This is a genomic window from Blastococcus sp. KM273128 (assembly GCF_021698975.1).
Classification (GTDB): Bacteria; Actinomycetota; Actinomycetes; order Mycobacteriales; family Geodermatophilaceae; genus Blastococcus.
This window is the reverse complement of the sequence record NZ_SSXA01000022.1, coordinates 1-48,205: the sequence shown is the minus strand read 5'-3', so window position 1 is coordinate 48,205 and position 48,205 is coordinate 1. Positions and strand designations below refer to the sequence as shown.

Annotated in this window: 39 protein-coding genes, 2 tRNA genes and 1 pseudogene; 27 read left to right on the top strand and 15 right to left on the bottom strand. The window is 75.5% G+C overall.

Translation table 11 applies throughout. The annotated features are described in order from the left end of the window. The first annotated feature begins 120 nt into the window (after positions 1–120). From E9529_RS08835 to E9529_RS08820, 4 genes are all read left to right on the top strand, one after another. Entirely contained in the window at positions 121–960 is an 840-nt protein-coding gene (locus E9529_RS08835; RefSeq protein ID WP_236830785.1) for a hypothetical protein, read from the top strand. 318 nt (positions 961–1,278) lie between these two features. Next, positions 1,279–2,370: a resuscitation-promoting factor gene (locus E9529_RS08830; RefSeq protein ID WP_236830784.1), complete on the top strand. Its 1,092-nt coding sequence runs from the start codon at positions 1,279–1,281 to the stop codon at positions 2,368–2,370. Next, a complete protein-coding gene (gene rsmA, locus E9529_RS08825) occupies positions 2,327–3,241 on the top strand; it encodes a 16S rRNA (adenine(1518)-N(6)/adenine(1519)-N(6))-dimethyltransferase RsmA (protein ID WP_236830783.1) in 915 nt (304 codons plus the stop codon). Before E9529_RS08830 ends, rsmA begins: the two co-directional genes overlap by 44 nt. Further along, entirely contained in the window at positions 3,238–4,164 is a 927-nt protein-coding gene (locus E9529_RS08820; RefSeq protein ID WP_236830782.1) for a 4-(cytidine 5'-diphospho)-2-C-methyl-D-erythritol kinase, read from the top strand. Before rsmA ends, E9529_RS08820 begins: the two co-directional genes overlap by 4 nt. A 28-nt stretch (positions 4,165–4,192) precedes the next feature. Here E9529_RS08820 and E9529_RS08815 read toward each other — a convergent pair whose 3' ends face one another. Next, complete coding sequence (locus E9529_RS08815) at positions 4,193–5,158, bottom strand: acyl-CoA desaturase (RefSeq protein ID WP_236830781.1); 966 nt, start codon at positions 5,156–5,158, stop codon at positions 4,193–4,195. A gap of 236 nt (positions 5,159–5,394) precedes the next feature. On the opposite strand from E9529_RS08815, the gene E9529_RS08810 reads away from it, so the two are divergent. The 4 genes from E9529_RS08810 (at position 5,395) to cysC (ending at position 9,100) form a co-directional block, all read left to right on the top strand. Next, positions 5,395–5,467: transfer RNA gene (locus tag E9529_RS08810), tRNA-Gln, on the top strand. A 31-nt stretch (positions 5,468–5,498) separates the two neighbouring features. Then, on the top strand, positions 5,499–7,007 hold the full coding sequence (glmU, locus tag E9529_RS08805; RefSeq protein ID WP_236830780.1) for a bifunctional UDP-N-acetylglucosamine diphosphorylase/glucosamine-1-phosphate N-acetyltransferase GlmU: 1,509 nt from the start codon (positions 5,499–5,501) through the stop codon (positions 7,005–7,007). Between the two features lie 13 nt (positions 7,008–7,020). Continuing rightward, positions 7,021–8,001: a ribose-phosphate diphosphokinase gene (locus tag E9529_RS08800; RefSeq protein ID WP_236830779.1), complete on the top strand. Its 981-nt coding sequence runs from the start codon at positions 7,021–7,023 to the stop codon at positions 7,999–8,001. Between the two features lie 61 nt (positions 8,002–8,062). Next, entirely contained in the window at positions 8,063–9,100 is a 1,038-nt protein-coding gene (gene cysC / locus E9529_RS22670; RefSeq protein WP_236830778.1) for an adenylyl-sulfate kinase, read from the top strand. Between the two features lie 3 nt (positions 9,101–9,103). Here cysC and E9529_RS08790 read toward each other — a convergent pair whose 3' ends face one another. From E9529_RS08790 to E9529_RS08775, 4 genes are all read right to left on the bottom strand, one after another. After that, complete coding sequence (locus E9529_RS08790) at positions 9,104–9,352, bottom strand: hypothetical protein (protein ID WP_236830776.1); 249 nt, start codon at positions 9,350–9,352, stop codon at positions 9,104–9,106. 105 nt (positions 9,353–9,457) lie between these two features. Further along, on the bottom strand, positions 9,458–10,699 hold the full coding sequence (locus E9529_RS08785; protein WP_236830774.1) for a sulfate adenylyltransferase subunit 1: 1,242 nt from the start codon (positions 10,697–10,699) through the stop codon (positions 9,458–9,460). After that, positions 10,699–11,610 (bottom strand): sulfate adenylyltransferase subunit CysD, encoded by a 912-nt coding sequence (cysD, locus tag E9529_RS08780; RefSeq protein ID WP_236830772.1) that lies wholly within the window; start codon positions 11,608–11,610, stop codon positions 10,699–10,701. The genes E9529_RS08785 and cysD overlap by 1 nt, the downstream gene beginning before the upstream one ends. Further along, the gene (locus E9529_RS08775; RefSeq protein WP_236830770.1) at positions 11,607–12,383 is read right to left on the bottom strand and encodes a 3'(2'),5'-bisphosphate nucleotidase CysQ; all 777 of its coding nucleotides are present in this window, start codon (positions 12,381–12,383) and stop codon (positions 11,607–11,609) included. Before E9529_RS08775 ends, cysD begins: the two co-directional genes overlap by 4 nt. Before the next feature lie 241 nt (positions 12,384–12,624). On the opposite strand from E9529_RS08775, the gene E9529_RS08770 reads away from it, so the two are divergent. The 4 genes and pseudogenes from E9529_RS08770 to E9529_RS08755 form a co-directional block, all read left to right on the top strand. Continuing rightward, entirely contained in the window at positions 12,625–13,338 is a 714-nt protein-coding gene (locus tag E9529_RS08770) for a 50S ribosomal protein L25/general stress protein Ctc (protein WP_236830768.1), read from the top strand. An 86-nt stretch (positions 13,339–13,424) separates the two neighbouring features. Beyond that, the gene (pth, locus tag E9529_RS08765) at positions 13,425–13,994 is read left to right on the top strand and encodes an aminoacyl-tRNA hydrolase (RefSeq protein WP_236830789.1); all 570 of its coding nucleotides are present in this window, start codon (positions 13,425–13,427) and stop codon (positions 13,992–13,994) included. Positions 13,995–14,184: 190 nt separating this feature from the next. Continuing rightward, positions 14,185–14,487, top strand: a complete 303-nt coding sequence (locus E9529_RS08760; protein ID WP_236830767.1) for a hypothetical protein — start codon at positions 14,185–14,187, stop codon at positions 14,485–14,487. A gap of 24 nt (positions 14,488–14,511) precedes the next feature. Continuing rightward, positions 14,512–15,690: pseudogene (locus E9529_RS08755) on the top strand (sugar transferase); the annotation flags it as partial. Positions 15,691–15,753: 63 nt separating this feature from the next. Here the strand turns inward: E9529_RS08755 and E9529_RS08750 are convergent. Both E9529_RS08750 and E9529_RS08745 read right to left on the bottom strand, forming a co-directional pair. Beyond that, a complete protein-coding gene (locus E9529_RS08750) occupies positions 15,754–16,701 on the bottom strand; it encodes a glycosyltransferase family 2 protein (RefSeq protein WP_236830765.1) in 948 nt (315 codons plus the stop codon). Then, complete coding sequence (locus E9529_RS08745; protein WP_236830763.1) at positions 16,698–17,681, bottom strand: sulfotransferase; 984 nt, start codon at positions 17,679–17,681, stop codon at positions 16,698–16,700. The genes E9529_RS08750 and E9529_RS08745 overlap by 4 nt, the downstream gene beginning before the upstream one ends. Before the next feature lie 116 nt (positions 17,682–17,797). Between E9529_RS08745 and E9529_RS08740 the strand changes: the two genes are divergently transcribed. Beyond that, a complete protein-coding gene (locus E9529_RS08740; protein WP_236830787.1) occupies positions 17,798–18,580 on the top strand; it encodes a WecB/TagA/CpsF family glycosyltransferase in 783 nt (260 codons plus the stop codon). Between the two features lie 66 nt (positions 18,581–18,646). Here E9529_RS08740 and E9529_RS08735 read toward each other — a convergent pair whose 3' ends face one another. From E9529_RS08735 to E9529_RS08705, 7 genes are all read right to left on the bottom strand, one after another. Next, on the bottom strand, positions 18,647–19,621 hold the full coding sequence (locus E9529_RS08735; RefSeq protein ID WP_236830761.1) for a sulfotransferase: 975 nt from the start codon (positions 19,619–19,621) through the stop codon (positions 18,647–18,649). Positions 19,622–19,626: 5 nt separating this feature from the next. Next, on the bottom strand, positions 19,627–21,237 hold the full coding sequence (locus E9529_RS08730) for a lipopolysaccharide biosynthesis protein (protein ID WP_236830760.1): 1,611 nt from the start codon (positions 21,235–21,237) through the stop codon (positions 19,627–19,629). Beyond that, complete coding sequence (locus E9529_RS08725; protein ID WP_236830759.1) at positions 21,221–22,108, bottom strand: sulfotransferase domain-containing protein; 888 nt, start codon at positions 22,106–22,108, stop codon at positions 21,221–21,223. The genes E9529_RS08730 and E9529_RS08725 overlap by 17 nt, the downstream gene beginning before the upstream one ends. Beyond that, the gene (locus E9529_RS08720) at positions 22,105–23,334 is read right to left on the bottom strand and encodes a hypothetical protein (protein WP_236830758.1); all 1,230 of its coding nucleotides are present in this window, start codon (positions 23,332–23,334) and stop codon (positions 22,105–22,107) included. The genes E9529_RS08725 and E9529_RS08720 overlap by 4 nt, the downstream gene beginning before the upstream one ends. Continuing rightward, positions 23,331–24,704, bottom strand: coding sequence for an O-antigen ligase (locus tag E9529_RS08715; protein ID WP_236830757.1), 1,374 nt, complete (start codon positions 24,702–24,704; stop codon positions 23,331–23,333). Before E9529_RS08715 ends, E9529_RS08720 begins: the two co-directional genes overlap by 4 nt. A 47-nt stretch (positions 24,705–24,751) precedes the next feature. Next, complete coding sequence (locus tag E9529_RS08710; protein WP_236830756.1) at positions 24,752–26,392, bottom strand: Wzz/FepE/Etk N-terminal domain-containing protein; 1,641 nt, start codon at positions 26,390–26,392, stop codon at positions 24,752–24,754. A 183-nt stretch (positions 26,393–26,575) separates the two neighbouring features. Further along, on the bottom strand, positions 26,576–27,610 hold the full coding sequence (locus E9529_RS08705) for a sulfite exporter TauE/SafE family protein (protein ID WP_236830755.1): 1,035 nt from the start codon (positions 27,608–27,610) through the stop codon (positions 26,576–26,578). 341 nt (positions 27,611–27,951) lie between these two features. Here E9529_RS08705 and E9529_RS08700 point away from each other — a divergent pair, with 341 nt between their 5' ends. The 13 genes from E9529_RS08700 to E9529_RS08640 all read left to right on the top strand — a co-directional run bounded on the left by E9529_RS08700 (position 27,952) and on the right by E9529_RS08640 (position 45,327). Continuing rightward, a complete protein-coding gene (locus E9529_RS08700; RefSeq protein ID WP_236830754.1) occupies positions 27,952–28,851 on the top strand; it encodes a hypothetical protein in 900 nt (299 codons plus the stop codon). Positions 28,852–28,897: 46 nt separating this feature from the next. After that, positions 28,898–29,092 carry a hypothetical protein gene (locus tag E9529_RS08695; RefSeq protein WP_236830753.1) on the top strand — a complete coding sequence of 65 codons (195 nt, stop codon included), beginning with the start codon at positions 28,898–28,900 and terminating at the stop codon, positions 29,090–29,092. An 89-nt stretch (positions 29,093–29,181) separates the two neighbouring features. After that, a complete protein-coding gene (locus E9529_RS08690) occupies positions 29,182–33,930 on the top strand; it encodes a PKD domain-containing protein (protein WP_236830752.1) in 4,749 nt (1,582 codons plus the stop codon). A 156-nt stretch (positions 33,931–34,086) separates the two neighbouring features. Continuing rightward, a complete protein-coding gene (mfd, locus tag E9529_RS08685) occupies positions 34,087–37,620 on the top strand; it encodes a transcription-repair coupling factor (protein WP_236830751.1) in 3,534 nt (1,177 codons plus the stop codon). 48 nt (positions 37,621–37,668) lie between these two features. Continuing rightward, positions 37,669–38,643: a SurA N-terminal domain-containing protein gene (locus E9529_RS08680; protein WP_236830786.1), complete on the top strand. Its 975-nt coding sequence runs from the start codon at positions 37,669–37,671 to the stop codon at positions 38,641–38,643. 31 nt (positions 38,644–38,674) lie between these two features. Then, on the top strand, positions 38,675–39,607 hold the full coding sequence (locus E9529_RS08675; protein ID WP_236830750.1) for a MazG family protein: 933 nt from the start codon (positions 38,675–38,677) through the stop codon (positions 39,605–39,607). Positions 39,608–39,740: 133 nt separating this feature from the next. Then, positions 39,741–41,018 carry a mechanosensitive ion channel family protein gene (locus E9529_RS08670; RefSeq protein ID WP_236830749.1) on the top strand — a complete coding sequence of 426 codons (1,278 nt, stop codon included), beginning with the start codon at positions 39,741–39,743 and terminating at the stop codon, positions 41,016–41,018. Between the two features lie 61 nt (positions 41,019–41,079). Continuing rightward, the gene (gene eno / locus E9529_RS08665) at positions 41,080–42,357 is read left to right on the top strand and encodes a phosphopyruvate hydratase (RefSeq protein WP_236830748.1); all 1,278 of its coding nucleotides are present in this window, start codon (positions 41,080–41,082) and stop codon (positions 42,355–42,357) included. Between the two features lie 10 nt (positions 42,358–42,367). Next, the gene (locus tag E9529_RS08660) at positions 42,368–42,946 is read left to right on the top strand and encodes a septum formation initiator family protein (protein ID WP_236830747.1); all 579 of its coding nucleotides are present in this window, start codon (positions 42,368–42,370) and stop codon (positions 42,944–42,946) included. Further along, positions 42,943–43,443 (top strand): DUF501 domain-containing protein, encoded by a 501-nt coding sequence (locus tag E9529_RS08655; protein WP_236830746.1) that lies wholly within the window; start codon positions 42,943–42,945, stop codon positions 43,441–43,443. The genes E9529_RS08660 and E9529_RS08655 overlap by 4 nt, the downstream gene beginning before the upstream one ends. Continuing rightward, positions 43,440–44,387: a Ppx/GppA phosphatase family protein gene (locus E9529_RS08650; protein WP_236830745.1), complete on the top strand. Its 948-nt coding sequence runs from the start codon at positions 43,440–43,442 to the stop codon at positions 44,385–44,387. The genes E9529_RS08655 and E9529_RS08650 overlap by 4 nt, the downstream gene beginning before the upstream one ends. 62 nt (positions 44,388–44,449) lie before the next feature. Next, a complete protein-coding gene (locus E9529_RS08645; protein WP_236830744.1) occupies positions 44,450–45,211 on the top strand; it encodes a uracil-DNA glycosylase in 762 nt (253 codons plus the stop codon). Between the two features lie 42 nt (positions 45,212–45,253). Further along, positions 45,254–45,327: transfer RNA gene (locus E9529_RS08640), tRNA-Leu, on the top strand. An 11-nt stretch (positions 45,328–45,338) separates the two neighbouring features. On the opposite strand, the gene E9529_RS08635 is transcribed toward E9529_RS08640, so the two are convergent. Further along, positions 45,339–46,568, bottom strand: a complete 1,230-nt coding sequence (locus tag E9529_RS08635; RefSeq protein ID WP_236830743.1) for a MalY/PatB family protein — start codon at positions 46,566–46,568, stop codon at positions 45,339–45,341. 268 nt (positions 46,569–46,836) lie between these two features. On the opposite strand from E9529_RS08635, the gene E9529_RS08630 reads away from it, so the two are divergent. After that, positions 46,837–47,688, top strand: a complete 852-nt coding sequence (locus tag E9529_RS08630) for a Bax inhibitor-1/YccA family protein (RefSeq protein ID WP_236830742.1) — start codon at positions 46,837–46,839, stop codon at positions 47,686–47,688. Positions 47,689–48,205 lie beyond the last annotated feature (517 nt).

The window sequence follows — 48,205 nt, the reverse complement described above, 5'->3', positions numbered from 1 at the left end:
GTGCAGCACGATCGCGCCGAGTGGGGCCCGGAGGGTCCCGCGCAGGTGCGATGGACGCGCTCGTGGCAACAGGGGAACGGCTCATGGCCGCGGTGTCCTCCGGAGGAGGACAATGTTTCCGTGGGTCGTCTCATCGCCGTCGTGCTCTTCGTGGCTCTCCTCGTGCCGGGCGTGCTGCTGGCCCGTGCGTGGGGGCTGGCGGCCGGACGGCGGGCGGTCGCCGGGGCGGCGGTGGAGCTGGCCACCCCCACGCCCGAGGGGACGGCGACGCTGCAGCGCCAGGCGCAGCACGGCCGCCGCTGGCGGCGGCTCGGCCTGCTGCTGGGCATCGCCGGGGTGGTGGCGAGCGTCGTGGTCCTCGCCGAGGCGTCGGTCTTCCTCTGGGTGCCGCTGCTCGTGCTCGGCTCGCTGGCGGGTGTGCTGCTCGCCGAGGTCACCCGGCCGCGGCCGCGGTGGCAGCTGAGCGCGCCGCCGCGCCGCCCGCGCCAGGGGGAGCAGATCTCGGGCTGGCTGGTGTGGCCGATGCGCGCGGTGGTCGCCGCGGAGCTCGGGCTGGCCGGGTGGTCGTGGTCCTCGGGCGACCTGGGCGGCCCGGTGGCCTGGGCCCTGGTCGGCGTGCCGCTGGCGGCGTGGCTGCTCGCCGAGGCGGCGCTGCTGCGCGCCCTGGTCCGCCCGCTGCCCGCCGAGGGCGCCGACGTGCCGGTCGACGAGGCGCTGCGGACGTGGACGGCTCACCTCGTCGTCGCGGCGGCGAGCGTGAGCGCCCTCCTCCCGCTGGGCACGCTGCTGCTGCGGGTGGGCCTCGACCTCGGGGAGCGCGTCGGCGAGGGGTTCGACGTGCTGCCCGTCGCCTTCGTGGCCGGGGGGTTCTCGGCGCTGGCCGCGGGGGTCGCGGTGGCCGCGTTCCTGCTGCGCTGGCTGCGGCCGGTCCCGGCCAGCACACCTGCGCTGGCCGGCTGAGCCCTCCGCCGTGCGGTTGGTCACGCCGGGCGCACGTGGCCCGGCACCCGCCCGGGTGACCGTGTCGGCGTGGCCATGACTCGACGTGTCGGCGAGTCGACACAGCGCAGCCGTCGGCCTCTGCTTCACTCGTGTGCGCCGTAGCCAAGCGCAGAGTGTTCGTTATCGTGTCGTGACCGACAGCCGGGGTGGAGCGACGACCCGGGTGACGCCGCGCCGGGGGAACCCGGCCGCAGCCGCCCGCGCCGCCGATGCGACCGGGCCGCTCCGGCGGTCCCGCCGCTCTCCTGCCCGGGTTCTGTGACCCCTGGAAGTGTCGTGCGCCGCTCCCTGCAGCTCAGCCTCTTCGCCCTCGTCCTGCTCGGACTGGTGGGCGGGACGCTGGCCTTCTTCCTCGCCCAGAAGTCCGTCGCGCTGACCGTGGACGGGCAGACCCGGGACGTCGGCACCTACGCCGGCACGGTGGCGGAGGTGCTCGAGGAGGAGGGGCTCACCCTCGCGGCCCACGACGTCGTGCTGCCGGGCCCGGACCAGGCGGTGGCCGACGGCGACGCCGTCGTCCTCACCCGGGCGCGGCCGCTGGAGCTCACCGTCGACGGCGTCTCCCGCCAGGTGCAGGTGACGGCGCTGTCGGTCGAGGAGGCGCTGGAGCAGCTGGGCTTCCGCGCGGAGGACCTGGTCGTGTCGGCCAGCCGCAGCGAGCGCGTGCCGCTGGAGGGCATGCGGCTGAGCATCACCACGCCCAAGGAGGTCGTGCTCGTCGCCGACGGCCAGGAGCGGGTGGTCACCACGACCGCCGCCACCGCCGGCGACCTGCTCGCCGAGCAGGGCATCGCGCTCAGCGGCACCGACCGCACCAGCCTGCGCCTGGAGCAGGCGCTGCTGAACCGGATGCGCCTGCAGGTGTTCCGGGTGCAGGTCTCCGAGGTCACCGAGACCACGCCGGTGGCGCACGGCCGGGTGGAGACGCAGGACCCGGAGGCGTTCCAGGGCGACGAGACGGTGACCGTGCCGGGGGTCGACGGCGAGCAGGTGACCACCTACCGCGTGACCGTCGTCGACGGCGCCGAGACCGGCCGCGAGACGCTGTCGACCTCGGTCACCCGCGAGCCGGTCGACGAGCAGGTCGCTGTGGGCACCAAGGCCCGCCCGGTCAACCGGCCGTCCGCCGACGGGCTGAACTGGGCCGCGCTGGCGGCGTGCGAGTCCGGCGGCCGCCCGACCGCGGTCAGCGGCACCGGCAAGTACCGCGGCATGTACCAGTTCTCGCAGGCGACCTGGAACTCCGTGGGCGGTGCCGGTGACCCCGCGGCCGCCTCGGCCGACGAGCAGACCTACCGCGCGCAGCTGCTGTACCAGCGCTCCGGTGCCGGTCAGTGGCCGCACTGCGGCCCGCGCCTGTTCAACTGATCCGCTGAGCACCGAACCCGAGCAGGCCGACGGGCTGCTGGGCCCGGCCGCCATCCGCGAGCTGGCCCAGCGGCTCGACCTGCGGCCCACCAAGACGCTCGGGCAGAACTTCCTGCACGACGCGAACACCATCCGGCGGATCGTCCGCACCGCCGAGGTGCGACCGGACGACGTCGTGCTCGAGGTCGGCCCCGGGCTGGGGTCGCTCACCCTCGGGCTGCTGCCGGCCGCCGCGCGGGTGACCGCGGTCGAGATCGACCCGCGGCTGGCCGACCTGCTGCCGGAGACGGTCGCCTCGCGGCGGCCGGACCTGGCCGACCGGCTGGCCGTCGTCCGCGACGACGCCCTGCGGGTCCGGGAGCTGCCGGGGCCGCCGCCCACCGCGCTGGTGGCCAACCTGCCCTACAACGTCGCCGTCCCGGTGCTGCTGCACCTGCTCGAGCTCCTGCCCACGCTGGACCGGGCGCTGGTGCTCGTCCAGGCCGAGGTGGCCGAGCGGCTGGCCGCGGCACCCGGCACCCCCGCCTACGGAGTGCCCTCGGTGAAGGCCGCCTGGTACGGCGAGGTGCGCCGGGCCGGCAACGTCGGCCGCCGGGTCTTCTGGCCCGAGCCGAACGTCGACTCCGGCCTCGTCGCCCTCGTCCGCCGGCCGCCGCCCGCGGGGGACCGGGTGGCGACGTTCGCCGCCGTCGACGCCGCCTTCGGGATGCGCCGCAAGGGTCTCCGGGCGGCGCTGGCGCGCTGGGCGGGCAGCCCGGGCGCCGCCGAGCAGCGCCTCCGTGCCGCCGGCATCGACCCGACCGCCCGTGGCGAGCAGCTCTCGGTCACCGACTTCGCCCGGCTGGCGGCCACCGAGGAGGTGCAGCCGTGAACGACCGCGACGCGGTGGTGGTCCAGGCCCCCGCGAAGATCAACGTGCACCTGGGCGTCGGGCCGCTGCGGGAGGACGGGTACCACGCGCTGCACACCGTCTACCTCGCCGTCTCGCTGCACGACACCGTCACCGCGCGGCCGGGCGAGGGCCTGTCGCTGCGCATGACCGGCGAGGGCGGCGCCGGTGCGGGGCAGGTGCCCGCCGACCGCACCAACCTCGTCTGGCGGGCGGCGGAGCTGCTGGCCCGGCACGCGGGCGTCCCCGCCGATGCGGACCTGGACGTGGTGAAGCGGATCCCGGTGGCCGGCGGGCTGGCCGGGGGCAGCGCCGACGCCGCGGCGACGCTGGTCGCGCTGGACGCGCTGTGGGGCACCCGCGCCGCGCACGAGGACCTGCTGCGGCTGGCCGCCGAGCTCGGCAGCGACGTCCCGTTCGGCCTCGTCGGCGGGGTGGCCCTGGGCACCGGCCGGGGGGAGCAGGTCTCCCCGGTGCTGGCGACCGGGCAGTGGCACTGGGTCCTCGGCATCGCCGGCGAGGGGCTCTCCACCCCTGCCGTCTACGGCGAGCTGGACCGCATGCGGGCCGACGGCCGGGTGCCGGACGTGACCGGGCCGAGCCCGGCCGAGCCGCTGCTGGCCGCGCTGCGCGGGGGGTCGACGGCGGGGTTCGCGGCCGCCCTGGCCAACGACCTGCAGCCGGCTGCCCTGGCGCTGCGGCCCGACCTCCGCCGCGCGCTGCGGGCGGCCGAGGACGCCGGTGCCGTCGCCGCGCTGCTCAGCGGCTCGGGCCCCACCGTGGCCGCGCTGGCGGCCGACGAGCGGGACGCCGTCCGGCTCGCGGCGGAGCTGTCCGGCGTCGGGGTCTTCCGCACCGTGCGGGCGGTCACCGGCCCCGTCCCGGGGGCCCGGCTCGTCGGCTGACGCTGCCGGGCCCCACCGGGCGCGGGGATCAGGCGACGGCGGTCGCGGGCTCCCGGCGCTTGGCGGCCAGCCGCACCGGGTCGGGCCACTTCACGCCCCAGGCCCAGCCCAGCTTCTCGAACACCCAGATCACCCGGGCGCTGATGTCGATCTGCCCGCGCAGCACGCCGTGGCGGGCGCACGTCGGGTCGGCGTGGTGCAGGTTGTGCCAGGACTCGCCGGCGCTGAGGATCGCCAGCGGCCAGAAGTTGGTCGCCCGGTCGCGGCCCGGGGAGACGAACGGGCGGTCGCCGACCACGTGGCAGACCGAGTTGATCGACCAGGTGACGTGGTGCAGCAGGGCGATGCGCACCAGGCCCGCCCAGAAGAAGGCCGACCAGGCCCCGGCCCAGCTGCCGGTCACCACCCCGCCGATGAGCGCGGGCAGGAAGACGCTGACCGCCGCCCACACCACGAACAGCCGGCCGGTCATCACCAGCGCGGGGTCCTTGAGCAGGTCGGGCGCGTAGCGCTCGGCGTTGGTCTTGCGCCGCTCGAACAGCCAGCCCAGGTGGGCGTGGAACATGCCCTTGAGCAGGGCGCCGGCGCCGGTGCCGTACCGCCACGGCGAGTGCGGGTCGCCCTCGCGGTCGGAGAAGGCGTGGTGCCGCCGGTGGTCGGCCACCCACTGCACCACGGGGCCCTGGATCGCCATGGACCCGGCGACGGCCAGCGCCAGCCGCAGCGGCCGCTTGGCCTTGAACGAACCGTGCGTGAAGTACCGGTGGTAGCCCACGGTCACGCCCAGCAGGGTGGCGAAGTAGAAGCCCACCGCCAGCCCGACGTCGAGCCAGGAGAGCCCCCAGCCCCAGACGGCCGGGACGACCGCGGCCAGGGCGAGGAAGGGAACCACCACGAAGACGTAGAGGGTGACGATCTCCAGGACGCTCTTCCGCCGGCCGATCGCGTTGGCCGGGAGCCCGGCGTGCGGGTCCGCGGGGCGCGGAGGGGCCATGGGCCGGGTGCGGGCAGGAGCGGACAAGGGGCCTCCGAGGGCGACCGGTGGGGGGAGTGTGCCGGTGCGCGCTCTGCCCGGCTGCGTGGCCGTAACGTACGCCACCGCCCCCGGGGCGGCGACCGGACCGGGTGCCCGGGGGTGGCCGTGCGCGTGCCCCGCGGACCGGCGGGGCCCTAGGCTCGCGGGGGGCGCCGCTCCACCCGGCGCCTCCCGGGCCGGCAGCGGCCCGGGGATGGGGGATGGGGTAATCGGCAGCCCGCCGGCCTTTGGAGCCGGGAAGTCTCGGTTCGAGTCCGAGTCCCCCAGCGCAACCAGCCGTCGCCTCCTGAGGAGTTCCGTGACCCACGTGCAGCCGGTCAACGCCCCCGCCACGCCGACGGTGGCCGCCGTCGTGGTCCTGGCCGCCGGGCAGGGCACGCGGATGCGCTCGTCCACGCCCAAGGTGCTGCACCCGCTGGGGGGCCGCAGCATGCTCGGCCACGTCCTGGCCGCGGCCGCGCCGCTCGCGGCGGACCGGACGGTCGTCGTCGTCGGCTCCGGCCGGGAGCAGGTGGCGGCGCACCTCGCGGAGATCGCGCCCGACGCGCTCGCGGTCGTGCAGGAGGAGCAGCTCGGCTCGGGGCACGCGGCGGGCGTCGCGCTGACCGCCGTCCCCGACCTGGAGGGCTCCGTCCTCGTGGTGAACGGGGACTCCCCGCTGCTGACCAGCCGGACGCTCACCGGGCTCGTCGCCGCGCACGACGCCGCCGGCAGCGTCTTCACCGTCCTCACCGCCGAGGTCGAGGACCCCACCGGCCTGGGGCGGATCGTCCGCGACGACCGCGGCGCCCCGCGGGCCATCGTCGAGGAGCGGGACGCCACCAACGAGCAGCGCGCCCTCCGCGAGGTCAACGCCGGCGTCTACGTCGCGGACGCCGGCACCCTGCGCCGGGTCCTGGCCGGGCTCGGGACGTCGAACGCGCAGGGCGAGCAGTACCTCACCGACGCGCTCGCGCCGCTGGTCGACGGTGGGGCCCCGACGGCCGCCGTCCGCGCCGAGGACCCCGACGACGTGCTCGGCTGCAACGACCGCGTGGAGCTCGCCGCGCGCCGCCGCACCCTCAACGACCGCGTGCTCGACGCGCTGATGCGCAGCGGCGTCACCGTCGTCGACCCGCAGACGACGTGGGTCGACGTCACCGCGGCGGTGGGGCGGGACGCCGTCCTGGAGCCCGGCACCCACCTCCGCGGGGTGACCTCGGTGGGTGACGCTGCCCACGTGGGCCCGGACACCACGCTCGAGGACACCGAGGTGGGGGAGGGGGCCACCGTGGTGCGGGCGCACGCGGTGGGGGCGCGGATCGGCGCGCGGGTCTCCGTCGGCCCGTTCGCCTACCTGCGCCCGGGCACCGACCTCGCCACCGGGGCCAAGGTCGGCACCTTCGTGGAGACCAAGAACGCGCAGGTCGGGGAGGGGGCGAAGATCCCGCACCTGTCCTACGTGGGCGACGCGACCATCGGCCGCGGCACCAACATCGGGGCGGCCACGGTCTTCGTGAACTACGACGGCGTGGCCAAGCACCGCACCACGATCGGGGAGCACGCGCGCACCGGCGCCGACAACATGTTCGTGGCACCGGTCACGGTGGGGGACGGTGCCTACACCGCCGCGGGGTCGGTGATCACCTCCGACGTGCCCCCCGGCGCCATGGCCGTCGCGCGGGCACCTCAGCGGAATGTGGCAGGCTGGGTGCGTCGCCGACGGTCCGGAACGCCCGCTGCGGAGGCCGCGGCAGCGGCCGAGGGCCGGACCCAGGCACCCGGGGCGGGCCCGTCCGAGCCCTCCCGTGCGGCCCACGACAGCTAGGGACACCGAGCCGATGAGTGCGATCCGGCAGACGACGAACAAGAGCATGATGCTCTTCTCCGGCCGGGCCTACCCCGCGCTGGCCGACGAGATCGCCGGTCACCTCGGCGTGACGCCCACCCCCACCGCCGCGTACGAGTTCGCCAACGGCGAGCTGTTCGTGCGGTTCGAGGAGTCCGTGCGCGGGTGCGACGCCTTCGTGGTGCAGAGCCACACCGCGCCGATCAACACCTGGCTCATGGAGCAGCTGATCATGGTCGACGCGCTCAAGCGCGCCTCGGCCAAGCGGATCACCGTCGTCGCGCCGTTCTTCCCCTACGCCCGGCAGGACAAGAAGCACCGCGGCCGGGAGCCGATCTCCGCCCGCCTGGTCGCCGACATGTTCAAGACGGCGGGCGCCGACCGGCTGATGACCGTCGACCTGCACACCGCGCAGATCCAGGGCTTCTTCGACGGCCCGGTGGACCACCTCTTCGCCCTCGACCTCCTGGTCAACCACGTCTGCGAGCGCTGGGGCGACCGGGACATCACCGTCGTCTCGCCCGACTCCGGCCGCGTCCGGGTGTCGGAGCGGTGGAGCGACAAGCTCGGCGGCGTCCCGCTGGCCTTCATCCACAAGACCCGCGACCCGCTGGTGGCCAACGAGGTCGTCGCCAACCGCGTCGTCGGCGAGGTCGAGGGCCGGGTCTGCATCCTGGTCGACGACATGATCGACACCGGCGGCACGATCGTGAAGGCCGCCGAGACGCTGTTCGACGCCGGCGCCGCGGATGTCATCGTCACCGCCACGCACGGCGTGCTGTCCGGGCCGGCCGTCGAGCGGCTGTCCAACAGCAAGATCAGCGAGGTCATCGTGACCAACACGCTGCCGATCGAGCCGGCCCGCCACTTCGACAAGCTCACCGTCCTGTCCATCGCCCCGCTGCTCGCCCGGGCGATCAAGGAGGTCTTCGAGGACGGCTCGGTCACCAGCCTGTTCGACGGGGCCAGCTGAGCTCACCCCGCGGGGTGAGCGGCCGCGCGGTCCGCGGCCGGTCCCCTGGGAGGATGGCGGCGTGCCCGCTCGCGCCCGACTGACCGACGCCCAGGTGGCCGCCGTGGCCCGCTACCACTTCGGCCTGGGCGCCGCGGTGCCCGAGCTGCCGCCCGGTGAGGCGTTCGAGGACGCCCAGGGCGTGCCGGTGGCCGTCCGCGAGGGCGACGGGCTGGCGGTGGCCGAGATCCCGCGCTGGCGCTCGCCCGCGACGGTGGCCCGGCGGCTGGCCGACCTCGGCTGGACGGCGGCCGCCGCCTGGGTCGGCCGCCCGCCGGCCGACCCCGCGGAGCTGCCGGACCGCGTCCTGGCGCTGCTGCCCGTGGCCGGTGCCCCGGCGGACTCCGCCGCGGTCTCCAGCGGCGCCGCGGCCTGGGCGGGTGTGCGCGCCACCGGCCGCGAGGTCGAGCTGGTGCTGGTGCCGGTCACCGCCGCCCACCCGGAGCTGCCCTGGGGCGAGCTGGCCGACCGGTACGGCGGGACCCTGCTCGGGGAGCGGGTCGACCCCGAGCCCGCCCGCACCGGCGGCACGGTGCTGTTCTTCACCGGGCTGTCGGGCGCGGGGAAGTCGACGATCGCCGGGCGCGTGGTCGAGCTGCTGCTCGAGGCCGGCTCGGCGGTCACGCTGCTCGACGGGGACGAGGTGCGCCACCACCTGTCGGCCGGGCTCGGCTTCTCGCAGCAGGACCGGGACACCAACGTGCGGCGGATCGGCTGGGTGGCCGCGCAGATCGCCAAGCACGGCGGGACCGCCGTCTGCGCGCCGATCGCCCCGTACGCGGCGGTGCGCGCCGACGTCCGGCGGGAGGTCGAGGGGCAGGCGGGGCGGGGCAGCTTCGTCCTGGTGCACGTCGCCACGCCGCTCGCCGAGTGCGAGGCGCGCGACCGCAAGGGCCTGTACGCGAAGGCGCGCCGCGGGGAGATCCCGGCGTTCACCGGGATCAGCGACCCCTACGAGGCGCCCACCGACGCGGAGGTCACCGTCGACACCACCGGCAAGGACGTCGAGGCGTGCGCCCGGCTGGTGCTCGAGGCGCTGGAGCGTGCTCCCAGGCCGTAGCGCTCAGCCGGCGGGGGAGCGCCGGTCGTGGACGACGAGCCGGGCCGGGCGCAGCCGCAGGTGCTTGCGCTCCTCGCGGAGGGAGAGCTCGGCCAGCGCCCGGAACCGGTGGCGGGTCCACACGAGGACGGGTTCCTCGCCGGTGTCCCCGCCCACCAGCCAGAGCTCGTACCTCGGGGCCAGCCGGTGCGCCCGGTCGCCGGGGAGCGGGAGCCTGCCACGGGGGCGTCTCGACGCAGCGTCGTCCTGCACGGTCCGATGGTGACCGGCCGGGGTGCCGGGCGGGTGAACGCCCCCCGTCGTCCGGCTGACGACCGGGGAACACGTCCGCCCGCCCGGGCACGACCCAGGAAGGGGCTACAGCACCATCCCGGCGCCGACCGTCGCGTTGCTGCTCTCGTCCACCAGGATGAAGCTGCCCGTGGTCCGGTTGACCCGGTAGGGGTCGGTGAACAGCGGGGCGGTGACCCGCAGCCGCAGCCGGCCGATCTCGTTGAGGGCGAGCGTGGCCGCGTCCTCGTCGCGGTGCAGCGAGTTCACGTCGAGCCGGTAGCGCAGGTCCTTGACCATCGCGCGCGCCGACCGCGTCGTGTGCTTGATCGCGTACTTGCCGCCCGGGCGCATCGGCTCCTCGTGCAGCCAGCAGACCATCGCCTCGACGTCCTGCGAGACGGCCGGCTGGTTGTTGGGCCGGCAGATCATGTCCCCGCGGGAGATGTCGATCTCGTCCTCCAGCCGCACGGTCACCGACATCGGGGGGAAGGCCTCGGCGACCGGGCCGTCCTTGGTCTCGATGGCGGCGATCCGGGACGGCAGGCCCGAGGGCAGCACGACGACGTCGTCCCCGGGCTTGAGCACGCCACCGGCCACCTGGCCCGCGTAACCGCGGTAGTCCGGGTGGGACTCGGAGAACGGGCGGACGACGTACTGCACCGGGAACCGCGCGTCGATCAGGTTCCGGTCGGAGGCGATGTGCAGCTCCTCCAGGTGGTGCAGCAGCGAGGTGCCCTCGTACCAGGGCATGTTCGCCGACCGGGTGACGATGTTGTCGCCGGCCAGCGCGGACACCGGGATGACGGTCAGGTCCGCGACGTCGAGCTTCGCGGCGAACTGCCGGAACTCCTCGGCGATGGCGTCGAAGACGGCCTGGTCGTAGCCGACCAGGTCCATCTTGTTGACGCACAGCACCAGGTGCGGGACGCGCAGCAGCGAGGCGAGGAAGGCGTGGCGGCGGCTCTGCTCGAGCAGGCCCTTGCGGGCGTCCACCAGGATCAGCGCGGCGTTCGCCGTCGAGGCCCCGGTGACCATGTTCCTGGTGTACTGGATGTGCCCGGGGGTGTCGGCGACGATGAACTTCCGCTTCGGCGTCGCGAAGTACCGGTAGGCGACGTCGATGGTGATGCCCTGCTCCCGCTCGGCGCGCAGGCCGTCGGTGAGCAGCGCCAGGTTGGTGTACTCGTCACCGCGCGCCGCGCTGGTGCGCTCCACGGCCTCGAGCTGGTCGCTGAAGATCGACTTGGTGTCGTACAGCAGCCGGCCGATCAGCGTCGACTTCCCGTCGTCCACCGAACCGGCGGTGGCGACCCGCAGCATCTCCATCAGAAGTACCCCTCACGCTTGCGGTCTTCCATCGCGGCCTCGCTGGCCCGGTCGTCGGCGCGGGTCGCGCCCCGCTCGGTGACCCGCGTGGCGGCGACCTCCTCGACGATGTCGTCGACGGTGCGCGCCGCGGACTCCACGGCGCCGGTGCAGGTGACGTCCCCGACGGTGCGGTAGCGCACCGTCGCCTCGAAGACGTCCTCGCCCTCGGCCGGCCGGACGTGCTCGTTCGGCCAGAGCAGCATCCCGTCGCGGAGGAACAGCTCCCGGCGGTGGGCGAAGTAGATCGACGGGAGCTCGATGCCCTCGCGGCCGATGTACTGCCAGATGTCGAGCTCGGTCCAGTTCGACAGCGGGAAGACCCGGATGTGCTCGCCGCGGTGGTGCCGGCCGTTGTAGAGCGACCACAGCTCCGGGCGCTGGTTCTTGGGGTCCCACTGCCCGAACTCGTCGCGGAAGGAGAACACCCGCTCCTTGGCGCGGGCCTTCTCCTCGTCGCGGCGGGCGCCGCCGAAGGCCGCGTCGAAGCCGTGCTCCTCGATCGCGTCGAGCAGGGTGACCGTCTGCAGCGGGTTGCGGCTGGCCCGGGGGCCCTTCTGCTCGCGCACCCGACCCCGGTCGATGGAGTCCTGCACCGACGCGACGACGAGCTGCACACCCGCCTCGGCGACCCGGCGGTCCCGGTAGTCGATGACCTCGGGGAAGTTGTGGCCGGTGTCGACGTGCATCACCGGGAACGGGATGCGGGCCGGCCAGAACGCCTTCTCCGCCAGGTGCAGCATGACGATGGAGTCCTTGCCGCCGGAGAAGAGCAGCACGGGACGCTCGAACTCGGCGGCGACCTCCCGGAAGACGTGCACCGCCTCGGCCTCGAGCGCGTCGAGGTGCCCCAGCTCGTAGCGCGTGGTCATGCGCGGTTCCCCCCATCGGTGCGGGCCGGGCCCAGGTCCGCCAGGGCGCCGAGCAGCCGCCCGGTCAGCTCCGGCCGGCAGACCACCAGGTCCGGCAGGTACGGGTCGGCCTGGTTGTAGGCCAGCGGCGAGCCGTCGACCCGGCTCGTGTGCGCGCCGGCGGCGCGGGCGACGGCGACCGGTGCGGCGGAGTCCCACTCGTACTGGCCCCCGCCGTGCACGTAGGCGTCGGCCTGGCCGCGCACCACCGCCATCGCCTTGACGCCGGCCGATCCCATCGGCACGAGCTCGGCCCCCAGCGCGGCGGCCAGCTCCTGCACGAGCGCCGGTGGGCGGCTGCGGCTGACCGCCAGCCGCACCGGTCCCTCGGCCCGTGCGGGCAGCGCCGCGGGCGTGGCGGTGCCCAGCGTGACGCCCTCGGCCGGCAGCGCCACGGCGCCGGCGACCAGCTCGCCGCGCTCCCACAGCGCGACGTGCACCGCCCAGTCCGTGCGGCCGGCCTCGGCGAACTCGCGGGTGCCGTCCAGCGGGTCGACGATCCAGACCCGGTCGGCGCCCAGCCGGGCGGCGTCGTCCGCGCCCTCCTCGGAGAGCACCGCGTCGCCCGGGCGCGCCGCCCGCAGGCGGGTGACCAGGTGCGCGTGCGCCGCGGCGTCGCCGGCGTCCTTGAGCGCGTCGGTGCCCGGGTAGGAGCCGCTCCGGACGCGGAGCAGCACCTCGCCGGCCGACGTGGCCAGGGCGTGCGCGAGGGCGTGGTCAGTTCCTGAGTGCATTCCTCTTCCATTCACCGGCGGTGAGCCGATGGTGGGCGATCAGCCGTCGCTGCAGCACCCGCCCTCATCCCTCCGGGTCAGGCGCCGGCCCGCTGCCGGTCTGGGGTACCGTGTCTCCCGTTGCCCGGCGAGGGAGACGGTCCGCCCGTACTCCGTGATCGACGTGCGTGTGCCCCGTGGGGTGTGCTGCGCCCGGTCGCCGGCCCGCAGACCGATCCACCTTCCCGAGGAGCACACCACCGTGGCTGACTTCCGTCTCGAGGCCGAGACCCGCACCGAGTTCGGCAAGGGCAGCGCCCGCCGCACCCGGCGCGCCGGCCGCGTCCCCGCCGTCCTGTACGGGCACGGCCAGGACGTCGTCCACCTGTCCCTGCCGGCGCTCGAGTTCGCCGCCGCGCTGCGCAACGGCGGCAGCAACGTCCTGCTGACCGTCGTCCTGGACGGCAAGGAGCAGCTGGCCCTCACCAAGGCCGTGCAGCGCGACCCGCTGACCCGCGTCCACGAGCACGTCGACCTGCTGGTCGTCCGCCGCGGCGAGAAGGTCACCGTCGACGTCCCGGTGCACGTCACCGGTGACGCCGCCCCCGAGACCCTGGTGAGCATCGAGCTCAACACCGTCTCGGTGGAGGTGCCGGCCACCGCCATCCCGGAGGCCGTCGAGGTCGACGTCACCGGCCGCGAGGCCGGCCAGGGCGTGCACGCGGGCGAGCTGAGCCTGCCCGGCGGTGCCACCCTGCTCACCGACGCCGAGGCGCTCGTCGTCAACGTGATGGCCGCCCCGACCGCCGAGGCCCTCGAGGCCGAGCTCGCCGAGGCCGAGGCCGAGGTCGGCATCGAGCGCGAGGAGTCCGCGGAGGCCGCCGAGGGCGCCGGTGAGGGCGACGTCGTGCCCGAGCCGCTCGACCAGGGCAGCGGCGAGTCGATGGACGCCGCCGAGAACAGCAAGAACGACTGAGGCACCCGCTGACCGAGAGCACGGACCGCAGGGGCGCCGGCACCGCCGGCGCCCCTGCGGCGTCCCCGCCGTCCGAGGGTCCCTTCCTGGTCGTCGGGCTCGGCAACCCGGGCCCGGCCTACGCCGGCAACCGGCACAACGTGGGCGCGATGGTCCTCGACGAGCTGGCGCGCCGGGCCGGGATCCGGCTCGCCCCCGGCAAGGGGGCGCGGGCCCGGGCGGCCTCCGGCGAGGGCCGGCTGGCGGGGCGGCGGGTGGTGCTCGCCCAGCCGTCCACCTACATGAACGAGTCCGGCGGTCCGGTGCGCGGCCTGCTCGACTACCACAAGCTTCCGCCCGAGCAGCTCGTCGTCGTCCACGACGAGCTGGACATCGACTACGGGGTCGTGCGGCTCAAGCGCGGTGGCGGGGAGGGCGGCCACAACGGCCTGCGATCGATCACCCGCTCGACCGGCACCCGGGAGTACCTGCGCGTCCGCGTGGGCATCGGCCGGCCGCCCGGCCGGCAGGACCCGGCCGACTTCGTGCTCCGGGACTTCTCGGCGACCGAGCGCAAGGAGCTCGACCTGCTGCTGGTCGAGGCCGCGGACGCGACCGAGGCGCTGCTGGCCACCGGGCTGGAGGCCGCGCAGAACCAGGTCCACCCGCGCACCTGAGCCGGGACCGCGGGCCGTCGCCCCCGTTGGGGTGAAAGGGCGACGCGGTGGATTGACCTCTCTCATGACGCTCTGTGAGTGTCGGGGGCAGTCAGCACGTCCACGCGCCGTGAGGTCGCTGTCCACCGGCTCGCCGCCGACCCGGGGGCTCCGGAGCGGCCACGGCGCGTGATCTCGTTCGGGGGGACGCATGCTTCTGGACCGCCAGCAGGCGAGTACCGGGGCGGACATCCTGCCGGGAGTCCCCGGCGGGTCGGCCGCCGAGCCGCCCCCGCGGCTGCGCGGGCCGGTCCGCCGCCCGTCACCGGCCTGGGTCCGCTCCTACACCGTCGCCCTGGTGGCGGGGGAGACCCTGGGGGCGGGCCTGGCCGGCGCGCTGGTCCTCGTCGGCCGGGGCGGGCAGATCGCCGCGGCCACCCCGCTGCTGTGGGCGGCGCTGGCCGTGCTCGTCGCCTGGCCGGTGCTGCTCGCCACCACCGGCGCCTACGCCTAGCGGGTCTACGGCACCGGCAGCGACGAGTACCGGAGGGTCGGCCGGGCCGGCTTCCTCCTCCTGGCCCTGACCAGCTTCACCTCCTACCTGTTCGACCTCGAGCTCAGCCGGCTGCTGGTCGTGGTCGCGATCCCGGCGCTCGTCTTCGCCACCCTGCTGGGCAGGTACGCGGCGCGGGCCCGGCTGCGCCGGCTGCGCGCCCAGGGGCGCTGCACCAAGAAGGTGGTCGTCGTCGGCCGCGGCGGCGCCGTGCTCGACCTGGTCACCCGGCTGCAGCGCGAGCGGTACGCGGGGCTGGACGTGGTCGCCGCGGCGGTCACGCCGGCCGACCGCACGCGCGTCGCCGAGCAGTCCGGGGTGCCCGTCGGCGGCCTGGGCGACGTGCTGCAGCTGGCCGCGTCGTACGGCGCGGACACGATCGCGGTCACCTCCGCCAGCGAGACCGCGGCCGAGTACCTGCGCCGGCTCTCCTGGCAGCTGGAAGGCACCGGGCTCGAGCTCCTGGTGGCCCCGGGGCTGATCGAGGTCGCCGGTCCGCGGCTCCACATCCGCCCGTTCGAGGGGCTGCCGCTGCTCTCGGTCGAGCAGCCGTGCTTCGAGGGCTGGCGCCGGGTGGTCAAGGGCGGGGCCGACCGCGCCGCGGCCGTGTTCGCGCTGCTGCTGCTGTCGCCGGTGCTGCTGCTGATCGCCGCCGCGGTCGGCCTGACCAGCCGCGGCCCGGTGCTCTACCGCCAGCAGCGGGTGGGCCTGGGCGGGCGCACGTTCACCATGCTGAAGTTCCGCAGCATGGTGGTCGACGCCGACCGCCAGCTGGACGTCCTGCGGGCCGGCAACATCTCCGACGGCCTGCTGTTCAAGCTGCGCGCCGACCCCCGCGTGACGCCGGTGGGGCGGTTGCTCCGCCGGCTGTCCCTCGACGAGCTGCCGCAGCTGCTCAACGTGCTCGGCGGCTCGATGTCGCTGGTCGGCCCGCGCCCTCCGCTGCCCGACGAGGTCGCCCGCTACGACACCTCGGTGAGCCGCCGGCTGCTGGTCAAGCCGGGCCTGACGGGGCTGTGGCAGATCTCCGGGCGGAGCGACCTGTCGTGGGAGGAGTCGGTCCGGCTGGACCTGCGCTACGTCGAGAACTGGTCGCTGGCGACCGACGCGCTCATCCTGGTCAAGACCGTGCGCGCCGTGCTGAGCCGCTCCGGCGCCTACTGAGCCGTCCACGACGAGGGGCCCCGACCGCGCGCGGTCGGGGCCCCTCGTCGTGGGGGAGCCGGGTCAGACGCCGCGGCCGCGGCGGTGCAGGACCGCCATCACCGTGTCGGCCGGCACCAGCCGGGTGGCCACGGTGAGCGCGAGGAAGGCACGCGGCTCCGCGACGCGGCGGCGCAGCGCCCGGGCGGCCCACCGGGCGGCGTCCCGGCGCTGCCCGAGGGCGGCGTGGCCGAAGGCGAGCTGCCCGTAGACCCGGGCGGCCCCGACGCGGTCGGCGGCGATCGCCGGGTGCCGCTGCAGCATCCAGGTCAGCGACTCGACGCGGGTCCGCCACTGCCGGGCGAAGTGCGAGCTGCGGCCCCACAGCACCCGGACCAGCGGCTCGTCCACGTGCGGGATCGGGGCGAGCGCGGCCGCGCGCAGCAGCATGTCCCAGTCCTCGTTCTGGCTGCCGGGGATGCCCTCGTCCACCAGGCCCAGGGGGCCCAGGAGCGCCGAGCGGCGGAGCAGGAGCGTCGAGCTGTGCAGCATCGACATGCGGCTGCGGGTCAGCTGCTCGGAGGTGACCTCGTCGACACCGGCCAAGCGGGGCACCTCCTGGTCCTCGAACCGGACGCACACCGCCGTGGTGACCAGCGGCGCCCCGGGGTGCTGCCGGGCCCGCGCCAGCTGGGCGCGGAGCTTCCCGGGCAGCCACGTGTCGTCGTCGTCGCAGAAGGCCACCCAGTCGGTGTCCAGGGCGAGGATCCCGGTGTTCCGCGCCCCGGCCAGCCCCGGGCTGCGCTCGTTGACGAGCACCCGGACGCGGCGGCCGGGCCGGCTCATGGCCTCCAGCGACCGGTCGGGTGCGGCGCGGTCGTAGACCACGACGACGTCGAGACCGGCCGCCTCGGCGGGGTCGAGCTCCTGGCCCAGCACCGCCGCCAGGGTCTCCCGGAGCAGCTGGGGCCGGTCGTGCGTCGGGACGACGACGCCGACGGTGGGCGCGCCGGAGCCGGCGGGCTGGTTCACCGCGCGGCCCGGCGGAGGTAGCCGTAGACCGCCAGCAGCGGCAGGGTCAGCGCACCGACCAGCCGCTTGTCCCCGGCCGGCAGCTCGGTGCGCCAGGCGTCGTCCCGGCGCAGCGTCAGCGGCCCGGTGCGGAACCGCATCGGGTTCCCCGCGACGGTGTGCGCGGGGGACAGGACGACCGAGTGCCCGTCGACGACGCCGGCGCCCGAGCCGGCGGGGAGGCCGGCGAAGTCGGCGAGGTCCGCCACGACCGCCCCCGGCCGCGCCACGAAGTCCTCGTAGCGCAGGCGCCGGGTCGGGGTGCCGAGCCGGCGGAGGAGCCCGAAGAAGACGTTGTGCCCGAGCCACAGGGCCGAGGAGCGGGTGGGGGAGTAGCGGGTCATCAGCGCCTCGCCGCCGGTTTCGGGCCGCCGGACCTCCTTGGTCCAGGAGTAGGCGACGCCCCGCGGGTCGCGGACGACGTGGACGACGCGGAGGTCCAGGTCCGGCGCGGTGCGCAGGCAGAAGGCGAGCGAGGAGTGCTTGCTGGAGTCGATGACGACGGCCCCGCCCGAGACCTGGCCGATCGCCCGGTGGAGCGCCCGGTAGGTGCCCACGTAGGCGGCCAGCCGCGGATCGCGGTGGCGCCCGCGGGAGCGCAGCAGCCGGGCGATGTGGCGCGAGCGGTCCACCTGGGCGCGCAGGGCCACCATGCGCTCGGCCAGCGCGCGGTCCCAGCCGCCGAAGGCGACCGCGCCGACCTCGGTCCAGAAGGGGCAGCGGCTGAACGGCTGCCCGCAGCCGCAGGTCTCGTCGTCGAGGACGCCGCGCTGCCAGAGGTGGACCACCTCGCCGACCGGGCACACGCCCGGCAGCTCGCCCAGCACCCGCTCGAGCACCGTGGTGCCGCTGCGACCGAGGCCCCCGAGGTAGAGCACCCGGGTACGCCCGCCGGCGTGGACCGCGGGCGCGGTGGCGCCGTCGATGCTCGGGGAACTCACCCGTCGAGGATCCCACCGGCCGCGGTCGTTGTGACCGGCCGTTACCTCCTTGGAGGGAGGTCCGGCCGAAAGCACTGATCAGAGCGCAGCCGCCCGCCGAAGATCCACGTGTGACCATGACGGAGGGTGAGCGGCGCATCGTGGTCGGCGGTCTGCCGATCGACGTCCTCACCGAGGCCGAGGTCGTCGAGCGCGTGCGCGCGGCGCTGGTCTTCGGGCGGGGCGGCTGGATCGCCACGCCCAACGTCGACCACCTCCGGCGGGCCGCGCGCGACCCGGCGCTGGCCGGTCTGATCGGCTCGGCCGACATCAGCGTCGCCGACGGCGCCCCCGTCGTCTGGGCGGCCCGGCTGGCCGGCCGCCCGCTGCCCACCCGCGTCACCGGCGCGGACCTGCTCTGGTCGCTCAGCGCGGCCGCGGCGGAGGACGGGCGCAGCATCTTCCTGCTCGGTGGCGCGCCCGGCGTGCCGGACCGGGCGGGTGAGGCGTTGCAGGCCGCCTACCCCGGGCTCAAGGTCGTCGGTGCCTGCTCCCCGCCGCTCGGCTTCGAGCACGATCCCGAGGAGCTCGGCAAGTGCCGCGAGATGCTGCTGTCGGCCCAGCCGGACATCGTCTTCGTGGGGCTGGGCTTCCCGAAGCAGGAGCACCTCATCGAGAGCTTCACCTCGCTGCTGCCCTCGGCCTGGTGGCTGGGGTGCGGGGCGGCGCTGCCCTTCGCCGCCGGCGAGCTCCGGCGTGCGCCGCGGTGGATGGGATCGGCGGGCCTGGAGTGGCTCTACCGCCTGGCGCACGAGCCGCGGCGGCTGTTCCGCCGCTACGTGCTGGAGGACGCCCCGTACGCGCTGGTCCTGCTGAGCTGGGCGCTCGGCACCCGGGTGCGCGCCACCCGCTCGCACTGACCACCGCACGACGCCGGTACCCGCACCCGTCCGGGCGCGGGCACCGGCGTCGTTCCGTTCCGGGCGTCAGGCCGCCGGAGCGGTGCCCGGCAGGACCCGGGCGGCCACCTCCGCGGTGAGCTCGCGCACCCGCTCCACCTCGTCGGGCGTCAGCCGGGACCGGAAGGTGGACAGCGCGGTCGCCGAGCCCATCGGCCGGTAGGCGGTGCGGGACAGCCCGCCCTTGAGCGACCACCGGTGCGAGCCCTGCTCGGCGCCGGGCCGCTCGGTGGTGGCCTCCCGGACGCGCGCCTCGGCCGAGGGGGACCAGGTCAGGCCGAACCGGCCGTAGAGGTCGGCGAACCCCTCCAGGGGCTGCTGCACCAGGGACTCGTAGGACACGACGTGGACGCCCGGAACCGGCCGGAAGGCCCGGTCGACGACGTCGTAGGTCGCCTCCCAGAGCAGGCAGATGCGGGCCAGCCAGTCGTCGGAGCCGACCGCGCGCTGCATCCGCTCGACGTAGGGGCCCAGGTGGTCGCGCACCAGCGCCGGCTGCTCGAGCAGCTCGTGGAAGTGCATCGTCCAGCCGAGGCTCTTCCAGCTCCCGACGAAGGAGACCGGGTCGCGCACCAGCACCACCGCGCGGCAGCCCATCTCGCGGGCCAGCCAGCCGGTGGAGAACACGGCGAACGGGTCGTCGAGCATCGCCCGCCGGGCGCGCAGCCGGCCCAGCGTGAAGGTCGTGCCGTACTTGGCCATGCGGGCCAGGTCGTAGGCCGCCCGGTTCTGCCGGACCTCGGCGCGGAACTGGTACCGCAGGCCGAGGGTCTGCTCGAAGGCGCGGCGCCATGCGGCGTCGTCCTCGGCGCTGATGTACTGGAACTGCCGGGTCACCCGGGCGTCGAGGACCCCGGGCGAGTGGCCCGGCGGGTGCTGCGGGTTCATCGGCTCGTTGACGTACACGACCTCGCCGGAGGCCTCCAGCATCTTGCCGACCCAGCTCGTCCCGCTGCGGGGCAGGCCGGTGACGAGCAGGGGCGAGTCGATCGGGGTGGTCATGCGGTTCACCTCACCGGAGGGACGCCGTCGAGCGCGGCATCGGGGGATCGTGGGGGTGTCGCCCGCGGCAGCGCGCGGAGGCTGTCCAGCGCCAGCACGCGGCGCAGCCGCCAGTAGCCGGCGGCGTAGAGGGCGACGCCGAGACCGGTCGCGGTCACGGCGGGCAGGAGGCCGTCACCGGCGACCAGCCGGACGAGCAGCGGCAGGAGGGCGAAGCAGCCCAGGGACAGCGCCACCGCCGTCCCCGTGCCGGCGCCGAACGGGTGCATGCGCAGCGACCGCCACACCTGCGCCAGCGGCAGGAGGTTGTTGACGCTGATGGCCGCCGCCCAGCCGACGGCCGCGCCGAGCAGCCCCATCGACGGGATGAGCAGCAGGTCGACGACGACGTTGACGGTGAGGGCGAGCAGCGCGTTGCCCAGGTTCCACCGGGAGCGGCCGCCCATGAGCAGCACGACGTCGACCATGCCGATCGACGTGGCGAGGAGCATGGTGGCGGCCAGGACGAGCACCACCGTGACCCCCGCGTCGTAGCCGGGTCCGAACCAGTCGAGCAGGCCGTCGGCGTAGGTCATGACGAGCAGGTAGAACGGCCAGCACAGCAGGACCAGCCACCCGGTGGCGGTGCGGTACACGGTGGTCGCCGCGGCGCGGTCGCCGACGGCGAGCAGCCGGCTCAGCCGCGGCTCGACGACGCCGGCCAGCGCCTGGTTGACGAACTGCCCGACCACGAGGAACCGGGTGGCCGCGGTGTAGACCGCGGCCGGGACGGGGCCGGCGAGGAGCGTGAGCAGGACGATGTCCAGCCGCTGCAGGGCGAGCTGGACGACGCTGGTGACCGCACGCGGGCCGGTGAACGCCCAGAACTCCCGCCACGTCCCCGCGGCCACCCGGGGGCCGGTCCGCGGCGCGGTGTGCGGGCGCTGCAGCCGGGCCAGCCACCAGCCGGCGACGAGGGCGGACAGCACCCACGGCGCCGCCCAGGCGGCGGTGACCGCGACGACCGAGCCGCCCGCGGCCACCGCGGCCACGGCGGCGAGCTGCACCACCGGGCGGCCGACCTTGTCGACGACGACCGTGGGCAGGATCGGCCCGTGCCCGCGGGTGGCCGCGACGAGCGTGTCCGAGACGGTGGTCAGCGGCAGCAGGGCCGCCAGCACCCGCAGCGCGGTGGCGGTGCTGCCGACGTCGTCGTCGGTGAAGAGCCGGGCGAGCGGCTCGGCGGCCAGCAGCAGGACGCCGGCCAGCACCAGCGACAGCCCGACGACCGGGGTCAGGGCCACCCACAGGAAGCCGGGGACGCGGCCCGCGGTCCCCAGGCCGTGCGCGCGGGAGATGGCGTAGACCAGCCCCGTGCCGGTGCCCAGGCGGGCGGTCATCCCGGCGATCAGGAAGACCGACGTGAGGGTGAAGAAGATGCCCGCGGTGTCCTGGGGCAGCGTCCGGGTGACCACCAGGACGACGAGCACCCCGCTGACGGCGGAGACGCCCGCGCCCGCCAGGCTCAGCGCACCCCCGCGGGCCAGCCCGCGCAGGCCGGCCCGGTCCCGGGCCGAGCCGGCCGGGGCCGGGGGAGCGCCGTCCAGCGGGACGGCGGTGTCAGGCGAGCGGGACACCCTGCGCCCGCCAGCTCACCGGGTGCCCGAGCCAGGCCGCCAGCCGCTCGTCGTGCGGGGCGAAGTGCTCCTCCAGCCGGGCCCGCAGCTCGTCGGGCATCGGCGAGCGGGGGCGGGCGTTGTGCCGCTCGAACACCGGGTAGCCGGTGTGCGGCAGGCCCAGGAAGCGCAGCACCGCGTCGTGGACCGGCTCGGGGTCGGTGAAGAAGGCGTGGCTGTCGACGACGTGCATGCGGTCGCGGCCGAACACCGACTCGAGCCGCTCGAGGTGCTCGACGTAGCGCCCGCGCTGGAGGTAGCCGTGGTGCTGGTGGCTGTGGCTGTAGTAGGAGGGGTCGGCGGCGAGCCGCTCGGCCTCCCCGGCCAGCCGCTCGTCCTCCAGCGCCAGCGCCGTCTCGAAGTCCTCGGTCTCGAAGCCGCGGGCCAGCTCGTGGGCGTGGGCGGAGTACGCGCGCTCCACCGGGTCGCGCAACAGCACGATCACCTTGACCCCGGGGAGGTCGCGGTCGATCCGCTCGGCAGCCAGCGGGTGGAACATGTAGTACGGGCTCGACTCGAAGGTCAGCGGCCGGGTGCCCGTGCGCCGCTCGACCCGGCTCGCGGTGGCCTCCAGCGGGAAGTGGCTGCGGTACCAGCCCATGCCCTTGCCGTAGCTGGTGTCGAAGTAGTGCACGCCCTTGTGCAGCACGGCCTTGAGCACCGCGGGGTGCTGGCTGAGCGTGCGGTACATCGACGTCGTGCCGCACCGCTGGCCGCCGATGACGAGGAAGCCGGGGGACATGCGGGCGCCGCTGGTCACCCGCCCGAACGAGGTGGTGGCGGTCTGCGCCAGGCGCTTGGCGGTGGCCGAGCGCTTCAGTCGCTGCATCATGTCCAGGTCTCTCCCTCGAGTGCGGTGGTGCCCCGGTCCAGGGCGGGCAGCAGCCACGCCCCGACGTCCCCGAGGCGGGCCCCCGCCTCGAGCTGGCGGTCGGCCAGGTAGCGGGTGGCCAGGTCGGCCGAGTAGAGCAGCGCGGTGAGCAGCCCGGTGCGCGGCGCGAGGGCCAGCGGCGCGAGGAGCCGGCCGGCGCCGAGCACGGCGTCGGCGGCCGCCGCGGGCGGGTCCTCGAGCCGGGCCACCAGACCGCTCTGCAGCCGGTGGTGGAGCAGGTCGAAGCCGACCGGCACGGCCGTGCGGAACCGCTCCCAGTCCCACACCAGCAGCCCCCCGGCGACCGCGGCCATGTTCCACGGCGTCCAGTCGCCGTGGGAGGCGCCGAAGGAGAGCCGCGCGCCGCCGGCCGCCCGGCCGATCCGGTCGACCGACGCCCGGAGCCGTGCGGCGGCGGGCCCGTCCGGCAGCCGGTCGAGCCGGGAACGCAGCTCCTGCCAGTAGGCCGACGCGGTGAGGACGACGTCGTCCACCCGCCCGATCGCGGCGATCTCGCCGGCCGCGGCGGCCAGCCCCGCGGCGTCCAGCGGGCGGCGCGGCTGCCAGACCGGCAGCGCCGACTGCACGAGCAGCCGGTGGCCCAACCACGTGCCGTCGTGCAGGAGCTCGGGCACCCGGACCGAGCCGGTCCCGGCGCCCGCCAGCGCGGCCAGCGCCGCGGCCTCCTGGCCGACGAGCGCGTCGGTCAGGGCGTCGACGCCGAGCTTGGCGTAGGCGAGGGTCCGCCCGGCCGGGTCCAGCAGCTGCAGCACCGGCTTGCGATTGGCCCGCGGCGGGCCCAGGTGCATGCCCATGACCACCTCGCGGTCCAGCACGGTGCCCAGGTGGTCGAGCAGACCGCCGCCGGCGGCCCCGCGCGGCGCGCGCACCTGCAGGCGCCGGCGCCAGACCACCGGCCCCAGCCCCGCGCGCAGGCCGAGGGCGAGCACGGCGGCCTGGAACCGGGCGGCGGCGTGCCGGCCCTCGCCGTGGTGCCGGACGACGGCGGAGGCGGCCCGGCGGCCGGTCGGGGCCAGCAGCCGCGGGTGGCGCGCGCTGGGCAGCAGCAGGTACTCGGCGACCGTCTGCGCCCCCTCGGCGGCGGGCCGGCCGACGGTGACCGCGTGCGGGGTCGGCCAGAGCGCGGGGGCCACCTCGGTGAGGTGCGCCAGCCGGTCGCCGCTCACCGGGCACTCCCCGCGACCAGGCCGGGCGCGCGGCTGCCCGGACCGGCGGTGCTGCCGGCCTCGGCGCGGCGGGCCTGGTCGTTGCGCCACAGCAGGGCGACCGAGAGGAAGGAGATCAGCAGGGGGACCACCAGCGCGTTGTAGAGGAACATGTAGACGAACGGCAGCCCGATCGAGAGGAACGCGGCGGCGGCCAGCGCCGAGCGGTCCCGCCGGTAGGCCCACAGCACCCGGGTGAAGAAGCCGAGGTAGAGCGCGGCGCCGACGACCCCCTGGGCGATGAGGAGCAGCCACAGCTGGCCGTTGCTGCCCAGCAGCGGGTTGCCGCAGTTGGAGCAGTCCTCGTCGCGGCCGACGGCGATCGAGTTGCTGCTGCCCAGCGCCCGCCGGGTGGAGCCGAAGCCGAGCACCGGCGACTCCTGGACGACCTCGAGGGTGCGGCTGACGGTGAACCCGCGGATCCCGTCGCTCTTGGGGTTGTCCAGGCGCTGCTGGATCGTCGAGGTCAGCGGGGTGGTGAGCACCAGCACGACGACCAGCACGACCGACACCGCCAGCCCCAGCAGGGCGCCGAGGTTGCCGTTGCGGGCCAGCCACAGCGCGGCGAACAGGACGGTGAGCCCCAGCCCGATCCACACCCCGCGGTTCAGCGAGTGCACCACCGGGATCGCGGCCAGGGCGAGCACCAGCACGCCGGCGAGCCGCCGAGCGCCGGGCCGGCGCAGCCAGCCGATCGCGAACCAGCCCAGCAGCAGGCTCAGCGCGTAGCCCCAGGTGTTGGTGTAGCCGAACGGGGCGGCCGGGCGCCCGGCGGTGTAGCCGAGCACCTCCTGCAGCTGGGCCGCCGTCGGGTGCACGAGGTTCTGCACGAACGCGTTCCGGGCGACAGAGTCGGGCAGCAGCATCTCGACCGGGGACGTGAAGGAGAACTGGTCGGCGAACGTGCCCAGCAGCCCGCCGGCGACCACGACGACGAACAGCCCGCCGAGGTGCCGCACGGCGCGCGACCGCGGGTACTCCTCCTCGGTCAGGTTGCCGAGGTACAGCATCGCGACGGCGACGGCGACGTACCCGGCGAGGTTGAAGCCGACGGAGACGACCCGGTCGGCGGCCTCGCCCGGGAGGGTCCCGGCGGGGTCGACGCCGAGCATGACCGTGCTGGCGACCACCCACAGCAGGAACACCAGCCACAGCCCGAAGCCCGGGGGCACGCGCACCGGGCGGCGGCGCAGCAGCTCCAGGGCCATGGGGACGGCCAGCACGAAGACGATGAGCGTCCCCATGCCGAGCGCCCACCACACCGGGTAGAAGGCGAACAGCGCGGTCAGCGGCCAGCCCGGCCGCCACGCGCCGCCCGCCGCGCGCCCCACCGGTGCACCGGCCGCCGGTCCCCGCGCGGGGACCGGTACCGGCGCGGTCACGGCCGGGCTCGGCCGGCGGGGTCGGCGACCGGAGCCGCGGCCACGCGCGGGCGCTCCCGGTCCGGGCGGTCCGCCGGTCGCGGGGCGCGGGGTGCCGGGGCGTCGGTGCCCTGCGGCGCCGGCTCGTCCGCACCGGGGGCGGGGGCGTCGTCGTGGCGCACGAGCACCGCGCCGACGACCGGCGTGCCCATCGACTCGAGCTGCCCGAGGGCGGCGGTGACGTCCCGGGCGGTCGTCCGGCCGGCCTCCAGGACCAGGACGGCGATCTCCGCGACGTTGGCCAGCGTCTGCACGCTGGTGTCCTCGGTGGTGGCCGGCGCCTCGATGACGACGACGTCGGCGCCGTCCTGCAGCAGCGCGTCGACGACCGCGCGGGGGTTGCGGGTCTGCAGGAGGGCGTCGGCCCGGTCGGCGTCGAGGCCGGGGCCGACGACCCGGAGCGCCCGGAGGGCGGTGAGCCGCTCGGCCACCTCCGGTGCGGTGCGGTTGCCGGCGAGCACCTCCGCGAGACCGGCCCGCGGCCGGTCGCCCAGCAGCGAGGTCGCCGTCGCCCCGAACACGTCGGCGCAGACGAGCACGACCTCCTCGCCGGACCGGGCGAGGGAGGCGGCGAGGTTGGCCGCGACCGTCCCGCCCCCGCGCCGGGTGCCGGCCACCAGCACCACCCGGCGGGGGGCCTCGGCGAGTGCGGTGGTCACGTGGTTGCGCAGCCGGGCGTGTGCCCGGCCGTCGGCGCTGAGCGGCGCGGCGAGGCGCACCTGCCCGTCGGGCAGCGGGGTCTCCGGTGCCGCGACGACCCGCACCCCGGTACGGCGCTGCACGTCCTGGGTGTCGCGCAGCACGTCGTCCCTGCGGTGCCGGAGGACCGCCGCGCCGAGGCCGAGCAGGCCGCCCAGGACGACGCCGGCGGCGAGGGTGACGTAGCGGTCAGGGCTGCTCGGTGAGGCGGGGAGGGTGGCCCGGGTGACGACGCGGCCCGGGGACACGGTCTCGGACCGGACCTGGTTCTGCTGCGCGCCCAGGCTGGCGAGCTGCTGGTTCAGCGCGGCGGCCTGGTCCGCGGCGCGGCCGCGCTCCGGGGTGCCGTTGGGCAGGGTCGCGACCGCCTCGGTGGCCTGGCGGAGCTGCTCGCCCACCACGTCGATCCGCTCCTGCAGCGCGTCGTCCTGGAGCTCGAGGGCGTCCTCGGCGGTCGCCCGACGGCCGTCGAGGTAGGCGTCGGCGAAGGCGCGCGCGCCGGCCTGCGCCGACTGGGCGCTCGACCCGACGAAGGAGATGCGGAGGATCTCGGTGTTGGGCGGCACCGTGACGCCGACGCGGTCGGCGAGGTCGTCCAGCTCGTCGGCCGGGACGTCGAGCGCCTCGGCGGCGGCGGAGACCGTCTCGGTGGAGGTCAGCAGCTGCGCCTCGGTGTCGAGGTTGATCTCGTCCCGGCCGGTGCCGCCGACGGAGTCGGCGTCCGTCGCCGTCACCAGGACGGCGGTCACCGAGGTGTACTCGCGCGGCGCCACCACCAGGTAGGCCAGCGCGACGGCGACCCCCAGGACCAGCCCCAGCAGGACCGCGGCCCACTGGCGGCGGATCAGCACGTAGTAGTCGCCCAGCCGGGCAGCGGTCAGCCCCTCGTCGGTCGGCACCGTGGTCGTCCCCCCAAGTCCGCAGTTCCCGGCCGCCCCGTCCGGCGGCCCGCACCCAGGTCGGCCCGGGCGCACGCGTGGATCTGCCTGTGACCGTCAGTGGACCACCCGCCGGAGCCCGCCGGGGCGGCTCTCGGGGGGGCCGCCACCCCTATGGGGGAGGCGGGCCGGGTCCGTCCCGCCTCAGCGGTCGGTGGCGGCGGGCGTGCGGTCGTCCGCCGACGGCCGGGGGGCCGGTGGCCCGGCCGGCTCCGGGCGCCGGCGGGTGGCCCACGCGTCGCGGAGGTAGTGCGGCCGGGCCGGGAGCCCGTGCCGGGAGCGCGCGGCCCACCACAGCAGCGGGCCCACGACGACGACGACCCCCAGCACGGCGACCATGGCGACGTTGCCCAGGCCGAGCAGCTTCAGCCCGGAGGCGAGCAGCACCAGGGCCAGCGCCCGGCGGACCAGCCCGCCCGGTGCCCGCGAGGACAGCCGCGCGCCGAGGTAGACGCCGGGGAGGCAGCCCAGCAGCAGGGAGGTGGTCAGGTCGAGGCGGAAGTCGCCGAAGAGCAGGTGGCCCAGCGCCGCGGAGGCGACCAGCGGCACGGCCTGGACCAGGTCGGTCCCGACCAGCGAGGCCGCGCTGAGCCGCGGGTAGAGCGCGAGCAGCGCGATGATGATCAGCGAGCCGGAACCGACCGAGGTCATGCCGACGATCACGCCGCCGACGACGCCGACGAGCACGGTGGCCAGCGGCCGGGTGCGCAGCGGGGTGTCGGCCGGTTCCTCGCGCACCGGGGCGGGCACGCCGCCGCGGCGGACCCGGGCCCGTTCGGCGGCCCGGCGGCCGCGGTCGACCATCGCCAGGTAGGCCTTCCCGATCAGCCCCGCCGCCGCCAGGAGCAGCGCGATGCCGAGAGCGAGCTTGGTCCACTCCTGCACCCCGGTGCCCGACCCCAGGGCCCGGGTGAGCAGCACGCCGCAGAAGGCGGCGGGGACCGAGCCGAGGGTCAGCCACCCGACCAGGCGCATGTCGACCGTGCCGCGGCGCAGGTGGACGACGCCACCCACGGGTTTCATCACCGCGGAGACCACGAGGTCGCTGGAGACGGCGGCCAGCGGCGGGACGCCGAAGAAGAGCACGAGGACCGGTGTCATCAGCGCACCGCCGCCCATGCCCGTCATGCCGACGACGATGCCGATCAGCAGTCCGGCCACGACGAGCGTGACGTCCACGTCCACGCTCCGTCCCCCTGTCCACGCGGTACCCACCCGTGGCGACAGGTGGCCCGGTCACGGTAGGCCCGGACGCCCGCCGGTGTCCCCGGGCCGCGTCCCGCCGTCACCCCCGAGGGTGGTTCGGGTCCGCCGGGGCACGGGTGCGCGGGGGCGCGTGGTGCAGTGGTGCCAGCCCACGACCGGCGCGGCCCGCCGCGGTCCGCGGGCACGACCACCCCTCCGTCGGCCGGGAGCCCTCCTCGATGTCCGGAAGCACCGGTCCCGCAGCGACCCGGCCCCCGTCCGGTCGCGGGCCCCGCCGGCGCCGGTGGCTGCTCGCGCTCGGTGCCGTCGCGCTGGTGGCCTCGCTCGCGGTGGTCACCGACCGGGACCGCCCGACGCTGCGGGGCGGCGCGGCCTACGCCACGCGGTGCCTGGCGGTCGGTGCGGCGGTGACCGCCGACGCCGGGTCGGGGCTGTCGAACCTCGAGACCTTCCTGGAGGCCGACGAGCGGATGGGGCCGCTCACGATCCGGCGGAGCTTCGACCCGCGCCTGCCGCCCAGCTTCGGCCGGTCGGCCGCCGCAGGCGATCCCGGGGCCGGCGTCCGCACCTTCGTCTCCTGGAAGCCGCCGGACGGCGACCACCGCGGGGCGGCGCGCGGCCGGTACGACGCGCAGATCACGGCGTGGGCGCGCAGCGTGCCCGCCGGGGTCTTCGCGACCTCGTTCCACGAGCCGGAGAACGACATGACCGGGCCCGAGTTCGTGGCTTTCCAGCGGCACGTCCACGCCGTGGTCGAGGCGGCGAACCCGGGCATCCACTGGGGGCCGGTCTACATGGCCTACTGGTGGGACCCGGCGGAGCCGTCCCACTACATCGGCGACCCGGCGCAGTGGTGGCCCGGCGAGGAGCACGCCGACTTCGTGGGCCTGGACTGGTACGGGGCCGATCCGGAGCCGATGACCGCCAGTCCCTCGTTCCGGCACTGGTACGAGTTCATGGAGCCGACCGGGGTGCCGCTGTTCATCACCGAGTACGGCCAGTACGTGCTGCGCGAGGGGGAGCGGGCCGTCCCCGCCCTCCTGCAGCGGCGCGTCGAGGCGATCCGGGCGGACGCCGCCTGGATCGCCGAGCACCCGCGCATCCGCATGTGGCTCTACTGGCAGGGCACGGGGCGGCGCGGCGACTGGCGGCTGCACGACGAGGCGTCCCGGGCGGCGTGGCGCGCGGTGGCGGCCACCGGTTGCAGCCCGTGACCATCACCCTGGTCAACTACGTAAAGTAGTCATACGGGTGCGGTCGGTGGGCGAAGCGGATCGCCCGGCTGACACCGGCCGTCGATTTCCCGTCGTCGTCGCCCAGCGTGATCTGTGCTGCTCGGACCAGCGGTTCGAGCGGATCGCCGCTTCTCCCGCGGCGCGGACCACCCTTTCCGAGGTGCACCCGGACGGGCGAATGGTGACCGTGCGCCTCGACCCAGCCGACCACGCTCTGTGATGCTCCCGCCCGAACGCAGCTCGCCGACGACGTGTCGCCGGGTTCGCCGTGCGAGGGGAAACGGGGTTCGGGGGGACATGGTGTCGAGGATGCGGCTGCTCTGCGGCCTGGTGGTGACCGCCGTCCTGGTGGCGCTGGTCGGCGTCACGGGGACGGCGTCGGCCGTGGGCACCGCCCAGCGCGGTGTCGTGGCGGCGGTGCCGGGTGACAGCACCCCGGCGGTGCTGGACAACAAGGTGCTGGACATCGCCGAGGTCGGCGACCGGATCGTGGTGGTCGGCTCCTTCACCGCGGTCAGGGACTCGTCCACCAACGGCGGCGCCGAGTTCGCCCAGCCCTACGTCTTCGCCTTCGACCCCGCGACCGGTGCGATCGACCGAGCCTTCGCCCCCAAGACCAACGGCCAGGTCAACGCGGTCGCGGCGGGCCCGGACGGCACCGTCTACCTGGGTGGCACGTTCAACTCGCTCAACGGCGCGGCCTCGCGCAACCTCGTGCAGGTCTCGCTGGCCACCGGCGAACGGACGGGGTTCCGGGCCGGCAACATCAACGGTGCGGTCAACGACCTGGCGCTCGCCGGCGGCCGGCTCTACGTCGCGGGCGTGTTCTCGACGGTCGGCGGCGTGCCCCACAACGGGCTCGCCACGGTGCACCCGACGACCGGTGCCCTCGACGAGTACATGGGCATCGACGTCTTCGAGAACCACAACTGGCCCCGCGGGACGGCGCGGGCCTCGGTCGGCGTGTCCAAGATCGACATCTCGCCGGACGGCTCCCGGCTGGTCGCCATCGGCAACTTCCGGATCGCCGACGGTCAGCCGCGCGACCAGGCCATGGTGGTGCGCCTGGATGCCGCGCAGGCGACGGTGGACGCCGACTGGCGCACCCGACGGTTCGAGCCCGCCTGCTACTCGGGCGCCTTCGACTCCTACGTCCGCGACGTGGAGTTCGCGCCGGACGGCTCCTACTTCGTCATCGTCACCACGGGCGCCCACTTCACGGGGACCCTCTGCGACACCGCCACCCGGTGGGAGACCGGCGCGACCGGCCAGGACGTGCAGCCCCGCTGGATCGCCGACACCGGTGGCGACACCCTCTTCTCCGTCGCGGTCAGCGGCAGCGCCGTCTACGTCGGCGGTCACCAGCGGTGGATGAACAACCCGACCGGCAACGACGCGGCACGTCCCGGCGCCGTCGGGCGGCCGGGCATCGCGGCGCTCGACCCCCGCACCGGGGTGCCGCTGTCGTGGAACCCCGGCCGCAATCCGCGCGGTGTCGGGGCGGAGGCCCTGACCCTGACCAGCCGCGGCCTCTACGTCGGCATGGACACCGAGTACATCGGCAACCGGCAGTACCTGCGGCCGCGCCTGGCGTTCTTCCCCCTCGACGGTGGCACCACGCCGGCGGCGGAGGAGCTCGGGCAGCTCCCGGCCAACGTGGTCCTCGCCGGACGTACCTCCACCGGGGGGCGCGTCGACGCCAACGACGTGCGCGTCCGCTACTTCACGGGCGCGGCGACCCCGTCCGCGGACGGCAGCGTGGACAAGGGCGGCACCGACTGGAGCCGGGCCCGCGGGGCCTTCATGGTCGACGGGACCCTCTTCTACGGCTACCCGACCGCGTCGGGCTCCTACGCCCTCCACAAGCGCACCTTCGACGGGGTCACCTTCGGCGAGGCCACCGTCGTCGACCCGTACAACGACCCGTTCTGGAGCACCATCTCGGCGGGGACCAGGGACGGCGTCACCAGCTACTACCGCGGCATGGCGCCCAGCTTCTACGGCAGCCAGCTCTCCTCGGTCACCGGGATGTTCTACGCCGACGGCCGGCTCTACTACACGCGCAGCGGCTCGGCGACGCTCTACTACCGCTACTTCTCCCCGGAGAGCGGCATCGTCTCCGAGGACACCTTCGTGGCGGCCGGCTCCGGCTTCTACTACGCCGCCGGCATGTTCCTGTCGGGTGGGCGGCTCCACTACGCCAACTCGCTGAACGGCGAGCTCCGCTCGGTGGCCTTCGTGAACGGCGCGCCCAGCGGCTCCTCGACGGTCGCGGCGGCCGGCCCGCTCAGCGGCGGGCGTGACTGGCGGACCCGCGCGATGTTCCTCGGCCCGCAGCCCAACGTCGCGCCGACCGCGTCCTTCACGGCCGACTGCCTCGGCCTCGTCTGCTCGCTGGACGGCGCCGCGTCGACCGACGGCGACGGCTCCGTGGCGTCGTACTCGTGGAACTTCGGCAACGGCACCACCGCCACCGGGCCGATGGCGAGCACGACCTACGCCACGGCCGGCAGCTACCCGGTCACCCTCACGGTGACCGACGACGACGGCGCCTCGGCCAGCACGACGCAGACGGTCACCGTCGCGCCGGTCGCCACGGGCGAGGGCATCGCGCTGCGCGACACCGCCGGCGTCTCGGCGCGGGTCGTGACCTCCGCGTCCCTGACCGTGCCCGCCTCGGTGCAGGCCGGTGACGCGCTGCTGCTGGCGTTGACCACCAACTCCACCGCCACCGGTCAGGCGCCGGCCGGCTACGAGCTGGTGGGCACCCAGACCTCGGGTACCGCGATGACCACCCAGGTGTTCTCGCGGGTCGCGACGGAGGCCGACGCCGGTGCCACGGTCACGGTGGACCTGAGCAGGCAGGCCAAGGTCACCCTGCAGCTGGCGGCCTACTCGGGCACCGACTGGCGGGCCCCCGTCGCCGCGTTCACCGGTGCCGCGGACGTGGGGGGCACCGCCCACACCACGCCGACGGCCGCGGTCGAGGCCGGCAGCTGGGTGGTCTCGGTGTGGGCGGACCGCTCGTCCTCGGCGCGCACCTTCACCGCGCCGTCCGCGACCGCGGAGCGGAGCAACCTGGCCGGTGTCGGCAACGGTGACATCGCCTCCCTGGTGGCCGACGGTGGTGCCCCCGTCCCGGCCGGCCAGGTCGGTGGCCTCACCGCCACCGTCCCGGTCGCGAGCGGGCGCGCCACGATGCTGACCGTCGTCCTCGCCCCCGGTGACGGCACCCTCCCGCCGGCCAACGTGGCCCCGACGGCGGCGATCGAGTCCACCTGCGCCTCGCTGACGTGCACCTTCGACGCCACGGGGTCCACGGACGCCGACGGCACCGTGACCGGGTTCGCCTGGGACTTCGGCGACGGGCAGGTCGCGACGACGGCGACGGCGGAGCACACCTTCGCCACGGCGGGCGAGCACGAGGTCACCCTCACCGTCACCGACGACGACGGTGCGACCTCCGTGGCGACGTCCACGGTCACCGTCGCGGCACCTCCGCCGCCGTCGGGCATCGGCCTGCGCGGGTCGGCGGGCTCCGCCGACCGGGTGGTCACCAGCGCGACGCTGGAGGTGCCGGCGTCGGTGCGGGCCGGGGACGGGCTGCTGCTGGTGCTGTCGACGAACTCGACGGTGACCGGCGCCGCTCCCGCGGGCTGGACCGAGGTCGGACGGGTGTCGGCCAACGACCTGAACCCGACGACCCAGGTCTTCTCCCGGGTCGCGGCGGCCGGTGACGCCGGGACGACGGTGACGGTGGCGCTCAGCGGGCAGGCGAAGGTCACCGCGCAGCTGATGGCCTACTCGGGCACGGCCGCCACCCCGGTGGCCTCGTTCACCGCGGCGACCGGTGGTGCGGGCACCGCCCACACCACCCCGGTCGCGACGGCGGCCGAGGGCAACTGGGTGCTGTCGGTGTGGTCGGACAAGCAGGGCGACGAGCGGCAGTGGACGCCGCCGACGGCCGGGGTCACCGAGCGCAGCAACATCGCCGGCATCGGCAGCGGTGACATCGCCACCCTGGTCGCCGACAGCGGCGGCCCGGTCGCGGCCGGGCCGGTCGGCGGGCTGACCGCCACGGTGCCGACGCCCAGCAACCGCGCCACGATGATCACCGTGGTCCTCGTCCCGGAGGGCGGCGTCGTCGCCCCGCCGGCGAACGAGGCCCCGACGGCGGCGATCGAGTCCACCTGCGCGTCGCTGACGTGCACCTTCGACGCCACGGGGTCCACGGACGCCGACGGCACCGTGACCGGGTTCGCCTGGGACCTCGGCGACGGGCAGGTCGCGACGACGGCGACGGCGGAGCACACCTACGCCGCGGCGGGCGAGTACGAGGTCACCCTCACCGTCACCGACGACGGCGGCGCGACGGCGGTGGCCACATCGACGGTGACGGTGGCCGCGCCGCCGCCGCCCGTGACCGCCGGCATCGGGCTGCGCGGGTCGGCGGGGTCCTCCGACCGGGTGGTCACCAGCGCGGCGCTGGAGGTGCCGGCGTCGGTGCAGGCCGGCGACGGCATGGTGCTGGTGCTCTCGACCAACTCGACGGTGACCGGCGCGGCCCCCGCGGGCTGGGTCGAGGTCGGGCGGGTGTCGGCCAACGACCAGAACCCCACGACCCAGGTCTTCTCCCGGGTCGCCGGTGCCGGTGACGCCGGGACGGCGGTGAGCGTGGCGCTCAGCGGGCAGGCGAAGGTGACCCTGCAGCTGATGGCCTACTCCGGCACCTCGGCCGCCGGACCCGTGGGCTCCTTCACCGCGGCGACCGCCGGCGCGGGCACCGCCCACACCACCCCGGTCGCCACGGCCGCGGAGGGCAACTGGGTGCTGTCGGTGTGGTCGGACAAGCAGGGCGACGAGCGGCAGTGGACGCCGCCGACGGCCGGCGTGACCGAGCGCAGCAACATCGCCGGCGTGGGCAGCGGTGACATCGCCACGCTGCTGGCCGACAGCGGTGGCCCGGTCGCGGCCGGGCCGGTCGGCGGGCTGACCGCCACCGTGCCCACGCCCAGCAACCGCGCCACGATGATCACGCTGGTCCTCGCGCAGGCCTGACGCGCCGGCGCACCGCAGCGGGCCCCCGACCGGACCGGTCGGGGGCCCGCAGCGCGTCGGCGGGGCCGGCGGGCCGGGACTAACCTTGTCCTCCGGCCCCCCATCGCACCCGGCGGTGTGCGCGCGGCCGGTGGAACCCCCAGGAGTGGAACTCTCGTGACCCTGCGCGGCGTGCTCGACGTCGTCCTCACCGACCCCGGCATGGCGCGCGTCGTCGCCGCCGCCGGGAACGCCGAGCTCGCGGTCACCGCGCCGCCGCCCGTGCAGCCCCTGGTGGCCGCCGCGCTCGCCCGCGGCGGGGGCGTCCCGGTGCTCGTGGTCACGGCCGGCGAGCGGGACGCCGACGCGACCGCCGACCTGCTCCGCTGCTTCGTGCCCGACCGCCGGGTAGAGGTCTTCCCGGCCTGGGAGACGCTGCCGCACGAGCGGCTCAGCCCGCGCGCGGACACCGTCGGCCGGCGGCTCGCGGTCCTGCGCGACCTCACCCACCCCGGCCAGAACGGCGCGATCGACGTGCTGGTCGCCCCGGTGCGCAGCGTGCTGCAGCCGCTGGCGCCGGGGCTCGGTGACCTGGTGCCCGTGGAGCTGGCGCCCGGGAGCTCCGCCGAGCTGGACGACGTCGCCCGCGCGCTCTTCGACGCCGCCTACACCCGCGTCGAGCTGGTCGAGAAGCGCGGCGAGTTCGCCGTCCGCGGCGGGCTGCTCGACGTCTTCCCGCCGACCGAGCCGCACCCGGTGCGGGTGGAGTTCTGGGGCGACGAGGTCGACGAGCTGCGCTACTTCTCCGCGGCCGACCAGCGCTCGCTCGACGAGCGGCCCGAGCGGCTGTGGGCACCGCCCTGCCGCGAGCTGCTGCTCACCGAGGAGGTGCGGGCCCGCGCCGCGGCGCTCGCCGTCGAGCACCCGGGCCTGCTGGAGATCCTGGGCAAGCTGGCCGAGGGCATCGCCGTCGAGGGCATGGAGTCGCTGACCCCGGTGCTCGTGCCCGGGCAGCTGCAGCTGCTCACCGAGCTGCTGCCGGCCGGCACCCACGTGCTGGTCTGCGACCCCGAGCGGGTGCGCAGCCGCGCCGCGGACCTGGTGCGCACGGCGGAGGAGTTCCTCGCGGCCTCCTGGGCGACCGCCGCGGAGGCGGGGGAGGCGCCGCTGGACCTCGGGGCGTCGTCGTTCCGCGACCTCGCCGACGTGGAGGCCGCGACCCGCGGCCGCGGCCTGCCCTGGTGGACCACCGGGGCGTTCACGCTGCAGGCGGACGACGACGAGCGCCAGGTGACCCTCGACGCGACCCTGGTCGAGCGGTTCGCCGGCGACGTGCCGAAGGCCGTCGAGCAGGTGCGCACGTGGTCCCGCGACGGGTGGCGGGTCGTCGTCACCTTCGCCGGGCCCGGCCCCGCCCAGCGGGCCGCCGACCAGCTCACCGAGGCCGAGCTCGGCGTCCGGCTGGTGCCCGACGTCGCCACCGCCCCGGACGCCGGGCTGACCCACGTCACCCAGGGCAACCTCGAGGCCGGGTTCGCCTTCCCGGGCGTCGGGCTCGCCCTGGTCACCGAGCACGACCTGACCGGCCAGCGCGGCACGACGATGCGCGACGCGGTGAAGATGCCCGCCCGCCGCCGCAACGCCGTCGACCTGGTGCAGCTGCAGCCCGGCGACCTGGTGGTGCACGAGCAGCACGGCGTCGGCCGCTACATCGAGATGATCAGCCGCACCGTCAACGGCGGGCAGCGCGACTACCTGATCGTCGAGTACGCGCCGTCGCGGCGGAACCAGCCGCCGGACCGGCTCTTCGTCCCCACCGACGCTCTCGACCAGCTCACCCGGTACGTCGGCGGGGAGTCGCCGGCGCTGTCGAAGCTCGGCGGCGCGGACTGGCAGAAGACCAAGAGCCAGGCCCGCAAGGCGGTCAAGCAGATCGCCGGCGAGCTCATCCGGCTCTACTCCGCCCGCATGGCCACCCAGGGGCACGCCTACGGCCCGGACACCGTCTGGCAGCGCGAGCTCGAGGACGCGTTCCCGTTCCAGGAGACGCCCGACCAGCTGGCCGCGATCGACGAGGTCAAGGCCGACATGCAGAACCCGGTGCCGATGGACCGGATCATCTGCGGCGACGTCGGCTACGGGAAGACCGAGATCGCGGTGCGCGCGGCGTTCAAGGCGGTGCAGGACGGCAAGCAGGTCGCCGTCCTGGTGCCGACGACGCTGCTGGCCAACCAGCACTACAAGACCTTCGCCGAGCGGTTCGCCCAGTTCCCGGTGAAGGTGCGGGTGCTCTCCCGCTTCCAGTCCGACGCCGAGAGCCGGCAGATCCTCGCCGAGCTCGCCGACGGCGCGATCGACGTGCTGGTCGGCACCCACCGGCTGCTGCAGCCGACCACGCGGTGGAAGGACCTCGGCCTGGTCATCGTCGACGAGGAGCAGCGCTTCGGCGTCGAGCACAAGGAGTACCTGAAGACGATGCGGACGGCGGTCGACGTGCTGTCGATGTCGGCCACCCCGATCCCGCGCACCCTGGAGATGAGCCTCACCGGCATCCGCGAGATGTCGACGATCCTCACCCCGCCCGAGGAGCGGCACCCCGTCCTGACCTACGTGGGCGCGTGGAACGACAAGCAGATGGCCGCGGCGATCCGCCGGGAGCTGCTGCGCGACGGCCAGGTGTTCGTGATCCACAACCGGGTGCAGTCGATCGACAAGGCCGCGGCGAAGATCCGCCACCTGGTGCCCGAGGCCCGGGTCGCCGTCGGGCACGGCCAGATGAGCGAGGCCGAGCTCGAGCGGGTGATGGTCGGCTTCTGGGAGAAGGAGTACGACGTCCTGGTGGCGACGACGATCGTCGAGTCCGGCCTGGACATCCCGAACGCCAACACCCTGATCGTCGACCGCGCCGACACCTTCGGCCTCTCCCAGCTGCACCAGATCCGCGGCCGCGTCGGCCGTGGGCGGGAGCGGGCCTACGCCTACTTCACCTACGACCCCACCCGCACGCTCACCGAGACCTCGGTGGACCGGCTGACCACCATCGCGAACAACACCGACCTCGGGGCCGGCATGGCGGTGGCGATGAAGGACCTGGAGATCCGCGGCTCGGGCAACCTGCTCGGCGGCGAGCAGTCCGGGCACATCGCCGGCGTCGGCTTCGACCTCTACGTGCGGCTGGTCGGCGAGGCGGTGGCCGACTACCGGGCGCAGGTGACCGGTGAGGCGGCACCCGCGGAGCCGGTGGAGGTCCGGGTGGACCTGCCGGTCGACGCGCACCTGCCGCACGACTACGTGCCCGGCGAGCGGCTGCGCATGGAGGCCTACCGCAAGGTCGCCTCCATCCAGGACGAGGAGCAGGCGCAGGCGGTCCTCGACGAGCTCACCGACCGGTACGGGGCCCCGCCGGCGCCGGTGCTCAACCTGCTGGCCGTCGCCCGGTTCCGGGTGGCGATGCGGGCGCTGGGCATCACCGAGGTGTCGCTGCAGGGCCGCACCATCCGGGTCGGCCCGGTGGACCTGCCGGAGTCGAAGCAGATGCGGCTGGCCCGGCTGGCCGACGGCGCCTCCTACAAGGCGGCGGTGCGGATGATCTCGCTCAAGGTGCCGGTCGGCCCTGACCGCCGCACCCCGCTGCGCGACGTCGCCCTGCTGGAGAACCTGCACGCCACGCTGCGGGCCGTCCTCGAGCAGCCGGTCGCCGCCGCGTCCTAGGGCGACCTGCGGCTTGCGTCACACCCGGTGTGGCAGTCTCGCCGCGTGATGCAGCACCGGACCGCTCGTGCCAGCACCGCCGCACTCCTGGCCGTCCTCGTCGTGACCGGGTGCCGGTCGGCGCCGGACGTCGCCGCCTACGTGGGCGACGAGCAGATCACCGTGGACGAGCTCCAGGCCCAGGTCGACGCCCGGCTCCAGGACCCCGGGATCGCCGCGGCCGTCGAGGGGCGTCGGGAGGACCTCACCGCCCAGGTGCTCGGCCTGCTCGTCGAGGCCGAGGTGCACGACGCCGCCGCGCAGCGCTTCGACGTGCAGGTGACCGACGCCGAGGTGACCCGCCGGATCGAGGAGCTGCTGGGCGCCGACGACCCGGAGACCGTGTTCGCCCGGCTCGCCCAGCAGGGCATCGCCCCCGCCGACGTCCGCGAGAGCGTCCGCCAGCAGCTGGTGCGCCAGGAGATCGCGACCGACGAGGGCGGGGCGGAGCCGCTGGACGAGGCCGCCCTGCGCGCCCGGTACGAGGAGGTCCGCGAGACGCTGGCCCAGGTCGAGTACGGCTACATCACCGTGCCCGACCAGGCCACGGCCGACGCGGTGGTGGCCGAGCTCGCCGCCGCCCCCGCGAGCTATCCGGCGGTGGCCGCGCGGTTCCCCGGCCAGTTCACGCTGCCCGAGCTCGACCGGCGGGCACCGGGCGAGCTGCCGGGTGCGCTGGCCGCCCCGCTCGCCGACGCGGCGCCGGGAACGGCGGTCGCGGTGCCGGTGCCCCAGTCCGGGGGCGTCGTCGTCGCCTTCCGCGCCGGCACGACCTACCCCTCCTTCGAGGAGCTCCGCCCGCAGCTGGTCGAGGAGGCCGGCCAGCAGGTGGAGACGGCGGCCCAGCCGCTGCTGGAGGAGGTGCGGGCCGGCCTCGACATCACCGTCAACCCGCGCTACGGCGTGTACGAGGACGGGCGGCTGCTGCCGGCCGGCGTCGGCGTCGTCGACATCCTCGGCGACGAGACCACCCCCGCCGAGTAGCCCCCGGCGCCACCTCCCGGAGACTGGGCGGGTGCCCGCCGCCCTCCTCGTCACCGTCAGCCCCCGGCTCCCCGCGCTGCTGGGGGCCGACGGCTGGCGGGCGGTGAGCGGCCCCCGGTCGGTCGTCGCGCTGCCCGGTGCCGGGGCGGAGGCGGCGATGCTGCGTTCCGCCGGCGTCGCGGTCGAGGAGCTGCCCGACGCGGCAGCCGTCACCGCGCGGGCGGACGACGTCGTCTGCCTGGCATCGCCCGACGAGGCCGCCGCCCTGCCCGGGGTCCCCGCGGTGGCCGGGGCGCCGGAGCCGCCCGGTGCGCGGCTGCTCGACGTCGTCCGGGTCATGGACCGGCTCCGCTCGCCCGGCGGCTGCCCCTGGGACGCCGAGCAGACCCACGCCTCGCTGCGGGGCTACCTGCTGGAGGAGGCGCACGAGGCCTACGACGCGATCGTCGACGACGACCGCACGGCCATGCGGGAGGAGCTCGGCGACGTGCTGCTCCAGGTGGTCTTCCACGCCCGGGTCGCGCAGGAGGACGCCGCGCGCGGCTTCGACGTCGACGACGTCGCCGGCGACCTGGTCGACAAGCTGGTCCGCCGGCACCCGCACGTGTTCGGGGACGCCGGGCCGCGTGACGTGGCTCAGGTCGAAGCCGGGTGGGAGGAGATCAAGAAGGCGGAGAAGCAGCGCCGCTCGCCCACGGAGGGGGTCTCCCGGTCGCAGCCCGCGGCCTCGTGGGGTGCGGCCCTGGTGCGCCGGGCCGGCCGGGCCGGGCTGCCCACGCCGGAGCCGGCGGAGCTTGCCGACGCGAGCCCCGAGGCGCTCGGCGAGCGGCTGCTGGCCGTCGTCGCCGCCGCGGAGGCCCGCGGGTGGGACGTGGAGGACGCGCTCCGGGAGGCGGTGCGCCGCTACGCCGGGGAGCTGGACGCCGCCGCGGCGGACCGACCCGACCGGGGGACCTCGGCCTGACGGTGGCGCCGCGGCTCACTAGCGTGGGAACCCGGTCCACCCGCGCTGATCCCGGAGAGGAGCCGGTCCGCTGCCCGCCACGCTGTCCGCCCCCGCGACCGACCCGGTCGGGCCCGACGAGGCCGTCGAGGGTGTGTCCGGCCTGATCCCCTCGGAGCCCTGGGCGGTCGCCCTGGTGCTCCTCGGTGCCGCCCTGGCCGCCTGGCTGCTCGGCGTCCTGATCGGCGTCGTCGTCCGCCGGGTGGGCCGCGGCTCCCCGGTGACCGCCGACCTCTCCCGCCGCGGCCGCGCCCCGCTGCGCGCGCTGCTGGTGCTGGTGGCGCTGACCGTCGTGCTCGAGGCGGCCGACGACCTGGGGGACTGGACCGAGGTCGTCGTCCACGTGCTCGTCCTGGCGGTGATCGCGACGATCGGCTGGCTGGTCGCCGTGGCCGTCTTCGTCGCGGCCGACGTCTGGCTGGCCCGCTACGACGTCGACGTCGCGGACAACCGGCACGCCCGCCGGGTGCGCACCCAGATCTCCCTGCTGCGCCGGCTGGCCGTCGTCCTCGTCGCCGTGCTCACCCTGGCCGCGATGCTGCTGACCTTCCCCGGCGCCCGCGCCGCCGGGGCCAGCATCCTGGCCAGCGCCGGCGTCATCTCCATCGTCGCCGGCCTGGCCGCGCAGACCTCGCTGGCCAACGTCTTCGCCGGCCTGCAGCTGGCGTTCACCGACGCGATCCGGGTGGACGACGTCGTCGTCGTCGAGGAGGAGTGGGGGCGGATCGAGGAGATCACCCTCACCTACGTCGTCGTGCACCTGTGGGACGACCGGCGCCTGGTGCTGCCCTCGACCTACTTCACCACGACCCCGTTCCAGAACTGGACCCGCAAGGAGTCCGCCGTCCTCGGCGCGGTCGAGCTCGACGTGGACTGGACCACGCCGTTCGACCGGATGCGCGAGGAGCTCGACCGCCTGCTGACCGGGGACGAGAACTGGGACGAGCGGGTCAAGGTCCTGCAGGTCACCGACGCCGTCGGCTCGCTGGTGCGGGTGCGGGTGCTGGTCAGCGCGCAGGACGCCGGCACGCTGTGGGACCTGCGCTGCGCCGTGCGGGAGGGGCTGGTCGGCTGGCTGCAGCGGGAGGCGCCGCACGCGCTGCCCCGGGTCCGCAACGAGGGGGCGCCCGGCTACGAGACGGCCGGCCGGAAGGGGCCGCGGCCGGCTCCCGACCCGCGCACCGCACCGCGCCCGCCGCGCCCGGCCGACCGGGCGCCGGCCACGAACGAGGGGCTGTTCACCGGCAGCCTGGAGGCGCGCCGCCGGTCGCAGGCGTTCACCGGCCCGAGCGAGGAGGACCAGGCCGAGCGCGCCCGCCACGACCGGTCGGCCGCCGACGCGGGGACCGCGGAGCACCGGCCCGCACCCTGATCGGGCCGGACGCGGCCGGGGGAGCGCCGCACCGGGCGTCCGGGCTGGTTAGGCTGCCCCCGTGCCGAGCATCGATGCCGTAGGCGCGCGGGAGATCCTCGACTCGCGCGGAAACCCCACCGTCGAGGTCGAGGTCGCCCTCGACGACGGGACGATCGCCCGGGCCGCCGTGCCCAGCGGCGCCTCCACGGGCGCCTTCGAGGCGGTCGAGCTGCGCGACGGCGGTGACCGCTACGGCGGCAAGGGCGTCACCAAGGCCGTCGACGGCGTCCTCGACGTCATCGGCCCGGAGCTGGTCGGCTACGAGGCGACCGAGCAGCGGCTGGTCGACCAGCGCCTGCTCGACCTCGACGGCACGCCCGACAAGTCGCGCCTGGGCGCCAACGCGATCCTCGGCGTCAGCCTCGCCGTCGCCCGCGCCGCCGCGGACTCCACCGGTCTCCCGCTGTTCCGCTACGTCGGCGGCCCCTCGGCGCACCTGCTGCCGGTGCCGATGATGAACATCCTCAACGGCGGCGCCCACGCCGACAGCAACGTCGACGTGCAGGAGTTCATGATCGCCCCCATCGGCGCGGCGACGTTCGCCGAGGCGCTGGCCATGGGCACCGAGACCTACCACGCGCTCAAGGCGGTGCTGAAGGGCCGCGGCCTCTCCACCGGGCTGGGCGACGAGGGCGGCTTCGCCCCCGACCTGCCGAGCAACCGCGACGCGCTGGACCTCATCGCCGAGGCCGTCGAGAAGGCCGGCTACGGCGTCGGCACCGACATCGCGTTCGCGCTGGACGTCGCCGCCACCGAGTTCCACACCGACGGGGGCTACGACTTCGAGGGCCAGAGCCGCTCGGCCGACTACCTCGTCGACTACTACCGCGGCCTGGCCGACGCCTACCCGATCGTCTCCATCGAGGACCCGCTCGACGAGGAGGACTGGGACGGCTGGATCGCCCTGACCGCCGCCCTCGGCGACCGCGTGCAGCTCGTCGGCGACGACCTGTTCGTCACCAACCCGGCCCGGCTGGCCGACGGCATCGCCCGCGGCGCGGCCAACGCGCTGCTGGTCAAGGTGAACCAGATCGGCACGCTCACCGAGACCCTCGACGCGGTCAACCTGGCGCACCGCAGCGGCTACCGCTGCATGATGAGCCACCGCTCGGGCGAGACCGAGGACACCACGATCGCCGACCTCGCCGTCGCCACCGACTGCGGGCAGATCAAGACCGGTGCCCCGGCGCGCAGCGAGCGCGTGGCCAAGTACAACCAGCTGCTGCGCATCGAGGAGGAGCTCGACGACGCCGCCCGCTACGCCGGTGCCCAGGCCTTCCCGCGGCTGAACGGCTGAGCGGGGGGCGATGAGCAGCGTCCGCGGCCGGCGGGGCGGCAGCGAGGGGCGGCGGGCGACCGGCCGGGTACCGCGCGTGCACCACTCGCGGCCGGTCCGCACCGGGCTGCGCCCCGGGGCGTCCAACCGCCCCGCGCAGCGCCGGCCCAACCGCCGCCCGGAGCGCCGGCCGGCCGCCGGGACCGCGGCGCGCCGCCGGCCGCTGTTCACCGGCCGCGCCGTGGTGCTGGTCGGGCTGGTGCTGCTGCTCGCGCTCACCCTGGCCGGGCCGATCCGGCAGTACCTGGCCGGTCAGGCCGAGCTGACCCGGCTCGCCGCGGAGGGCCGGCAGCTCGACGAGCGGGTCGCCGCGCTGCAGGGGCAGCTGGAGCTGCAGGCCGACCCGGTGTACGCGCAGCGGCAGGCGCGCGAGCGGTTGTCCTACGTGCTGCCCGGTGACCGGCTGGTGCTCGTCGTCGACGGCGAGGCGGTGGAGGGCGACGCCGGCACGCTGGCCGCGGCCGCCGTCGACCCGGGGCCGCTGCCCTGGTACGAGGGGCTGATGCGATCGCTGGCCGAGGCCGACGGCGACGAGGAGGCGGCCGGATGAGCGGACCGGTGACCCCCGAGGACCGGGAGGTCGTCGCCCGGCAGCTCGGCCGCCCGCCGCGGGCGCTGGCCGGGGTCGCGCACCGGTGCCCCTGCGGCCAGCCGGACGTCGTCGAGACCTCGCCGCGGCTGGAGGACGGCACCCCGTTCCCGACGCTGTACTACCTGACCTGCCCGCGGGCCTCGGCCGCCGCCAGCCGGCTGGAGTCGACCGGCCGGATGCGGGAGTGGCAGGAGGAGCTGGGCACCGACCCCCAGCTCGCGGCCGGCTACCGCGCAGCGCACGAGGCCTACCTCGCCGAGCGCGACGCCAGGGACGTGCTGCCCACCCGCAACACCGCCGGCGGCATGCCCGACCGGGTGAAGTGCCTGCACGCGCTGGCCGGCCACGCGCTCGCCGCGGGCCCCGGCGTCAACCCGATCGGCGACCGCGCGGTCGCCGAGATGGGGGAGTGGTGGGCGAAGGGTCCCTGCGCGCAGCCGGGGGACGGCGCGTGACGCGGGTGGCCGCCATCGATTGCGGCACCAACTCCATTCGCCTGCTCGTCGCCGACGTCCCGCCGAAGGGCGGGCACACCGACCTGCTGCGCCGGATGGAGGTCGTGCGGCTCGGCCAGGGCGTCGACGCCACCGGCCGGCTGGCGCCCGAGGCGATCGAGCGCACCCGCGTGGTGCTCGCCGAATACGCCGCGCAGGCCCGGGAGCTGGGCGCCACCGACGTCCGGATGGTCGCCACCAGCGCCACCCGGGACGCGGCCAACCGCGCCGACTTCGAGTCGATGGTGCAGGCGACGCTGGGCCGCACCGCCGACGTCGTGACCGGCCGGGAGGAGGCGGAGCTCTCCTTCCTCGGCGCGACCGGATCGCTGGCGGCAGCGGCCGCCTTCCACGGCCTGGCGCCGGCGGCGGCTCCCTGGCTGGTCGTCGACATCGGCGGCGGCTCCACCGAGTTCGTGCTCGGGGACGACGACGGCGTGCTGGCGGCGCGCTCGGTCGACATCGGCTGCGTGCGCCTCACCGAGCGGCACCTGCACGACGACCCGCCCACGGCCGAGCAGGTGGCGCGCACCGAGCGGGACATCCGCGCCGTGCTGGCGCAGGTCGCCGCCGAGGTGCCGGTGGGCAAGGCGGCGAGCCTGGTGGGGCTGGCCGGCTCGGTGACCACCGTGGCCGCGCTGGCGCTGGGCCTGCCCGCCTACGACTCGGTGGCGATCCACGGCTCGCGCATCCCGGTGGCCGACGTCCGGCGCGTCTCGGCGGGGCTGCTCGCCGCCACCCGGGAGCGCCGCGCCGCCGAACCGGTCATGCACCCGGGGCGGGTGGACGTGATCGGCGCCGGAGCGCTCATCCTGCGGGTGCTCATGGACGAGTTCGCGCTGGCCGAGGTCACCGTGAGCGAGCACGACATCCTCGACGGCATCGCCCTGCGCCTCGCCCGTTGAAGGACCCCGGTGCCCCCCACGACTCGCACGCTCGCCGCGGGTCCCTGCACCGGGGCCGTTCCATGACCTCACCGGACGGCGGGTTCCCCGTCACCCGTACCCCCGCGGGGGTCGTGCGCAGCGCCCGGGCCACCCGCGAGCTGTCCGTCCTCGACGACCGCATCTCCGGCTGCTACGCCTGCCCGCGCCTGGTCGCGTGGCGGGAGGAGGTGGCCCGCGTCAAGCGCGCCTCGTTCCGCGACCAGGAGTACTGGGGCCGGCCGGTGCCTGGGCTCGGTCCGGCCGACGCGCGGATCGCCGTCGTCGGGCTGGCCCCGGCCGCGCACGGCGGGAACCGCACCGGCCGGGTGTTCACCGGCGACCGCAGCGGTGACTGGATCTTCGCCGCCCTGTGGCGTGCGGGCCTGGCCAACCAGCCGACGTCGACGCACATCGGTGACGGGCTGGAGCTCACCGACGTGCGGGTGGCCGCCGCGGTGCGCTGCGCCCCGCCGGCCAACGCGCCCACCCCCGAGGAGCGGGACACCTGCTCGCCCTGGCTGGCCCGTGAGCTCGAACTGCTGCCGCGGCTGCGGGTGGTCGTGGTGCTGGGCGGGTTCGGCTGGACCGCGCTGTGGCCGGTGCTCGCCGCCGCCGGGTACGCGGTGCCCCGCCCGCGGCCGGTGTTCGGGCACGGCGTCGAGGTGGCGCTGAGCGGCCCGCGCGGCCCGCTCACCCTCCTGGGCAGCTACCACGTCAGCCAGCAGAACACCTTCACCGGCAAGCTCACCGAGCCGATGCTGGACGCCGTCCGGACCCGGGCGACCGAGCTCGCCGCCGGCTGACCGGCGGCCGCGGCGGGCCCGGCCCGCTACCGTGCCACCCGCGCCCCCGTAGCCCAACTGGCAGAGGCAGGCCCCTTAAAAGGGTTCCAGTGTCGGTTCGAACCCGACCGGGGGCACGGCCCCCGGCCTACCCGGTCCGGGCCGCCACCGCCCGCCCCATGCGCGTCACCGCCTCGGTCAGCACGGCGGGGGAGGTGGCCAGGTTGACCCGCACGTGCCCGGCGCCCCCGGTGCCGAAGACGTGCCCCGAGCTGAGGGCGACCCGGGCGTGGTCGAGGAAGAACCGGGCCGGGCCGTCGAGGTCGCCGACGACGGCGAGGCCGTTCCCGGCCTCCTCCGGCGGGAGGTCCAGCGGGCGGCAGTCCAGCCAGGCCAGGTAGGTCCCCTCCGGCGCGCGCAGCCCGGCCGCCGGCAGGTGCTCGGCCACGAGCTCCTGCACGAGCCGCCGGTTCCCGTCCAGGGCGGCGAGCAGCGCGTCCAGCCAGCCGCCGCCCTCGCGGAACGCCGCGGTGTGCGCGAGGACGCCGAGGTGGCTGGGCCCGTGGCCGACCTCCTCGGGCATCCGCGCCAGGTCGTCGGCCGCCTCCGGGCCGGCGACCACCACGGCCGCCTTGAGCCCGGCGAGGTTCCACGCCTTCGACGCCGACAGCAGCGCGAAGCCGTCGTCGGCGACGTCGAGGTACGGCACGAACCGGGCGCCGGGGAGGACGAGCGGCGCGTGGATCTCGTCGGAGACGACGCGCACCCCGTGCCGCCGGGCCAGCGCGGCAACGGCCTCCAGCTCCGCGCGGGTGTGCACCGCACCGGTCGGGTTGTGCGGGTTGCACAGCAACAACGCCGGGTGGGCGCAGCGGGCGCGGGCGCCGGCGAAGGCCTCCTCCAGCGCCGCCAGGTCCAGCCGGCCGCGCGCGTCCAGCGGCGCCTCCGCGACCGTGCGGCCCGCGTGCTCGACGAAGGCGAAGAACGGCGCGTACACCGGCGGGGTCACCACCACGACGTCGCCGGGGCCGGTGACGAGGCGGAGCACCTCCACGATGCCCGTCATCACGTCGGGCACCAGCGCCGTGCGGGCCGGGTCGACGCCGGTCCAGCCCCACCGGTCGGCGGCGAAGGCGGCCACCGCCTCGGGGTACTCCTGCCCCGCGGGGTAGCCGGTGTCGCCCGTCTCGACCGCGCGGTGCAGCGCCTCCCGGACCGGCGGGGCGAGGAGGACGTCCATCTCCGCCACCCACAGCGGCAGCACGTCGGCCGGGTGGGTGCGCCACTTGGTGCTGGTGCGGCGGCGCAGCTCGGGCAGGGTCACCTGCAGGAACGGGTTGCCCGGCGGCGCCTCGGCGCCGGGTGCGTCTGGGGCCACGGGGGGTGCTCCGTTCAGGCGCGGTCGGCCGGCCGGTGCCGCTGGGAGCGGACGGCCGCGGTGCGGACAGCATCGGGCACGCCCGCCGTCGTCCGCCCGGCGAGCGCCCCGGCGGGGGCCGGGACGGGATCGGATCCGGCTCGCACCCGCGGGGGTGATCCGGATTGCCCGCGGCTGTGGAACGCTAGGCGCGTGTCGGGCGTTGACCTGACCGAGTGGAGTGCGCGATCAGGCTCCACGACCGACGAGTCACCTCGAGGAGATGACGATGGCCAGTAGGAACCCGGCGTTCAGCCGTGGGTTCGGCAACGCGGGCCCCGGCCAGCAGTACGCCGGTTGGGGCAACCAGCCCCAGTACGGCGCGCCCCAGTACGGGGCCCCGCAGTACGGCGCCCCCGCGCCCCAGCAGGAGCCGTACGCCGCGCCGTCCCCGTACGGGACGAGCGAGGCCACCCGCTACATGACGATGGACGACGTCGTCCAGAAGACCGGCCTGGCCTTCCTGGTCACCGTCCTCTCCGCCGCCGTCACCTGGACCGTGCTGCCCCAGGAACTGGCGTGGGGTCTGGCGATCCCGGCCGTCCTCGTCGCGCTGGTGCTCGGCCTGGTGATCGCGTTCAAGCAGATCGCCAACCCGGTCGCGACCCTCGCCTACGGCGGCCTCTACGGCGTCGCCCTGGGCGCGATCAGCGAGGCGTTCAACGACCTCTACCCCGGCATCGTGATGCAGGCGGTGATCGGCACCTTCGGTGTCTTCGCCGGCATGCTGGTCATCTACAAGACCGGTGCCATCCGGGTGACCCCCAAGCTCACCCGTTGGGTGGTCGGGGCGCTCATCGGTGCGCTGGTGCTGCTGGTCACCAACTGGATCGTCGGCATCTTCACCACCGGTGACCCGCTGGGCCTGCGGTCGGGCGGTGCAGTCGCGATCGGCTTCAGCCTGCTGATGATCGGCATCGCGGCCTTCATGCTGCTGCTCGACTTCGACATGGCCGACGAGGCCATCCGCCGCGGCGCTCCGGCGAAGTTCGCCTGGTACGTCGCCTTCGGCCTGCTGGTCACGGTCGTCTGGCTGTACATCGAGATTCTGCGCCTGCTCTCCTACTTCCAGGACGAGTAGGGCGTCGACGCGAGGCGGCAGTGGCCCGGTTCCCGTAAGGGAACCGGGCCACTGTTATTTGCAGCATCCGGTTACGGGACAGGCCATACCGCCGAAAGGGCGGGAAGCGAGAGCACCTGACCGCGACGGCCGCCCGGCGCCGGGCGGGGACAAGCTCGGCCGCTCTCGCGGCGAGCTGACCGCGAAGATCCACCTGCGCGCCGATAGCGGCTGCCGACCGCTGGTACAGGCGACCACCGCCGAGCAGCGACACAACTTGCGGTCTTCGACCCGCTAATGAAGAGGCGGCAGGTGGCTCCATCAGCCACCGACTCGGTCGCATCGGGTGTTGGCCGACAAGGCCTGCTTCAACCGGACGATCCACGGTGAGCTGCGCCGATGACGCCGGCTCGCAGCGACCATCGCCGAGGGTCGGCCATGTCGACGACGCCTGAAAACTGACCCCCTCGCGACGCTCGAAATCTGACCCCCTCCCGAGACCCTGGCTCGAGCCGAGCCGGGGAGGGACGAGGTGTTG

Coding starts and splice junctions, on each gene's coding strand:
- E9529_RS08815 (WP_236830781.1), bottom strand. CDS start 5,158: ATGGCCCCTCCGCGCCCCGCGGACCCGCACGCCGGGCTCCCGGCCAAC.
- E9529_RS08800 (WP_236830779.1), top strand. CDS start 7,021: ATGAGTGCGATCCGGCAGACGACGAACAAGAGCATGATGCTCTTCTCC.
- E9529_RS08785 (WP_236830774.1), bottom strand. CDS start 10,699: ATGGAGATGCTGCGGGTCGCCACCGCCGGTTCGGTGGACGACGGGAAG.
- cysD (WP_236830772.1), bottom strand. CDS start 11,610: ATGACCACGCGCTACGAGCTGGGGCACCTCGACGCGCTCGAGGCCGAG.
- E9529_RS08775 (WP_236830770.1), bottom strand. CDS start 12,383: ATGCACTCAGGAACTGACCACGCCCTCGCGCACGCCCTGGCCACGTCG.
- E9529_RS08760 (WP_236830767.1), top strand. CDS start 14,185: ATGCTTCTGGACCGCCAGCAGGCGAGTACCGGGGCGGACATCCTGCCG.
- E9529_RS08740 (WP_236830787.1), top strand. CDS start 17,798: ATGACGGAGGGTGAGCGGCGCATCGTGGTCGGCGGTCTGCCGATCGAC.
- E9529_RS08735 (WP_236830761.1), bottom strand. CDS start 19,621: ATGACCACCCCGATCGACTCGCCCCTGCTCGTCACCGGCCTGCCCCGC.
- E9529_RS08725 (WP_236830759.1), bottom strand. CDS start 22,108: ATGATGCAGCGACTGAAGCGCTCGGCCACCGCCAAGCGCCTGGCGCAG.
- E9529_RS08690 (WP_236830752.1), top strand. CDS start 29,182: ATGCGGCTGCTCTGCGGCCTGGTGGTGACCGCCGTCCTGGTGGCGCTG.
- E9529_RS08680 (WP_236830786.1), top strand. CDS start 37,669: ATGCAGCACCGGACCGCTCGTGCCAGCACCGCCGCACTCCTGGCCGTC.
- E9529_RS08660 (WP_236830747.1), top strand. CDS start 42,368: ATGAGCAGCGTCCGCGGCCGGCGGGGCGGCAGCGAGGGGCGGCGGGCG.
- E9529_RS08655 (WP_236830746.1), top strand. CDS start 42,943: ATGAGCGGACCGGTGACCCCCGAGGACCGGGAGGTCGTCGCCCGGCAG.
- E9529_RS08645 (WP_236830744.1), top strand. CDS start 44,450: ATGACCTCACCGGACGGCGGGTTCCCCGTCACCCGTACCCCCGCGGGG.
- E9529_RS08630 (WP_236830742.1), top strand. CDS start 46,837: ATGGCCAGTAGGAACCCGGCGTTCAGCCGTGGGTTCGGCAACGCGGGC.